This window comes from Bacillus sp. JAS24-2, from assembly GCF_008274905.1.
Classification (GTDB): domain Bacteria; phylum Bacillota; class Bacilli; order Bacillales; family Bacillaceae_G; genus Bacillus_A; species Bacillus_A cereus.
This window is the reverse complement of record NZ_CP031069.1, coordinates 1-57,671: the sequence shown is the minus strand read 5'-3', so window position 1 is coordinate 57,671 and position 57,671 is coordinate 1. Positions and strand designations below refer to the sequence as shown.

Here is a 57,671-nt window from a genome sequence, read left to right as displayed (position 1 = left end):
CATCTTCTGTATTGCTATCTTTTGCAGCAGTCACACGTACACGTTGGAAAAGACCACCGAATACAACCTTCTCATTGTCTCCGTCTTTCACAACTTGTTTGAAATACAAGTCCACATAGGTATTAGGAATGATACTATTACCTGAACTTGTTTCCAAATCAACGAGTAACGGGAATGCAACTTCTCCATCTTTCAAATTTAAAATTGCAGAGTCAGCTAACTCCTCTTTCTTTACTACTTTATTTTTAAAAAGATAGCTATTTTCGGTGATGGGCTGCCCATCATTTGTCCACTTACCTATAACCTCTTTTTTACTTACGCGTAATGCATTTGGAGGAATCCCATCACCAGGTAATGTTCGTTCCACTAGCATTTCTTCTTTAATCTCTGTATGCGCAGGTATATCCTTTGCGGCTACCACAACTTTCGTTGGTTTCACTGCATTTTCTACTGCAAAATGATTGTATCCATAGATACCCGCTACTGTTATAGCAGCTAAACCTACCGCAGCAATCTGCTTCTTTTGAAACTTAGATGGCTTCAATGTTTGTACTCCTCCTTATGTAGCCTTTAAACGCAAAAAAGGACACACCTATGGCGTAAAACGCCTTAGGTGTGTCCTTTTAGCTAATCTAAAGTCTATATGAAAATGTTGAATTTATTTTCTTTAATATTACAATCTCAATATTATGATATATATAGTTTCATGTCAATCATTTCTAAAAAATATCTGTTTTTTCTATTTAAAAACACGTAATCTATAAATTAAAAAACCTCCAAAAACTCTGTTATAACAAGGTTTATAACCTATTAAGGATACCAAAAATATGTTGTAATTAATCTAACGCAACCAAATATTCCTAGGTGGTCGGTTGCTATCCTTTCTTTTTCATTTTATGGAGAAAAGAAGTGCTAGCATAGAAATACTTTTCACGATAGTTGATGAAAGAGACACAATTATTATTAAAACGAAATCAATTTTGTTCCTGTTTCAAAATACTTTGCGGGAGCATAACTCTTCCCATTCCGATCCTGAAATTTGTTTCCAATGTATAGCGATACAATAATTGCGACAGTCCCCATAATAATCAAACGTCTAACACGTTGTTTTTTCTTTTTATCCACTCTAATTTCCCCTTTCTATGAAAAAAAGGCACATCCCATTAAGGGATGTGCCTTTGGTTTATCCATTCAGCTACTAGTTTAAGATGGATATATTATTGTGTCGATTCAACCTATTATACAATACTACTTAACTATTTTCTATTCTTCATATAGTACCAGTTTGATAAATCAGTAATAATATGTTCCTTTCCAACCCAGTTCCAGCCTGGTGTTTGTACAGGAAATGGAAGATCTGCAAGCACCCTTCTCTTTTTAAAGTCATCGTATGCGACCCCTTTAACTTCTACCTCACTTGTCAGGCACAAGCTCATTTCATTTATACCTGCTGGTTTTGTTTCAACATTGAACGCATATTTCCCATCTTTCGTTTTTAATGGTGCATACCATTTGCGTTGGCCATCAATAATTTTTTCTTGACCATCCCAATATAGAGACTTAGTTGGTCTTTTGCTATCAAAAACATGTCCTGCTATTTCAGACATATACATATTTTTAGGTTGGAATTTTGATGCTAATCCAGTATTAGAAACAGCCTCTAAATCTTGTGTTGTTTTTAGCCCTTCATCTGCAAATGGATATTGTGCCGTTACTGCTGTAAATACACCAGGATAATTTTCATTCCACTGACTTTTATATGTTCCATTTACTTGATATGAAAAACCATAGCCACTATGAAGCTTAGAAGGTGATAGATCATTAATACTTCCATTTAATGTTTCATAGAACATTTCTCCCACTGTGTCCTCTTTTGATACACGTTCACTTACTGTTTCTACCACACCTTTTACACTCGTTACACCGCACATCCCTTTTTCATGAGATGGTGCATAGATAGCTGTTTTAATAGGATTGTTTTTGTATGTGGTTTCTTCTACGTCTAGGCGATTACTAGCAGGATTAATTTCTGCTTGAATTGTTCCTCTCCCCTTATGCTGCCAGTCAAGCTTCAGGGTTTTCTTTTCTCCCTCTGTTAATCTTACCTTTTGTGATGCGACTTGTTGTCCGTTATGTTTTAACACAACTACTGTTTCAGGATTTGTATATTTTTCCTCTAATACGTCTAACTTTTTAATTTTATTCTTCTCTTTTTCTAGTTTCTGCCTTGCATTATCTAGCCTACTTGCCGCACTATCTAGTTTATTTTCTTCCCAAGAGCAGTCTCTATCGTAATAGTGATGGTTCCCTTCTGTATCTACCTCATGAATTGGATTACGACGGCAATAACTAAGACTAGACTGCGCACTATCTCTATCAGATTCAGAACTATTTACTTCTTGTTGGGACTTATTAATATTGTTATTTACCTTTTCTCTATATTGGTCACGTTCTGGTTTAAAATTATCACGTGATACATCTATTCTTGTTTTTATATTCTTTCCTTCTCTTGCTGTTTCTCCTTCGATTCTGTTGCCAGAAAAGTCAATTTTATATTTAAAGTCATCTTCATCGCCTGGATCTGGGTTAGGTGTTACTTCAGTACCACAGTTACCATCTATAGTAAAATCAATAGTTTTCTCGTTTGATCCCCTCTGTACAGCATCAAGGACTTTAATTTTCGCAGTATATCGGCCACACATTTGTGGCTGCCACTTTAATTCTTCTGACTTAAATTGCCCTGCATCACCTTCATTTGGTTTTTGATTATCTTTTTGCGGAGTTGAACGCAGGTAATTTTCTTGATGATACACGGTTTCGCCATCTTTTGTAATATCTAACATCCATTTAACTCGGTTACGTTCTCCAGCAGCTTTTTGATAAGGGTTTACTGTCGTTCCATTAGGATCTCGGTCATTGTAACCTTTATTTTTACTTACATACTCAAAACCTTTAAACGTAAATTTAACAGGCACATCATTTTTTCCACTCGTAGCCTTTAAATCTTTTATTTCAGGTTTACTTGTACGTACATACCATAAGCTATACCTATTCACACCTTCTACACCACCAGCCCCTGCATATCCACCAGAAAGATATGCTATATCCCTAATCCAAAAGAAACTTCCAAAATCATTCCTATTCGCAACTGAATTAATAATATGCTTCTTTATATTGGTTAAAACAAAATCAGGATTACCCCAATATTTATCTTGAATTACAGATGAATTTACACGCTCAAATTCTGTTACCATGCGATCCCCAACCTGAATCGATGAATTAAAATAACCTTCATTAGATATCCGAATATACGGTTCTGAAGTATCTTCCCCTTGTACTAAATTTTCTTTTGGATTCCCCCAATTAAAAGAACCATTATAAATCGCTGGATAATGTACATCTCCTTTATATAATGTTTTTGCTGGTTCATAACCACTACCAGGACGGAAATATTTACCTGGCATTTGTAATTCTAACGACTTTAAATAGGTCTCATTATTCCCATCAAAAAAAGGTACATCATCATTTTTAGCACTTACTACTGTTGGTATTGCTAATAAAACAGAAGTACAGGCAAATAAAATTTTTCTTTTCACATTCATATTTTTTCCTCCTAAATATAAAAAAGGACGCACCTGTACCGTTGGGATGGTACGTAAGGTGTGTCCTTTACGTTAAATTTATTAATTTGTTTATTTAGTTATTTAATACTACTTACTATTAAATCACTTTACTGGCTCTAATTCAATATACATTGTATGAATTGCTGTAGAATTTCCAATTCGAACTTTATAATTACCTTTGTAATAAATCTTAGTAGTTTGAGCTTCTACAGTTTCTTGAATTTCTGTATCCAAGTTCAATCCACTTAAGAATGTAACCCACTGTTTAGTCATTTCCACTGTAGCATCATTGTTGTCTAAGAACAGTAATTTAGTCCCTGTAGAATATGGTGAAACTACAAATTGTGCTCCAATTGAACCTGGAGGAAGAAACATATTTTCATCAACAAAAGCTACATCTCCACCAATTTCATTGTATTTTAAATTAGTATTGTACTTGCTATTAATACCTTTTAAAATCGTTTGAGCTTCTGGCGAAACTTGTTTAGCAATCATTGGATCTTTTAACCAATCTGGATAAACCTCTAATTTATCAGATACTAGACTTTCGTCTAATCCCTCTGGAATATTAGTCTCTGGTTTTGTCTCTGGCTTTGTCTCTGGCTTTGTCTCTGGTTTTGTCTCTGGTTTTGTCTCTGGCTTTGTCTCTGGTTTTGTCTCTGGTTTTGTCTCTGGTTTTGTCTCTGGTTTTGTCTCTGGTTTTGTCTCTGGTTTTGTCTCTGGTTTTGTCTCTGGTTTTGTTTCTGGTTTTGTTTCTGGTTTTGTCTCTGGTTTTGTTTCTGGTTTTGTCTCTGGTTTTGTCTCTGGTTTTGTCTCTGGTTTTGTCTCTGGTTTTGTTTCTTTTTCAACTGCATTAATAGAGTTATATAAGAACTGACTATACGCTTCACGTGTTACAAACATTTTTGGAGAATACATATTACCTCCTGTACCAATAGTAACTCCATTTTCCTCTAATGCGCTAATTGCACCGTAAGACCAAGAATTTTTATCAACATCTGCAAATTTTGTTGTTTTCGTTGCCTTAAATTTAAAAGCATTGGTAAGTACTTGTGCCATTTGTTCACGAGTTAAAATATCATCTGGACCATACTTCCCATCACCAAATCCATTCACAAGTCCTGCTTTAGCAAGTGCTAAGATTTCTTTTTCAAACAAATGTCCTTTAATATCAGTAAACGGATTTTTGAAGCTAACATCTGCATCTGCTGGTTTTACGTACATATAAATCATACGAGCAACTTGCCCACGAGTTACATTGTCACCAAAACCAAAGATATTATTTCCGTATCCTTGCACTACTTTACGATTTGTTAAATCATAAATTGCTTTTGTAGACCAGTGATTTGCTGGAACATCATTGAATTTTAGTGAATCTGTGTTATCAGCAGCTTTCGCTGTAAATGCTCCTACTCCTAATAGTGAAGTACCCATAATTGTTAGTGCTGTTGCTGTTTTTAAAAATTTGTTTGCCATTGTTTGTTCCTCCAAATATATTAGTTTTTTCATAGATTCCTTTATTGTACCGAATTTAAATATAAAATCCACATAATTTAACATATAAATTTATGAATTAATGTTTTTTTATAACCGCTGTTCTATAAAGAAAATATTACCATATAGAAATGAGCTTGTAGAGCATTCGTATATTTTTATTTTCAAATGTATTTTTCTAGCAAAAAAACTACACTGAAAAGTATAGTTTTTTACCTCTTTTTATACATATTGATATTTTCAACGGAAATAAATTTGTCCCATTCCATCTTTGTTAGCCCATATCGGTGCTTTCACACTATCTATCCCTATCATTTTAAAAATAAAGAAGTGATGTTCAGCTTTTATCTTAAAATTCAATGGCTGATTATGATCTACGCGCCCTTTTGTATATTCATATTTCCATCCATCCATATTCTGCTCTTTCATTTTCTTCTCTATATCAGGGATTAGATTTACGTTTTTTCCTTCATACGTGTACTGAAAACCACCTGTTTTTTCTGCTAACTCTACTGTACTAGAAGCAAAATCATGTGCCTTTATTAACTGCATTCCATACAGTACACCTTCTGGTATAAGAGTTATCAATAGTAAAGAAAGTGTTAGAAAAAGCGCTGTTGTTACTGTATTTTGCATTTCTTACACACCTACTTTTTCGTATTTATTTCACGTTTCCTCCAGCTTTCTTGTTGTCAGAATCTGCTTCATAAATAAATATGTGTTTTGCGTTACTCTTAATGCTGCCTTTCTTTTCATCAAATTGTTTAGTATAACTAGCAGCTTCGGCTTCTCCTTCAACCGCAATCATTGCAGGTTGCTCTTGTACACCATGTACAGAAAACTCTCGTTTTGATGCCGGATCCTTAAATGTTGCATTTTGGTTATAAGACTTTTCAAATTCTTTCTTTGCGATTTCTGGTTCAATAGCAATTTCTTCTTGTGCTCGTAAAACACCTACTTTTACGGATTTATCCATTGCTGTACTTCCAGCACGTTCTAGTGCAGACTTATTATCGGTGTGTGTTGTATCTCCAATAATCATATCTGTCATTAAGAATAAACAGCCAACAAATAATAATAATGAGGCGGCACCTATAATAAATTTTTGCATTCCTCTTCACACTCCATTAACTTTCAGACTTTCGAAATCGAAATCCACTTAAAATGGAATTTTTCTTTTGGTTCAACAATTGGTTTGGTAGCAGCAACTCTGCTATTTCCTTCATTATTCCTTCTAACTCTTTATAATAGTTCCGACTAGATAGTAACGTACTACTATTTAATTGAGATTCAAATACATCTTCTATCTCATATGTTGGTAAAGCAGTTAATACCTTATCTCCAAAACATTCTTCTACTACTTCATGCTTTAAAAGTGCAGAAGAAAACTTATTCCCAATGATTCTCGTTTTCTCTAAATTTAAGTAAGAAACGAGCTTTCTCTCTTTTGGTGTAAGAGGATGCGCTATCTTTAGCAATTGATGCAAATCTGGTTCTGCTACAAAGAATATATAATCTGCCATTTCACATATCTCATGGTATAAATCTTTATCCCAATCGTTCCCTGCATCAATAATCGAAATAGGTGCTTCTTGGTTACCCAATAAAACCTTAATAAAATGGTCAAAGTCATGATCTGTTTCATTCTTCAACTCTTGGTCCACTATAGGATTCTTTACGATATAATTTATTCTTCCTTGCTTCCATTTTGGAATTGATAATATATCAGCTTCCTTTTGTAGCATCTCCTTATATCTTTGCAACATAAATTCACTACGGTAGTTTTTTGGAGCTTCTGTATATCCCTTTAGTATTGGATACGTATAGCCATCATCATATAGATTCTCTATATAATTCACATCAATCTGTAGTTCATTTAAATAAGCAGCTAAAAGATGCGAAACAAAAGTAGCACCACTTCTCCTGTTCATACTGGCCACCACAATTGTTTTTCTTGGAATAGCAATACCAATTTGTTTCTCATATACTGGCTCAAAAGCCAATTTATACTGTTTTTTAATAATTGGCGCTTTTGGCGTTTCCTCCTGAATATACTTACGCTTTTTTTTGTTTTTAAATAATTTTGATTTAGAGTGCGGTTCACTGTTGCTACCTTCCTCTAATTCACTTGATACTTCCTCTTGTTCCTCATCAACAGGAACGTCGGACAATTTCGTTTGTTGCGGTGCCTGACTTGCTCCTACAATTTCTGCTACATTTTTAATATCTGATTCCTGCAGCAGCTGTGGGATGACTTTATTATCAATATCAATTTTACGAGAGTTAAAAATGTCATAGATACCTAGATAAATCAGTTTCGCTAAAAACTCATCATCATTTTCACGCTCTGTAAATACTACAATTCGAATATCCTTCTGAAAGCGAATGTCTCTTAACTTCTGTAAGATAATTAATTCCCGCTTATCTTCGTGTCCCGCATCAATATTTAATCGTTTGTCATTAATACATAGAATATCAGGTTTTTCCGTATCCAGAATTTCATCTAAATACTTGATGTGCATGACATCACTATCAGCTACTTCAAATCCCGCACCAATAAAATCCTCACGTAAATATGCCGTATACACAGAATCACTAATAGCTAATACAATCTTTTTCATTATAAAAAACTCCTCTTTGATAGAAAATCGCTTTAAAGTAATAGCATGTTTTCAAAAGGCACTTTTGTTGCATTTTGTATTTTTGTTAATAGTTCGGTGAGAAGTGATTCTATTTCAAATCCCTCCAAATTACATGGCATATTATCAATAAGGTTATATTTGACTCTAACCTCTAAACGATCCTCGATTTCTTCTAACGGTACCGCACTAAATAAACTTTGTTCATATATAAATCCATCCCGAAGATTTTTTTGTATTTCTGTCTTGTCTTTGTAAACAATGGTTACTTGTGCTAATTCAATAAAAGGGTTATCTAAAGTTACTTTCGTATTCCAGTTTAGACTCCAGATTTCACAGCGGCCGTCTGCATGCACAACATTAGCAGCTACAGATGGAGTAATTGTAAATAAACGATCTACTGGAACATTTGTAAAAGTAGTTGTTTTTCCTTCTACTACTTTCAGTCCTCTTTCCTCACGTTCATGCTCAAGTGCAATTTCCGCACCAAACAATGCAATTTCACAAAATACTTGCTCCATTATGGGTTTAATGCCTTCATACGTTCGAACAGCAAATACACTAAACTCTTGTGTTTCATCCGTTCGAACTAATTCATAAATGCTAAATTCCGCTGCATTTACAATTGCAAAAGGAATATCTTGTACAAAATTAGGATTTGTAAATAGAGAATCCGGAATCACTGTCTCTGGATGTTTGAAAAACTCTAAACCAAGCTGATATCCTTTTAAAAATGTATTCTTAGCAGCAGCTGGGAATAATGTTTCAAACCTTTTGAGACTGCTTTTAAATTGCTTCTCTTCGACCTCGTTATTAAATTCTCTATCTTGTAAAATGTTTACACGATCAGCAAGCAGTAAAAAATAGTAGTTAATAAGAGAATTAATTCTCTCCTCAAAAACTTGATTATCTTTACAATATTTATCAAATCTTCTTTTGCTTTCACTAATAATTTCATTCATTCTTTAATACTCTCCTTATCATTTTCTAGTTATTAAATAAAAAAAAGACACACCAATGGCAGGTATATGCCCTCGGTGTGTCCGTTTAGCAAGAATTAAACATCTCTCGATTCGTATATTAATTTTAAACAATAAAACTTATGTATAAGATTATCTCTATAAAATCTAAATGTCAATACTACTTCGCAATTATTAATTAAGCTCACAAAAATAATGCTTCTAATTGATTAACCTTTTTCTTTTTTTGCATATGTCATTTAATCACCTAATTCAGGTAATACTATTAGTATATCTAAGTACAGGATTTTCATACCAAAATTTCGATTTATATTTACAACTAAATATCAAAAGTAAAAAACATTCATTTGATATATTCTTTACCTTAGAGAACTTTAGTTACAAAACAATCTTTATAGTACTCATAACATAACTAACAGCAAACGATTAATACATATTAATGTTATGTAAACAATCAAGCGGTATAAACACGTTCATTGATATTAATATATCAACTGACATTGACATGAAATCCTATATTAAGAGATAAATATAAGTTAAACTAACCCAGCCAGTTCATACCTAAGCCAACTTACTAATTACATATTTCGCAAACAAAGATTATAAAATAGCTTTTGGATTCCTATTTTAGTTATTAGACAAAAAGGAACGCTAATGATGAATATACATCCATAACATGTTTATCTTGTAAGAATTAAAATGACTTTTAGTTTGCGCATGCTTAAAATTGAATGACGCACAAAATCATTTCTATTATAGCTAAATTTCAAAACCATTTCTTTCACTCAAATACTATAAAAACTACAATCTATAATTATAGATTGTAAAGATATTATCTGTACTTTTTTATCATAAAAAAACTCATACTTATAGTATGCCCAACTAAATAAGTCATATACCTGAACATTACAACTGCTATTTATAACTAAATTTCAAATATGCTACACCATTCTTTTTATAAATCTCCTTGATCAAGAAGGTTTCAAAGAAAATCTATCTCTATTTAATTTATTAACACAATTTGAAGTAAATAACCCAGACGTGTTAATGTCATATAAACAATTATCCAACACTAATACCCCCGATTGAAATTGACATATCAATTAACATTGATATGAAACGAAATGAAAATATGTAGATGTTAATTTCATATCAATATTTTACATATTATATCAATCCGATGGTACCTAGATGTGAATTAACGTAAAACCATTTGGTAGATCTACATTTATTATTATTAGTTAATAGGATGTAACAACTAGCAAACCAGCGCACGCTATATTTTATTACCAATTACTTTTATTAACTTTTCAAGGGGGTTTAAGTCATAAACACCCATTAGAATAACTAGTATCTCTAAGTCGAAATGGTAGTTTCTATCTCTGATCAACATGACATTAACAATTAGGATGATCCATCCTTAGTTTGAATAGTTTTTGTTAACGTTATATTAATCTCATAGCGATTTCTTGTTTCATGTCAATGTTATCTTTATGGATATTCGAAGTATACTTATCTAAGTTTGGTTAACATATCAATCTCATCATCTTATTTATGATCTTATTATTATATGCAAGCATGTACTAGAGATCGAATATCTACAAAAAACACCACCAGGATTACTCTAGTATTCTAAGTCAAACTTTAGTATCTTAAAAACTTCCTTAAAATTCCTCATAAAACCCTTCGTTTACGATTCACATTTCATGTTAAAGGGTAATCTTTTTAGATCAACATGTAAACATAGGGTTAATATACCTATTATAGTTAACAAAACATTAACAATAGGGACTTGTGTGTTGTTAGAAGAATGTTTTAGTGTTGGTTTCATGTCAATGTCACCTTTTATATCAATGTCAATTCGCAGGCTCAGTTTGTCCTTAAATACCGATAAAGTTCATTTTGTTGATACTGACTATATAAATTTCTATCATGACATGCAATATACAACTTAAATTGTACATTCTATACTAAATTAATACACATAAGTAGATCCGTAGCAAGTGAATAGGGAATAGGAGCGAACCTCTTCAAAGTATTATGATTGCGCTCCTATATCCTTACATACTGTTTTGTTTATTGAACAATACTAAATCTACATTAATATTATTTTACTTTTTACTAGTTTTTATACATCATAATTACATTTTGGACGTTACTATGTGTATTTTCCGTTATATACCTGGATTATATCCTTATAACTTATTTACAAAATAGCTTTATTTCCTTATCATTAATATTAAGTAGCCTAATTTGTTAATCTCATAGCAACTATCAGTAGTGCTACTAACATAATATATATATTCCCATTAACAAAACATTACCAATTATACATTTCAAATTGGTAATAAAGTTACTAATTCAACTGAATTTTATACCAAACGTTAATGTTTTGTTAACAAGTATATGTTTACATGTTAATTTCATATTTCATGTAATTCACTGGATTGGTAGGAATTTTTACAAATATTATCGAAATACTAGCTAACATGTTAATTTCAGCTCACATGTTAATTATAATTAGTTGTTTATGAGTTGATTTTTGAGGAGGTAGTTACAATGATTGAGCAAAAAAATGAAAAACAAGACCATCAAATTAACGATGATGATATATTAGATGATAATGTTTTCGAAAAAGCATGGCGGATAACAGAATTCTCAAAACTAGTAGGACGTCATCATAATACAGTTTATAATTGGTTCAATATCCTAGAAGAAAAGGGACTTCATGAAACTTTAAGAACTCAAAATACAAATGAAAAACTCTATAATGCTTTAGACCTTGAAATTGCTCTATTTATAAAGCAGAAAAGGGATGAGAAATGGTCTTTAGATGCAATTATTGACCTTTTACCACACCAGTTTGATTTAAGACCAGTGTCACCAGAACATCAAACAAATGAGGTATCCACTGAATTAAACCTTCAAGCTACTGCAGAAATTATTGAAAAAATGGTAACTAAACAGTTAGAAGAAAAAATAAAACATATTGAATCTCATTATGAAGAGAAGGTAGAGAGTATATTAAAGCAGTTACCACAACCAGAAGATGTAGAAGCGCTAAAATTACGCCAACGCCAAGATAGGCTTGATAATTTTATTATTGAGCATAGAGCACGCCAGGAATTAAGAAAACAAGCAGAGAGCTTATGGAATACTAAACCTGAGGAAGAGCGTACTAGAAAAGCAGGCTGGTTTAAAAAAGAGGAAGATTTGAGTAAAAAACAACTCTTCATAGAGCAGTACATACAAGATAATATTATTGAGCATATAAAATCTCTTATGAATTCAGTAGAATAATAAAAAAGTCTGGAACTTAGTCCAGACTTTTTTATTATTTTGTAGTACCAAACATCTTATCTGGATCTAGAAAATCTGCTAGATCTTCATCTTCATTTGCTCCAGCATTATTATTTTCTTCGTCACTACCCATATCGATAAAATCTCCAAATGCAAAACCTAAATCCTCATCCTCATCTATACTTTCAATCGTACTAATTTGAGACTTTTTATACTGAATTTGGCTTTGTCTTTCTTTAAACTCATTAAATTCTTCAACTAAGCCTTTAGATAATCTCGATGGTAATGCATCAGTTTTATAGAACGTATATACACTTCCTAAGAAATCATTCTTACTTACCAAATATCCATTAAAGACTGTTCCATTTATAGGTAAATTATTTGAAACTTCTACCTTAGCGTCATCCATAAAGGAATCATTAATATTCTTTTGCTCATCTAGGATAGCAAGCATACCAAAATGATGTACTTTTGATGCTTCAACAGAGCCATCATCGTTCTTCTTCATCAAATCAATTGGGGGATGGAAAGAGCTTCCTCTTAATGATTCTTGAAACATTTCTATAATTGCATGGCTATTTTCTATTTGATTCATATTACGTGAAACCTTATTAATTACTAAACAGCCCGTTTTCTCAAGTAAAATACGTTTAAAGTCTTGAGAATCCAGTATTACAGATGTACCAGATCCATTAGCAGCGGTATTTAACTCATGAATAATTTCACTAATACGTTGATTTGCATAATCTCTTGAATTAGCGACACCTTTTTTCTCATTTTCATTCAATTCCTTAAATTCATCGTAAAAATGCTGGTTATCGGCAAATACTACAAATGCTACACCTTTTGATTTATCATTTGCTAATTTCCAAATTTCCTGTGAAAATTTATTTACTTGTCGTAATACATCAGGCCCATCCGCTCGGACGGGAAGAGTTACAACAATCCCCATTTTAATAAAGTCTTTGCGCTCAATAGCATTTTCAAAAGCTATTCTCGCAAACTTTGCTTGATTCGCCTTGATCTCAGCCATTGGATATAGCTGCGCAACTTTTTGTAATTCTTGTCTGATTACTGGCTTGTTATGAAAAGCCGAAAACTCTTCAATAGCCTTAATGATTGTAGAAGTTCCAGTTCCTCCACCTAAACCTGCAAAAAATAAAACAAGTTCATCCGAAGGTCTTACACGTTCAGTAATAAATTCTTTTAGCCTTTCTTTTGCTTCCTCATTTGAATCAAGGACTTTTACTGCACGCTCAGGATTCTTACCTAAACCACCTAATTTCAGTGAAACTTGATTACTCTTTGGTACATTTTTTAATTCAGCTAGATCTCCATCATTACTATTTAGTGCTAAGCAATTATATACTGCTGTACCATCTGTATGTGTATATTCCGCAAATTTATCTACCATTCTAGTACCAGCTTGACCAAAACCGACCATCGTCATTTTAACTGCCACTTCATTCTTTAAGAAGTTTTTTGCCATTATTTTATCTCTCCTTATTTATCTTTTTTCTTTTCCCTAACTCAATCAGTACTTGTTGCCCTCTATAAGTTGAGATCAAAAATTTATATGGGTGCATGGTTTTTTCATAGATTAAAGACATTGATGATAGCGTACTTACACTTATTTCAGCTGAACGTCTAGATATATTCGTACGTTCAACCTCTAATGAATAGGATTTTCCCTTTTTTTTCTTTACTCTCCTATCAATAACTACATTTTCCACTATTTCATTAATAGATATGCCCCTCATGTACTTCGTCTCTTGAAATTGTTTATTTACTATGTTTCCTATGTATAGAAATACACTATAGAGTATCTCATCTTGTTCAAGTATATCAGCAAACATGTTTACTACTTCATCTGCAAACTTGATTGTTTGATATTTTTCACTTAAAACTTCGTTCAAGTTGTCCCCCCCTTAAAACACTGGTTAATTATTCCTAGAAACATAGTACATCATTATACGCCGTATATCAAGTCATTATAAATAAAACTTATATACAGGACTTATATATAAGACTTATAAATATAAAATTAGAATTAATCTATATTTTATAAGGGGTTAAATGTACGCCGTATATATAATGCGTATACCTGTTATATCAATCTTAAATTTCATGTGATTTACATTTCAACAAAGTTTATTAAAAAATCCAGATTAAAATTTCAAAAAAATGATTAAAAACTGCCTATTTTTTCAATATGAAAATCAAAGAAAAACTTATACACCGTATATATAAGTTTTATATATACGGTGTATAAGAAAATGCTTTTATATCAATATCAAAACAAAAATCTTATTATCCCAATTAATATAAAAGTTGTATATAAGACTCTTATATACAACTTTTATGTAAAACGTATTTATACAGCTTACATAATCCAGCTTAACTTTTGTAATTTTCTAACACTTTATATTGGTCGTGTGTATTTATATTACTAGGGAGATTTCAAGACGTTCTTATAGCAATTCACACTAAGGTTTGCTTTATTAACTAGCTTTATTAACTAGCTGTTTTAACAGGATTTATTACTTAAAAGACCGCTCATTGTTAATGTTATGTTAATGCACTGTTCTTCACTTAGTACTTGTTAGTTCACATTATTATATATGTTATAAGAAAAATTACCCTCTGTTCCTCATTTGAATTCTATTCCTTGTCAATTTCATTCATTCCTTGAAAACCGGTAGAAGAGGTTGTTAATTTCATATAAACAGCATCAATACCCTCAATATTCAACATATTAAAAAGAGAATACTAAGATAAATCAACTGTGACATTCTAAAAGTAGTAGGCTAACAATCACATCACTACTATGAAAAATAAACATTTCTTCAAGCTAGATTATTAATAGTGAGATCTCATCTTATTAACATCAAAGTGATACTTACATTACAATAAAAACTTTTGTAATGTAGTAGGAATGATGATAGCAATTATAACCTTACATAAAATTAACAATTGGTTAATTTTATCATTTCAGTTAGGATTACTCCTTTTCAACGAAGCAAAAGGGGAAGTAGTTCAAGTGACTAAAATCTATATGTTAAGTACCTGTAGACATATTTCTAACTTATTTTTGATTTGGTAGAAACAATTAATAATATTTATCTTAGTGAATTCATGATTCTATACAATAAAAAACAACTAAAAGAAAAAGTTGGAATTTTAAATTGAGCCAATATCAGAATTCTGAAAGAGCGCTTCATCACATATAAAAAGTTGAATTTCGAGTTAAAGATAGAGAAAATTACTCTTTAGTATCAATAAGCCTTTTTATAATTCTTGAATAATTTTAATCAATTAAAATTATATTTTTACTATCTAATAAATGTTAGGACGTCATAACATTATTTTATAAATGGAATTCCATTATAACTATTGTTAGGTGTCTAGTAGTAGCTCGTCCTAACAAAACAAAAGATTTAATAGAGCCTTATAAATCAATAATTTATAAGAGATTTATAAGAGTAGTTATCATCTCAACTTCGATGTACAAAATGAGGTATCTCTAAAGATTAAAAATCTCTTATTCATTTTTTCTTGTTTTACAACTATCACATCAATGTAATAGTATATTAAAAATAATAAGTATTTAATTTAAGTTTAATTCAATATAAGAGGTGTATGTATTGTCCGGAAAAGTGTATAAATATAGAAGATCAGGTACCAAAAAACATTTTCACTTAAAAGAAGCTGACATATTTGTCTTTACAGTTTTATATTACAAAAGAGCACTTACAACAAGACAAATCACTCAGTTATATAGTGCATTTGAGGGAAGAGAATGTTCTGAAGCTAGCATATTTACAAAGCTTGACCGTTACTCACAATATGGAGCTATGCTAACTAAAAGAATAGATAAAAAGACTGACAGTATTACGAAACGTGCTTTATTTTCCTTAAAAGAAAAGACAATTGAATTCTTAATGGAAATAGGAAGAATTTCTGAAAAAAGTTCAAAAAGACGTTACTCAAGAGCAACTTCTTTTCACACAATGTGTTCACGTGAGGTCATGATCCGTACTCTTTTAGCAACTACAAAGAAGACAAAAACCAATGAAATATTATATGAATTGGATATTCGTTCTTTTTACCAGAAAAAAAATGTAAAAATTGAGGACAACCAATTGGCCTTGATTCCTGATGAACATATTTCATATCAAGATAAAAATATCCATATTGAGATGGATATGTGTAAAGAAACCAATTCTACCTTAGTTGAAAAAGTAGAGAAGTACATAGAATATACAAAAAAAACAAATGAAGATGTAACGGTTGTCTTTGTTATGTACGACAAATCAATGTTCCTTGCAGAAAATGCAGAACCGCCATACATACGTATGAAAAATCTATTATTTTCTATGCGGAAGTATCATGAACTATTAATGAATATATCAAATCTAAATGTACACATTTGCTCATTGAAAGATGCTGGAGATGTTATTTCAGATATCATTTTAGGAACAGACGATAATCAAAACTTGGAACAAGATATTCTTTTTCCTTTATCTCAACGTACGGTAGGAGATGTCAATTGGCGTTACACATTTGTCGAAAAAATTCAAACGTTTAAAGAATCAATAGATGGTGGCCTTCGACGAACATACAGGAGAGATAACGATTCTATTCAAGATTTCTTTTTTATTTTTGGAAATGAAAATGATTACCGAATGATTGCAAGATTAGATGATGTCGTGTTTTCAAGAAGGGATGGAGATGAAGGCGTTCCGCTTGTAGTTATCTATCCTAAACGTGAAAATCCTAGGGATATTCTACTGATGGATACTTATGATAATGTACTACTTCTATCCATTCAAAATACAAATATAGCAACCGATGAACAGATCATGGTACATGCTGCAAATAACGTTAATCCGAAAAGACGTAAACTTGTAGAATTATATTAATCGTTTATTTTTTATATACTTTTATATAATTTTATTGATTTTTATTATTTAAGGTGATAGAATAACGTTTGAACTAAACACTCAAAACTACAATCAAATCAGAACATATGAAATTAAGGCAAGCGACACACGCTGTTTTTACAGTGGGTGTCGCTTGCCTTTTTTTGTATGGAGAAAGGTGGAAGTGGAAAATGACAATGAACTTACAATTTGCAACAACTACTGGGGGAGTGCTCTCAGCAAGAGAAGCATTTAAAACTCCAGAACTAGTCCTTAAACATATTACAGAAGGGGGAGCTAAATTTTGCGTTTCCCTACAAGATATCAAAATCCCAGGAAAGCCTAATTATTATTGGTACGATGTAATAATTGAAACTGCAACGAATAACAAACTAGAGATAAATATTGCCGTACTTTCTCAAGAAGAATATAACCAATTGTGTGAAGGAGATAGTATTGACTTATATTTAAAACAAACTGAAGATGCAGCGAAGTTCTTTCTAAAAAAATCAAAGGAACAATTCAAGCCAGAACTTCATAATCGTTTTACATTACACCATAAAGCTCAACTATGTCTTTAAAAAGTAGGTGAACCTTTATGGAGACATCTAAGCAAAGATTACCATTATACACTACAATCGCCTTAATTAGCGGATTTATCCTTTCATTTGGATTTGGTGTAGCAAACTACATACAGTTACTCTACTATGCATTTGAACCACCGTCTTATCCTATAGAAATTACATATGTACCACTATTTTTAATGTTCTTCTCTTTGCTATTAGGAGAATTTAGTTTTAGGTTCTACAGCCGTATCCCAGCTTTACAATTTCAAAATGGCAAGTTATTAATTTTAATTGCTTCTCATATTGCAGTAGATATTCAGTTTTTATGGTTTGCAACTACTCCTATCCATGCGAAAGTTATTCCTTATCTTATGAATAAAGCAAAACATGTTAATTTTGGTGAGTATCAAGCAATAGGGGATGTATTAACAGGAAATTTCCATACACTCACCATGATATTTGTATTCTTACCGACCGTATTTATGATTTTGTTTAGTCTTTGGTATAGTGGCCATATTGTCCGTTACAGAGAAGAAATCTTAAAGTGGGTACAAAAATACGAATATAAAAATCATAAGTTGCAAAAGTGGTTTAATAGCCAAGAGGAACAAATATACCCTGATGTTGAGATAGGGCCTCATATTAAGCACAAAGAAATGATTCGAATCAAAGGGAAAGATAGAACCCTAAATGGAATTATTATTGGTCCTATTGGATCTGGTAAGACATCTAGTTTAATTATTCCAATGATTAATCAAGATTTACACTGGATGGTACGTTTTATTAATAAGTTTGAAAATACGTATAAAAAGAATAATTATGATACAGAAGAAGTAAAAGGAACATTTTTAAATGGGATAACTGTTATTGAACCGAGTAATGATTTATGTCAAAAGGTATTTAAGTTAGTACAAGCACACAAAATTCCTGAAAGTTCAATTTATTATATCGATCCCACAAATCCTGATACCAAAAACATTAATATTTTACGTGGACCAGTTGATAAGGTAGCAGAGGTTTTTGCAATGGTTATCCAGGGTTTGTCGGAATCTAATAATGCATTCTTTGAACAAGCCCAACGGAACCACCTTAAGCAACATATTTATTTATTAAAACTACATAACCCACAAAAAGATGTGACCTTTGATGACTTAATAGATATGTACGACGATGTAGAACGTGTACACCGTATGCACAAACTATTAAAAGTACAGGTAGAAAAATTATATGATTTTGTTCAAAGTGGTGTTGCTTCACGTGACCAGAAAAACGAATATAAGATTATAAAAGGTATCGATGAATGGTTCGATAATACCATTCGTGAAAAAATGGGTTTCCAAGGGGAAACGGCCGTTTATAAATCTGGAAAATATCGTGGAAAACCAATGCATTATGACCGGGAAGAAGAATATGTAAAAGGTTTGCGTAACATCTTAAAAGATTTAGCCTCAAATGTTTTAATACGACGTGTTTTATTTGGAAAATCAGATTTTGATTTTGATGTTCACCTAGAGCAAGGTGGTATTTTACTAGTAAATACAGCCAAAGGAGAACTTGCAGATCTTTCTAATGTACTAGGAAAATTTGTATTACTAAGTATGCAAAATGCTGTATTCCGAAGAGAACCAAATATTTCACCATACCATCATATTATTGTGGATGAATTCCCTGATTATGTTGTGCGCCCGTTCAAAGAGTTCCCTGCACAATCTCGTAAATATAAAGTCATTCTGACAATTGCAAGTCAAACACTATCTCAATTAGCTTTGGATTTCACAGAGCAGTATATGTTTACTTTACTAGGTTCGTTCCGTAACAAGATGATATTTGGTGATGTAACACCATATGATGCAAAAATTTTCTCTGACATGTTTGGTGAAACAGAGGAATTTAAAGAATCCGAATCTGAACAAGGGATTTCTCCTATGCAAGAGAATCCCGTTAGTCGCTTAGGTTCGACATATCAAAAATTAAAAGAAGTCGTTATGTCACCAGGAGATATCATGGCACAAGGTGCCTTCATTTGTGCTGCACGTATTGTACAAGACAATCATGTACAACCTGTACAACAAATTACTAGTAACTTTGTACCCAAAGAAGAATTTGCTCAAGCAATCATTCAAGTAGAGATTAAGTCTGGACAATATTGGGAAAACGAACGTCTTCGACTCATTGAAGAATCTATCGCAAAATCAAATCCTATGAAACATGTAGATGTAAATAATATAAAACAGATAGAATCATTTCCACCTATGCATGGTGATAAAATAGGCCAAAATAATTCCATAGAAACAAACAATAAGAACCAACATGTTGTAGAGTTAGAGAATTATAAAGAACACAAGTCCGAATATGAAACAAACACCGTAGAAAATGTAACTTTTCCTGATTATTCTACGGATGTCAGTCAACAGGGACATGTTATTGAAGAAACTGAAAATAAGTTGTATGAAGAAATTAAGGCATTTGTGATCGAATCACAACAAATCTCGCCATCTCTTTTGCAAAGAAAATTCAGAATCAGCCATATAAAGGCTGTACAATTTATTGAGAAGTTAGAACACAATCAGGTTGTGAGCACTTACACTGGGAATAGCCCTCGTAAAGTTTTAATTTCAAAAAATAATAGTACGTCAATATTATCAAAGGATTCTCAAATCAATACTACTCTTTCATCTAATACAGATTTAGATAATACGACTTCACGAGAAAATAGCATTCCAAACGAAGAGACAGAAGCAAAGCAAGAGGAAACAGGCTTCTTTAAAGACATCCTATATGATGATGTAGTAGCCTTTGTTAAGGAATCAGGGAATGCTTCTATACATGCACTACAGAACGCATTTAAAATCGATTATACACGTGCTTCAAGATTACAAGATGCCCTACAACGGAATGGCGAGCTGCCGAATATAACAAAGGAGACACATATGGAAATTGTAAGTCCTAAAAAAAATATGGAGCTAGCAGAACGGAAGAAAGAGGTATCTAATACTATGTTGGAACCAAAAAGGGATATAGATTACCCAATTCATTTAGGAATTCCTGTTGAGACTGATCCATTGCAAAAAAAGCTTCTAACAGAGGGACTTATAACTACAGTATTAGAGGAAGCAAAAATAGATATGAAAACTAATTTGAAACCAGCTACAAAAACAGTTAATCCCACTAAAGAAAATAAACTTGATGAAGAGGTTGCAAAAGTTTACGAATCTATTAGCATTACTGTTCATCAAAACTTAGAAAAGAATTTGGTAGAGAACACTAGAAATAATGAAGAGCAGCCTGCATATAAACATATGAGCTATAAAGAATGCCAAAAGGGCTTAAAAGCCAAACAAAAAAATAAGTATAACAATACAATTTCACTATTTAACAAAAACCAGCAACAAAAGAAAAATACATCTAATGTAATGAGTAAGGAATTAGATGATTTTTTTGATTAATACCTATAGAAACCTAAAAAACTTTTTATTCAAGATTTTATTTTCAGGAAAAAGCTAGCTTAAAATAGGAGAAAAGGTTAGATATAGTATTTTAACTTTTCCCTTTTCAAAAAATAAAACTTGCACAATCCATATAAAAACGTTATATTTTAATTAATAATTATACAAATAAAACATGACTTACGTGAAGGACACACCTTACGTACCATTCCAACGGTACAGGTGTGTCCTTTTTTACGTTCTAGGAGGAAAATATAATGGTAGAAGATAAAGTAAATACTCATATTACAAAAGAGCTAGGGATGGTATTTGAACCTGATAGCACGCTAGAGGCAACCTTTATAGAAACAACTTTCAATCAATTTGAACGAATACGTGAACATGAATTGGAAGAATTAGCTCGTATGAAACGTGAACGTACTGTAGGGAAAGGCTTAATTACCGTAGTATCTGAAAAATTATTCCCAACTAAAAACGGGACATCTGAGCGGATACAAGTACTCACAATGCAAATTGGTACTCATACGACAGCATATTGTCCAATTACAGAGGCAGGTATAAATATACCTAAAAATCCTCAATGGCTGATAGGTAGAACAAAACCTGTTATTATTGAACATTTCCAAAAAACTGAGGAGGGGAACTTTGCTGTTGTATCTATCACGGCAGGAGAACTTGCACTGCAAAGAAAATTATATGAAGAAATAGTAGAACAAGAGGGGAATAAAGTATACACAGGAACAGTTTCTGGACATATTCCATCTGCACAAACTATTCTGGTTGAAGTTCATGGTGTAACAGTTGGAGTAAGATACTCGCAATGGTCTCATTCATTCGTCCGCTCGACGGATATTATTATTGGTGATGTTGTAGAGCTTATCATCGATAAAGTAGTGGAAAAGAATGGGCGCTATGAGTTTAGAGGAAATAAAAAGAAACTAGAAACGGATCCAATGGAAAAACTATTAGAATTAAACAAACGACGTGACCGCTTTGTAGGTAAAATTGTAGGTGTAGATGCTATTGCTGGGATTTTCGTAGAAGTTGCACCAGGTATTCAGTTTAAAGGGCTAAAGGGTCGTAATCTGGCAAATCCAACCATGGATGACGCAATAAACCAAACAATTGTTACATGTGAGCTGCTTAATATTGATGCTAAAAATAGAAGAGGAACTGTACGTATCCTAAATTATCCGCAAGGCCAAAGTAAAAAATCTAATTCGTCAATTTACCAATTTTAATGGATGATTATGCGTACAAGAGAAAAACAAATGTCTACTTATATTCCTTCTATTCCTCATTTATCAAGTGAGGAGGTACAAGGACTTCAAATATATCGGATACATGATTTGGATAAAACCTATGTATTCCACTCTTATGACGAATTAGTTAAGTTTAAGCAGCTTTTAACAGAGGAACAATATGCTATACTCAATTTCATTGGTGTTCATACATCTGTTCGGTTTAATCATTTATTATATCTATTCAAGAATAAATTTTCACGGAAGAAAATTAATAATGCACTTCAAGGATTACTTTACTATCAATTTATAGAAAAATGGCAAGTAGAAATTTTTGATATGGAAATCTTTGAAGAAACATATACCTTATCCAATAATGGATTTAAACTACTAAAATACTGGCAAGGGAATATGTTCTTCTTTGCCCCAGAGCGTCTTGACAATCATGGTAAATATGTTCACCTACGTTATTGGCATGACATAGACCTACTTTGTCATTTACGCTACGCTCCTTCATTTTTAGGTCATATTATGCATCCATCTATTAGTAAAGGGGTTTTTACCCCTTCTTTAAGTTTTATAGTAAATGGAGGAAAAGAACGTAAATTTAACTTTGTTGTATACTCCACCTTATTATCTGATCAAAAGGATCGATTAAAGCGAATACTTGCTAGATGGCAGACTTTTGTAGAGTCAGGAAAAGATGTTATTATGCAGGACTTAGGGAATAACCCTACAATCTTAGTTATTTATGTTTCTACTAAAAAACAAGCAAAGAAAATTAATAATGAACTATTACTTGATTTAATTCCTGGTAAAGTATTGTTATGCATAGGGGAATCTTTACATTTTCAAGGATTACAACACGCTTTTTATCAACCTCTTGCAGAAGGGGAGATTAAACAATTAGATACAAAGCTATTTATAGAAAACTAAGCCACCTTACAAGCTTTCGCTTCAAGGGTGGCTTGTTTATTTTATAATTAGCTTGGAATATTCAAAAAAACTTAACAAAATTAATAATCCTGTATCTACCTCTATACAAAGCAAGGATTTTGCGAAATAATATTCTTTGACACCTGTTAATAAAATAACATTATATACAAATATAGTTATTTCATTGAAGGAATATACAAGAAAGGAGTACTATATTGCTACGTATACAAAGAGGGTACATGTACGATCCTGATAATAATGAGGTAATAGTAAATGAAATTTTCTATGATGGTACATCAGAAAAAAAGTTAGGCAGTAAAATGGGGATATTTGATCCAGTTAAAGTACCTATTGCTATTTTTGAAAAGGTCCAGGAAAACGAAAGTATGACCTATATGGAAAATGTTGAAGTAGAAGAAAAAAATATTAAGGAAATACTTTGTTATTTAGTTCAAAATCAAAAGCCCGAAAAACTATATTTTGAAATACAGTACATGAAGTAATACCAGGGCCTAAATATAAGAGGGGATTTATAGCAGGGGAATCAGGGGCATTATTATACAATACATGTGGGATCTGCATATAAACTTCCTTCTTATCCCTGTTCTATTGAAAATAATTGAATATAATATAAAAATGGTTTAATATAAATCTATATTTATTGTTTAATTGATTCCGTCTATTCCCACGCCCTATGTGTTGTGGTTGAGTTTTAGAAACAAGTTATATTTTTGTTTCAATTATGAAAGGGCTTCTTTGAGCCGATTAGTGTATATATAGCTTATTTTGCTATGCACATTTTAATCGACTTGAAGAAGTCCTTTTTGTGTTGTCTTCAAGTTAGGAATCATTTATACATAAACCTTTAGGACTAAAAATATGCTAAATGAGAAAGCACAAATTTTGTGCTTTTTGTTTAATTTAGGGGAGAGATTATATGAATTTTTACAGAGTATAGCATAAAAAAATATGGATAAAACGCACATATTTCGTGATTTTTATTTAGAAAAGAGGATATTTATGATGAAATATGAACATGCAATTACTTTAGATAAGCCAACATTATCAATAGGGGAAATCATTTAAAACTTTCAAAAGAAAAAATTAATTAACACGTTAAATGTTATGAACTTACTATCTATAAAATCAAATCTTTATATTGTTGGAAATTCCAAAATTTCACTATGAAGTAAGATAATAAGTATCAATTCATGACGGCATTCGAAAAAGAAGAACAAGGGAATCAAAATATGTAAAGTACTTGTTGCAATGCTAAAAGCACAAGGAATTAGAATATGAAACTTGAGAGGAGTTATATAATATGATTACAGTTAATCGAGGATACATGTATGATCCAGATGATAATGAAGTCTTAATTACCGAAATTTACTATGAAGCTGCTACAGATACTAAACTAGGAAGTAAAATGAATAACTTATCTTACTCAGCCATTCCTAATGAGATTAAAGAAAAAATAGAAGCAACTGCTTCATTATCCTATGTGGAAAGCATTGAGATGTCTCAGCCATTAGCTGTCGTATATCAAAATGAAATTAACATGTATGGAAAACCAGAAAAATTATACTTTGAGTATACAAACATTTAAAAAGAAAAAAGACATTGAACAGTTGGTTTCAATGTCTTTTTTCCTTTTAAACTATAGAGAAACAAAGGTTAAGGCTTTGTTTCTCTATAGTGTTTTAGGTGTGTTATACTTATATTTATAAATTATAATATTTAGTAGAACGTTAGGTTTGTTTGCTACTATTCGATATATATAACTGGAGGAAGAATTATGGTTTTTTTTAAAAAGGCAGTATGTGGTATTTGTGATACAAAGGTTGGTTTAAATCGTTATAAAATACTAAAATCTGATGCATGGCTATGCCCAGATTGCTTTCATAAAGCAGGTGGCTTGGGTGTTGTAAGTGTAAGTACGGACACTATCGAAGAATTGAAAGCTACAATCGATGCAAGGGTAGCAAAACTTGCTGAGGATCCATTGTCATGCGCTGAAGGAATGTATCAATTCTGTATAGATAATAAATTCGGTTCTGGCTTTAATGAAAAGTGGGGTGTAAAACACTTCAAGGTACTAGAAGATAACTTGATGAATGGCGAAAAAATTCATATGACTTATATCGGAATGCACGATTATCAATCTACAACAAAGCATGATGGTTATTATGCCTACGCCATAACTAATAAACGCATTATGTTCGGACAAAAAACAATGACTGGTGAAAAATTCAAAGCAGTAGATCATGAAAAGATAAATGATATATCTTTTGAAATAGGGATGTGGTTAGGCTTTCTAACAATTGATACTCCGCAAGAAAAGATCAAAGTTGCGTTAGATAAAGATTCAGCAAAATCCATTAATAATCATATCCATCAAGTTCTAGATGCTTTAAAAAGCAAACCTACTGAAGCTCAACCACAAGAAGTATCTGCTCCAATATCAACAGCAGACGAATTAAAGAAATTCAAAGAGCTGTGCGATATGGGTGTTATTACAGAAGATGAGTTTAACGCCAAAAAGAAGCAGTTACTTGGTATATAAATACAAGATAAACAAGGCAAGTATATTAGAGGGAAAAAGACATTAAACGTATTTGTTCAATGTCTTTTTTATTACACTGTAGAGAAGCATGTATAATAAATATTGTAAATGAAATAGAAACTGCACCCTATACGAATTATTGGCTAAACTAGAGTTTCTTTTTAGATGACAGTTTATTAAATTTTTAGCGATAAAAGCCAATAATTTAAAATTGAGACATCCTATTTCTTATAATTTGACTAATAATTTTTGTTACCTAGGACAAGGATACCAAGGTGCTGAGGAGGTACTAAGAAAAGTACGAATTTGCCCAAAGTCATCATAAATATTGCGTGGAATAGTCCACGTGTGCGTGACAGTATAGTTCTTTAACCTACAATCAGGTGATACAATATCCCGCCATTCAGTAAGGAACCCTCCATCTTTGGTTAAATAAAGAATCTGAAAAACCGTATTCCACACTGCTTCCCCAAGAGGGTCATGTTGTTATTTAGGATGCATGATAAACTAACTTGATTACCCTTATCAGAATTTAGCATAACTGTACCAGTAATGTTAGATATAAGAACATCACTTTTATCCCCAGTACTACTGTTGAATACAATCCAGCCTGGATCAAAGTATGTTTTAGTTAAGCGGATATTATCCGCTTCAGCAATTTATAAGACTGTTTCTTTTGGTTCAAATCCCATAAAATATCCCCTCTTACCCAATTATATACTCATTGCATGAATGTATTTTTGTTCTAGTAAATTGGATTTAACTATTTTTAAAAATTAGGCAGTATTACTACTTTACTTAAATCTAAAATACATAAATTGTCATGAACGAATTATTATTTTGAAGGAGATGAAATATTAATGCATATAGTTCCGTGTTGTCATCTACAGGTATATACATCATTTACACCAAATCCTATGCAGTATATTCCATATGGGTCATGGGATAATTTTGTACAGCTCAACCCGCAACCACTACCTCCTTGTACTTTTGTAGAACTTAATCCACAGCCACTACCTCCAAGGTACTATTATTAAAAACAAAAGCTTTCTAAAAAACTTAAATTGCAGAGTACCTCTAAAGACCACTGGAAAGGTGGTCTTTAGAGGTATTTACATACAGAACATTGCTTCATATACAACTACAGAGGAACAAACTATTCTATTACAAGTAACCCCTAATTTAACTTTCACTTACCTTTGGACTTTCGTCCTTCACCAAGTTAAGGAATAAGATATCTGTGATGATGGGTTCTAACAAGACTTCAAGAAGATTTACAAATGTTATTAGGCATTGGAGGCCGTTGGGAAACAAGGGCACAATATGAAAATAAATATGTAATAGTAAGGAGAAGAGAAGCGCATGTATAATATACTTAAACGTCAATATAATTCTATTTTCCGAGGGGTGATTTGGATTAACGAGGAAGTACAAAGAGAGCTAAACCTATTAGTACAAAAAATTTGTGAAACCGTATCTTCTGTCCAAAAAATTATCCTTTTTGGCTCTCATGCTTATGGCACACCAAATAAAGATAGTGATTTTGATCTTTGTATTATTGTGGATGGTGTAGGATCAAGAAAAAGAGAAGTGATTAATCTTATCAATTGGGGTATTTACGATGTGATGGAAACACCAGTTGATATTTTAGTATATGGACCTGAAGAGTTTCAAGAACGTGCTAACCGTAATGTAACCATGGAATACAAAATTGCACTAAGGGGGCAAGTTTTATATGAAAAATACTGAGAATCTAGAAGAGTGGCTATTCATTGCAAAATCTAATTTAGATTCTGCTAGGTACTTAGCTCACATGAAACCTTTCCCTGCCTCAGTTATTTGTTACCATAGTCAACAATGTGTTGGGAAACCTCTAAAAGGATTTCTTACACTAAACATTAGAACAGCCCCTAAAACTCATAACCTTTTAATACTGCACAAATTTTGTCGTAAATTAGATGCGGAGTTCTCATTGATTTTAGAACAATACGTGCAGCTGAATGGTTATGTTACAAACATTCGTTATCCGTATTTTGAAGCACTTACTGTCCAAGATGGATTAATGGCTCAACATGCTCAAAAAGGAATGAGTTTCTATAATAAAAAATTAAACAAGCTAAATATACATGAAATTGTGATTGATTAAAAATAGAGGATATGCATAAGAGAGGGTTCCTATAGCAAGGGACTCTCTTTTTCTATGTAAAAAAGAAGGGGCAAGTTATATAATGATGAATACTTATAGAGAAATTAAAGAGGAAATGAAAAAAGTCAATTTATCTCGAGATTGTTGTTTTGTAGGTTAAAGTGGGGAAAAGATAGTCCGTTATCACTATTATGTAATAAAATTGCTGAGATTCTGCTAGAGAACCGTACAAAACCTATTGATATCTTGGCTTCCTAGGTTGGAGTAGAAATACTTCTATGATTGCTGATATCTCACTGACATTACAAAATATCTAGGCTAATACAGATATATAAGCAGCTAATCGCTTGTTTATACACTTCTAAACCTCTCGTGATAATAGTAATTAAGAGCCTTGCCTAATAAGACAAACAATGAATGTATTTCGCATTTGCTGCGCCAAGATACGTCTATTCAACCCTTCACGTTTTAATTCAAGTCGTATCATCTTTTGTATTGCAACCTCAGACAAAGCCTTTGGCGCATCTTTTTCGTAAACTCAACGATATGTTCCCTGATTAAAATTAAATGCTATAAACAAAGGATTATCTGTAAATCGTCTAAGCCTTACATGTTCAGGAATAGTTGTATAGTATTTGTAAAGATGCTTTGTATCTTCCTTGGTTAAGGAAACAGACCTAGTTACTCCATTTTCTCCTGAAACAATTAAAGAGCAAGCTGTATATGGCTTATATTAAGCGATACAAGCCCTTGTAAGGACAACGCATAGTTTACTACTAAATTTATTATAGAAGCGTTTCTATCCATAATAAGAGGGCGATATTCAACGTGTCTTTCTGTTAATCCTTTTGTTGAAAGGGTAGTTTGTTTTAATAGTTTTTCTTCTGCTTCGGTAATAAAACCCTTATCACTTAGTGAATGATCAGGAATTAATGAGAGGTGAAAATCATCTACTGAAGTATCTATCGCTAAAGACATGTTCAATTTATTTAAGAACGGCCATATTCTGTGCCTTGTTTTCTAGCGCATAGAAATACTCCTAATAATTTTCTTTAGGTAGTTCACTTCATGATTTGATATCTAGGAGCTTCTCATTTGCTCTTAGTCACTTATAAAAACCAGTAATATCGTAATTATAACGTTCAATCCTAGATTGTTTACGTCCATTTTCTGCTAAATAAGCAGAAAACGCTTCTAATGCTACTTCTATACTAATACCCTTGTTCATTATAATCACCTAAATTCTTATCATATATTATAACAAAAAATAAGTGAAAGACCTGCTACCGCCCTTTGCTACGCTCGGTTGCTGGCATATCAAAAAGGAAAACGGACAAACAACCCTTTTCCTTTTTGATATGTTGTTTTTTATTTTCAATGACAAAAAGACAAATCTCGTCCTAATAAGGATTCGTAGATTTGTCTTTTTACATGGGAGTAATGATATGTTTAATTACCATTATTATAACGGATTTTACAAATATTTTCAATTAAGTCTGACATCTTATTAACAATCATATTAGTAATGATAAAATCTATTATAAAAATATATCTTATATATTAAAAAGAAATAAAGATAAAACTTTTATAGGCTATCAAAAATGGGAAAAAGACTTACTCTCACAAGGGAAAATTTGATATTAGAACGTAAAAAATCATAAATGGTAGAAAATGTCTCCCTAGATTTAATAATTATTAGACTTTCAATTCTACAAAAAAGCAGAAAGAAAATTATATGTTTCTACATGAAATCGGAAAAAAATTGATACAAATCATATTATATTTATTCAACCTTTAAAATAGGGCATGTTTTCTTTATTTTGGTAAATAGAGCAGTATCTAGATTCAGGTTATACACATTTTGTTCAGATAATGTAGCTATTTGTTAACATTACTCAGTATTTAAACATAACTCACATTATTATTGATGATTTTTATTAGATGAATTCAATAACACTAGTATTCCCAACAATATTAGTAAAATAGTATTCACATTTGATAATATTTGTCCTCATATCCATTATTTTTATTAATATCCTTCTGATTTTTTGTAGATATAAAATTGGATATTTTACTACACGTAAAGAAAACTTAATGTGTAGTGTGGAGACTCTACTATAGGTAGAAGAGGATTTGTATAGAAATGCATAAAAAAAGACTCCATTTTATATGAAGTCCTTCTGATTTTGTATTTATAAATAGAGTAGTAGAAAAAGGGGGGAATAAACCGAACGCGAATAGCCCTCCACTTTCGATTTTTTCAAAAATAGAGAGCTTGCTTGTTGCTATTATTTTATTTCCATTGCGGTTAGCACCTGATCTGGAGCTGTTATTGTTACTCCAGCACGTACTAAACGTTCGAAGGTACGCATAAATTCTAGTAAATTAAACTGCTTTGGTAGCTCAATCACACGCAGCTGCTCTTGTGGTAGTTTATCAATGGATTCTATAAACCACTCACGTACATCACTTGGAATTGTGCATTCTTTATGGCCACGAACTTTTAGTTTTTCACGCATTTCAATTTCTAAAGCGATATATGCATGGAGATTCACTCCCTGATCATATGCATATTTCCTAAATAACGTTTCTTCCTGGTATTTTAGATAATTACGGTGATAAGACTCTTCCGTCACTGGTACCGCAAACTTCTGCTTCAGTAGTGCATGTACATTTCTAAACATCTTCTTAATGTTATGAAGAGAGTACATGGAATAATGTAGACCAAAATTAAAGACAGCTTGCTCACGGTCACTATTTCTCTCTTTTGGTATGTGTTGCGCAATAAGAGGGTAGATGCCTTCTTTCGCCGCTGTATCAAGAATTTGATATTGAGATGTCTGATGCAATAGTTTCTTCAATGTATATACAATTTTCGTTGGATATCCTTCTTTTCGATCAACCATATCACGAAGCCCACGAATGACACTGCGAATTTGACGATGACAAGTATGCTTTAATACATGAATGAACTTATTCATGTATTCAGACAGTTCACCGATATTCATCTCTTGTAGGACTGCTTCGATAAATTTCGCTTTTCGAGCATAGGTAGCTTTTGGTGTAAATGGATCCCTATGTTGCTCTTCTCCAGATTCTTTCGTACATAAGAAGTCTGAATGGATAGATAGATATAATGTTGTATATCGCTTGGTATGCTTTACACCTTTTTGCATTTTGCAAATTTTGAATAGGGGACTACTCGTACATGGTAATGTAATTGTTAATTCATCGATAACCGCACGGATTTGATGCGGATATTTTTTATGTAAGAAACGATACATCCCACCAAAGTGAGTTTTGTTTCCTCTTTCGTCTTGCTTGTCCAAAGAGCGCTTTAGCGTTATTTCTGTATGTTGTTGCATTGCGATATCTAAGAATAGCTTCTTAGCCGCTACAGATAGCTTAAAGAAAGCCTTTGTAAATACAACAGGACTAATATATACGTACGGATTTGCTTTTTCTGTTTCCTCATTCAGAAAATGAGTGAGTTTAATTGTGTAACGGCCATCAATTCCATTTTCAATGGAGATAATGTTATGTAAGCTTAACTTTTTCAAAGCAATATAGAATTGAGAGTGTTGGATATAAGCAAGCTCTTCTTTATATTGTTTGTAATCTTCCCACATCATATGTATGGTTACATTGGGAATGACACCGTTAGTAAAGCATTTTTTATGTAGATATAAGAATACTTCAAGATCAGCATTCGTAATGCCGTATAATTTATGCTTTCTTCCAGTTTTTTCTGCAAGTGCAGACATTGCGCGACGTGAAAAAGATGGTTTGGCTTTTTCGACAAATCCGTCAACATCAGCAATGCGATCTTCGTATGTCATGTGCTGTAGAATGTCTTCTAAATATGTATCTTTATAACTGTAGTACTTCTCCTCAAATGCTTCCACAAGCTTTTGCCAAGATTTTAATGTTACTAAAACTGCGTTTGTTGATACACCATTTAAGCTACGTTGATTACGTACCACAAATGATTTCCCCATCTTTTTCACCTCCGTTCTACAAATTCAGAAATATATGCCAAAATACTATAAAATATACCATTTTTGATTATAACAAATCGAAAAAAGTAAAAATGCTCCCTTTAAGAGGAAAAATGAAAAGATGAAAAGTGCCTTGAAGCTTAGAGCCTCAAGGCATTCCATAAATATGCAAAAAAAATAAAGGACATGATATCGCTGTGAATTTTCACCTTTCTAGAAAGTGAAGAATCAGGAATGAAAACCTTTGTTATGCTTGATTTAATAATGATTATAATGAACTTATATTATAGAAAAAGGGACGTGATACCGCTGTGAATTTTCATCTTTTTATGTATAGTGAATTTATAGAAATAACTTTGAAATGTTGATTTAATAAGGATTATATCAAAAACTAGAGTTTTCAAAAGGGACACAATACAGCTGTTTTGCATTTCATGTTTTTTTTTAAAAGGACATGATACCGCTATAAGTTTTCATGTAGGGGAATAGAACTAATAAAATGAAAAAAGTAATAAAAACATTGATATATAGGTGTTTTTAAGCCTTTCAAGATAAATCAGAAAGGGACATGATACCGCTGTGAATTTTCATGTTTAATATTAAAAGGATAGAGAAAATCCTTTTATATCAAGGATGAAGAGTTTTATGAAAGAATTTTTTCATTTATTATTTTCAATAAAAATATTGATACATTTTTCATCTTTATGTTGAAAGGGACATGACACCGCTATAGATTTTCATATTGATATAAACATAACCATATTTAACAGTGCTAATGTTATAAAAAATAGACTTCACATGAGTGATGTTTTACAAATTGTTGTTGTTTTATATAATAAATACAAGAAGAAACTTCAATGCTACGTGATGAAAAGTCATGAATAGTGAAAATGCAAGCGAGAAAATTCTGATAGTTTTTCATGTTTTTATATAAGGGAATTCATATAGCTATATTATTTCAACTTGAAATACAAAGAGTTTAAAATTTAATGAAGAAGGAGGGGAACATATGGATAATGTTCTACAATTGTTTCGTGATGCATTATTAATATCGGAACCACTTTATAAAGGTGACGAGACATTATGGAATAAATGGAATGCTTATTATAAGGATGTGAAAGAAGATAACAGCAAGATAGTAACTTCTTCATATCTTTCTCCTTCCTTTTCAATGCTAGTACAATGGCTTGAAAAGCAGCAAAAAAGAGGAATTTCTTCATTACAAATATTCACAGAAATAGATCAATATAAAGAGGAAATACAAGAAGCAATAGATTTATTTATTCATCAGGAGTTTTTAAAGCCTATAAAGGGTACTAATGAAATGGAATCTATTCCGTTAGAAAATGATAATCTGGTAAAAACAAATGATTATTATGAGGTTAATAACTCTGCTGTTTATTATAAACTAAGAGATGGAATTGCGAAAAATCAATTTGAAGAGGATGAAGAAACGAAAATAAAGTCATACCCAATTGAAACAAAGGATAGTAATGGGCTAGCCCAACTTTCTTCACATAAAGATGAGGATTTAAGGTTAACAAACATAGAGGAAGCAGCTCGGTGGAATACACTTGTGGATGGTGTTATGAGTAATATGGATGACTTAACAGCAGATTGTCTTGATTCTATCACTATTCAATGGTTGAATGAAGCCAAATCACCAGATGAGTTCATAGATTTTTCATATGAACAAGTTTTAGAAATGTGTAGTATTCCTAAGGCGAAAGCTAATGGAGTTGAATATTATCGAGCTGAAGATAAGATTAAAGTTGCTAAAAGAATTGCTGCTTTAGCAAGTATTTTTATATACCTTAATGATGAAAATGAAGTCGTAGTCTTAAATGATCGTGCAGAGCCCGGTAAACATTACGAAGTCAAGCGTGAGATCATAAAGAGGCTATTTGTACTAGATTCAGTCGTTCTTTGGAGAGATAAAAATACAAATGAATACATGGGAATAGAGTCATGCCGAATTAAACCAGGTAGTTTCTTGTCAAGCTACTTATACGGTTCAAGTAGTACAACTGCATTACTTTCCAAAAAGGCACTCGAATACAATAGTTATCGACATAAATACCATAAAAGATTAATTCGATATTTGACTTGGCAGTGGAGAATCCGACAAATGTTTTCTAATTTAAGCAGGCCTTATTCTATAGGTGGGGATAAAGGGCTATTAGCAGTAATGGATATTAAACAGAATCAAAAACCTAATAGAATTAGAGACCAATTAGAAAATGTCTTAATGGATCTAGAACGTGAAAAAGTTATTTCCCATTGGGAGTATGAAAATGGCTTAGATGAAGAGCAATTGACAAAGAAGAATTGGTTTAAAAATTATTATTCGCAGTTAGGTATTAGGATATTACCACCTAAAGAGTTAATGAATTCAATGGAGAGTTTGGCCAAAAAGAAAAATACTAATGTAATACAAGCGGAGACAACTGTTGCCAAGAAAGAAAGTAAGCCTATAAGTGTGGATGAAAGTGAATCTTTGATCCGTGAAAAGATTGTATTTTTGCATACGAAGAAGAGTATTACAATGAGAGAGCTTTCAGAAGAGATAGGCATATCCCAACCTACTCTTTCAAGATTCTACAACCAAAAGACTAAGCGTCTTTCAGGTGTTGCTAAGGAGAAGCTGAGTCGGTGGTATAAAAGACAGGTTATAATTGATAAGATGTAATAATGTAATAAATAGGCTGTATAAAAGTAGAGGTATACATGCTTTTATACGGCTTATTAAAATTAAAGTTAATTAATTGTAAGTGTAAAGATTACTTTTCTATACTAGGTATCTTTTTCCTACATTGGTTTGAAATGAGAAAGTAATATTTCATAGCTTAGCAAGGTTGTGGGAAGAAACCTTTTATTTCAAATTAATTGGAAATATAAAATAAAAACACATTGTTAAAATGTTATGAATAGCATTTTAACAATGTGTTTTTATTTAGGATGGAATATTCGTGAAGTTGGTCCTAAAAGCAAGAAGTATAGGGATTTCATAACGCGAATGGATTTTTTTTATGTTGATTATAAAAATAATTAAGAATTTATAGTTGAAAATTTTTATAGCTGTAACTATAATGGTTACAGCGAGGGTGTTTTAAATATAGATTTAATTAGTCTAAAAATATTGGAATGGAGATGTTATAGAGTATGAAAAAAGTTATTTTAGCAGGTGCATTAGGAATTGCTGCTCTTGCAGGCACAAATTTACCAGGATTGGAAACAATAAAAGCGAGTGCGGCAGTTGAATCAAATCTGCAGTCAATTGAAGGGCGCGTTTTAAAGGTAGAAGCAAATTCTTTTGAGATTGAAGCAAAAGGGTTTAATGAAAATATGGATAATCCTAATAGTTTAACAGTCAATACAACTCAATTAAACCCCAATGTAAAAGTTGGGGATATTGTAAAAGTTACTGGATCGATATGGCGTTCATTTGGTGATAGTATGGTTCCCGAGTCTGTTATCAAAATTCAGAATAACCATATTTTAAATCATCAAGTAAATGGTTATGTAACAGGTGAAGTTAGAGAAATTGGGAAGAGATTTAACGACTCAATTAACTACGTAATGGTTCCTTATATTAATGAATACGGTCAAGAAGAAGATATTGAAATTCGTTTAACTCAAGGACAAAAATTTAAGCTAGGGGATCAAGTTAAAATTAATATGGAATTTGCTTTAGGGCGTGGCAACCTGAATGCAGGTGCAACTGTTCAAGATAACATAGAGCTGGTAAATAGTAATAAAACATTGAAATCAGGAGTTTATTTCGCAAAAGATGGGGAGTTAGACCACGTAGTTGGTAAAATCACAAAGGTAGATAAAACTTTAGATTCAGGTAATTTAATAGACTATGTAACTGTAACAGCTTCTGATGAAAATGGTAAGGATTTTGTTTTAACAGTTTACTTAACAGAAGGACAAAGATTTAATATAGGCGATACGGTTAAAGTAGATGCATACGACAAGTTATTTATAAATGCTTGGGGATATCATATAGAGAATAACATTCAAAAAATTGATGTGACAAAAACTCCAACTCAACAAGATGATCAATGGGTCTGGGGATAATCTAAGAATTAAATTTATCCACAAGAACTAAGTAAAATGCCAATTTCTCTTAATAATGTAAACGAAAAATAGTATAGAACCAACAGTAAATCCATTAAAGAAATATGAGAACATCTCCCTATTTTGCATAATAGATGTGAAATAAGGAGGTGTTTTTTTTATGAGTTCGTTGAATTTAAGAAATCGACAGTCATTGTCAAAGAAAGTTATTTTCATGCTAAAGCTTCGAAAACAATAGTATGAAAATAACTTTTGATAAAAATCTTAGTAGGTCCTTTTTTGGAAGAATTAGTTCTTGAACCACCCCCACTTCATTTAGAAGTGGGGGATTCCTAAGTAAAGAGTTCTATCGAATTCTAATTTATAAGACTATCGTCGCAGTTCTTGCAATTAGAAGCCTACTCGCTTCATCCTTCTTGTTAATAGCCCTTATCATGATATGTAGGACAAAAAGGGCAGTCCTATTTACGGAAGTTTAAATTTTTAACGTTTTTGTTTTGAAAGCCACATCAAAAATATAATTGGCTGGGGGTAAATGTTTTCGATACACCAGTGATTTATTTAAATTATATTCCAATATAGTTTGAAGCTGTGACCATGATATCTTACTAATTGCTTTTGCTAACTTATAATTCTTTAACAAATTTGATACTTACAAATCTTCTATATCAATAACTTGTATAAGGATTGAAGTAGCGGCAGGATAAATACATTTTCCTGGCATTTCTACATAGCCATCAAGTTTAGATGATTTTTTTGTATATAGTAAATAATTTATATTATTGTTGTTATATACAGAAAGGATAGTTTTTTTGCAATAGAATCGATATTTGGTTATTCTAAATAATATAATATTTACATAAAGTTATATTATTATTAATAAACGGTTGGTGGTGTTTACAATGATTAAAGGTATTAAAAATATTGAAACCAAGGAACCTATAAAAATGTTTTTATTTTTTCCTTGTATTATTCTTTTATTTGATAATATTTATCATTACTTGATTCTTGGAAAAAATTTTTCACTACAGAAATTTTTATTTGAACTAGGATTTTTAATTATTTTCATTTCATGTATTTTATATAATAAATATTTACAAAAAATAAATAAACAAGTTTTAACAAAATACATTTTTCTTGGTGTTAGTATCATTTATCTTCTTACCTATGATTTTATATTTACACGTAGCCCAAATACTTCTTTACACGTGCCTTATCTAGAGTGCTTCTTAGTAATTTCTTCACCTTTATTTTTAAGTATTCGTTTTCTCCTATGGGTCTCTATTTGTATGATATGTAGATTTCTAATCGCTATTTATTATTTTCACGTCAACTATCCAATAAAATTAGTATTATTGTTTATAACAATCATTATTACGTCATTTTTTGTATTTCTTTCATTAAAATTTTTAGTACAAAAAATAAAATCTTCTTATGAAAAACAAATGAAAGAAACAGCTTTATCGGTAATGAGAATAATGGAATTAAAGGATCCATATACGAAAGGACACAGTGAACGTGTAGCAAATTATGCTACTATGCTTGCAAAAGAAACAAATAAATATGATGATAATTATTTGAAAAAATTTCATTTTATTTGTTTATTACATGATATAGGTAAAATAGGTATTCCTGATGAAGTATTAAATAAAGCCTCTTCCCTTACTGAAGAAGAGTATAATATTATTAAGACACACCCACAATTAGGATTAGAAGTTTTCAAAAATATATCCTTAATAAAAGGCAGTGAAGCTATAATTCTTTCTCATCATGAAAGATGGGATGGAAATGGTTATCCTCAAAAATTAAGAGGAAATCAAATACCGTTATGTGCAAGAATTGTTGGGATAGCAGACGCATTCGACGCAATGACTTCATCAAGAGCATATCGTTCAGCTCTATCGCCTGAAGAAGCTTATAAACGTATTGTAGAAGGATCTGGTACACAATTTGATCCATCAATAGTAGAAGTTTTCAAAAAGGTATTTCCCTTATGGAAAAAAATGATTTCAAAGTCTGGTAGTTAAAAATTGATGCTTCAGATTAATTCAATAAAAATTTAAAATACATTTTGTGTAAAGGATTATGAGTTTTTCGGATATTACTTTAGGGATTCCAAGTGAGATAACTAATAATATGTTTAAAAAAAATAAAGTTAATTATTTAGATTGAGTTAGAAAAAAGCACCTTTTGAATGGTGCTTTTTTCTAATTCGATTTTAATTGTTAAAGAGGTATAAGGTGAAAAGGTATAGAGCACAAACCATTAAACAAGTATTAGAAAATATTAAGAAAAAGCATGTAAATATAATTATATAGGGGAGTTTCAAATAAGTTTTAATTTATATTTTCAGCAACAAGATCAGATTGAATGTTTAGTAACGAAACTACTTGCTGCATAGTAACATTTTGGAGGAATTCTTCCATTTTTTCCTGGGATTGAATAAGAATTAGTTCTAAAACCATATGTATACGTGCACCAACAGGACACCTTGGATTAGGATTTTCATGAAAAGAGAATAATTTATTTTTCTCAACAACTTCTACTGCACGATATACATCTAATAAAGTAATAAATTTAGGTTCTTTAAATAAATAGGTTCCATTTTTTCCTTGTGTAACGTGAACAATTCCTGCTTTTTTTAAGTATAATAATAACCTACGAATTACTACTGGATTACAATTTACACTTTTCGCTAAAAAGCTTGAGCTACAAAGGTATGATGGATCATTTTTTAATAAGCATAGAATATGCACTGCAATTGTAAAACGACTACTAATTTTCATAATTTAACACCACCTCAATGTAACCATTTTAGTTACATCATTAGAGGAAGTCAACAACCTCTTTTGAATTCTATTATTTTAGCTAGAAGAGTCCTACCTAAAAAATGAAAAGGTCGATAGCCTAACTTTAGGTGGGAGTTAGATATGGGGTTGTAGGAAGAAATAGGGTGCGAAAACTACGCTAGGCGGTTCCTAGGTAAAATAGAAGCGTACCAAGAGAGCATCCTAGTGTTGGACTTCTAAGGGCGGGGAATAACCCAAAGTAACGCTTTGGGAGACGACAGTTTACTTAGTTGTGGAACTGAGGAGCACCCACTTTAATTTTTGATAGATAGTGAATAATTCAGATTCAGCTTATATAATACCTATTAAATAATTCATAGAATATATAAAAATTAACTTTCGTAGGAGAAGCTAGTATATCCTAAAAAAATAAGCAAAATATAAAAGCTATTTAATATAAATTTTGATTTTATTTAAATGTAGCACTTATCATGGTGGAAGTGATTTTTACATAAACGGATTCAAAAAAATTTTGATAATTAATTCGCTAATGGTTTCCATGCCATCAAGCCAATATTATGTATTGCATGCAGAAAAAAATTTGTTAAAAGTTAGCAGAAAATTTATTTTCTAGAACATCCAAATTTTGAATTAGATAGGGATGCTTTCATTATTTGAATAGATTTTAAGCCCTTTTCTGCACTTTATCTTTACATTAATATAGTAATATCTGTATATGATTACGCTAAATATATTCGTAATAGAGATAGTGAAAAAATCCATATTAGCTAAAAATAGAAGGATAATTCTTTCTACAAAGATCAATTAATTAATGAGGGAGATAATACATGCAAAGAAACATTTTAATTGTGGAAGATGAAGATATTTTACGTGAAATTGTAAAAGATTATTTACTAAATGATGGATATGAGGTATTAGAGGCAACTGATGGAAAAGAAGCATTATCTATATTTGAAGAACATGAGGTTCATTTAATTATTCTAGATATTATGTTGCCAGAATTAGATGGTTGGTCAGTTTGTAGACGGATTCGTAAGACATCTAATGTGCCCATTATTATGCTTACAGCACGTGTAGATGAAGATGATACATTACTTGGATTTGAATTAGGAGCGGATGATTATGTTACAAAGCCATACAGTCCACCAATTTTATTAGCAAGAGCAAAGCGATTAATTGAAAGTCGATATTCCTCTGTCATTAGCGTAACTAATGAAGATATATTAATGAGTAGTGGTATTTATATACATTTTCCTTCACGTAACGTAACTATAGATAAGGAAGCTATAAATTTGACACACACGGAGTTTGAAATATTAACATATTTAATGCAAAATCAGGGGATTGTTATTACGAGAGAACAACTGATCACTAAAATATGGGGTTATGAATTTGCTGGGGATGATCGAACCATAAATAGTCATATTCGAAATTTACGTCATAAATTGGGGAAAAAGGCAAATCATATTGTAACAGTGGTAAGAGCTGGCTATAAATTTGAGGGAGACATATGAAAAAAGGAATTGTTTTAAAATTATTTGTATTAACAACAGCTTTATGCATGTTAATTTTAGCAACCATTTTTATTGGACAAACAATATTCTTTAAACAGTATTATGCGAATAGAAAAATAAATGATATGAAAACAAGTATGAAATCTTTCGAAAAAAAATACTTGAATAGTGAAGGTAATGTACAAGCTATTCAAAAGCTAGAACAAGAATTTTATCAAGAAAATAATGCATTAATTACAATATTAGATAGTAATGCCAATTTAAAATATACAAATGATTTTTATGTAGAAGTGAAAGTGGATAATTCTGATGAGAAAGATTTAGTTAATAAGGTGCTCACAATCCCTTTATACAATCTAATAAGTTTAGAAGATATTTCAAGCGAAAAATTACCAGTAGGAGCAAGAGTATATGGTTATGGAATAAATAAAAATTCTAATATGGTTCCTTATGAGTTGGGAAGAGAGAGAAGTGGATTGCTTTGGCAAAATAAGCAAATATCAATAAAAGTAGATGAAATTCTTTCAGAAGAAAAAGTAAGATTAAATGAGGCTCAAATGAAAGAGAAATCATCAATGTTTTCAAGTAAAGAACCTAATGAGATTGATAAAAACCATACTCCTACAGTTTTCTTTAATGGGGAAATTACTAAAATTAAAATACCTGATGGAAACGAGAAAACAACTACAATTTATACAAATGAATTATTTATGAAAAATATAAGAGAATTTCAAATGAATTTATTATTCGATGAACGTAAAAATCATCATGGTTCTTTCCAAATGCTTGATTATAAGAAAAATGACATAAAATATAAAGTATTAATATCACCGCTAAAAGAAAAAGATGGAGCAACAACATATATTTTCTTAATGGCATCCCTACAACCAGTTGATGAGGCTGTACAAATGGTGGAAGATTACTATGTATACATTTTTGCATTTGTAGTACTTCTTACTTTTCTAGCTTCTTTTTATTATTCCAAACAAATTGCAAAACCTTTATTACAAATCAACAATGTAACAAAAAGGATTGCGAACTTGGACTTTTCGGAAAAAATTCCAATTACATCAAAAGATGAGATTGGTGATTTATCTAAAAATATTAATACACTTTCGAATACATTACATTTGCATATTAATCAATTGCAAAAAGACATAGAGAAAGAAAAACAATTGGAGAATACACGTAAGGAATTTATTGCAGGTGTATCCCATGAGTTAAAAACACCTTTAAGTATTATGAAAAGTTGCATTTCAATTTTAAAAGATGGTGTCGCGAGCCATAAAAGAGATTATTATTTTGAAGCAATGGCAAAAGAAGTAGATAAGATGGATGTATTGATTGTTGATATGCTTCATTTGGCAAAATTTGAATCTGGAACATATAAGATGGATATGGATGTTTTCTTTATTGATCAATTAATCGAACAGATTTGTAATCAGTTATCTTTAGAAATAACAAAAAAGGAATTACAAGTTTATCAATGTCTTTCTAACGTTGAGGTTGTTGCTAATCGACATCGAATTGAACAGGTACTTACGAATTTTATTACAAATGCCATTCGTTATACACCAGAAAAAGAAAAAATTTTGATTTCTACAATACAAGAAAATTATCGTGTAAAGGTATGTGTAGAAAATAAAGATGCTCATATTCCAAAGGAACAACTAGAGAAGGTATGGGACAGATTTTATCGTGCAGATACTGCTCGCCAACGTTCAAAAGGAGGTACCGGTTTAGGACTGGCTATATCTAAAAATATTTTAGAACTACATGGTGTAGAATATGGTGTATGTAATACAAAAGATGGTGTATTATTCTTCTTCTATTTAAATAAAAAAAGCGAGTAGAAAGAATTTTCTACTCGCTTTTTTATTTGAATTTATTGTTAATCAGCATCATATGCCAGCTCTTTTTTTTGTAAAAAGTCTTCAATAAGCTTTGTTTTTTCTTTTACTTTTGTTGCGTACGTAAAATCACCATAACAATATGGATATCTAAAATTTTTTTTATTATCGCCACAGGTATACAGATCTGGATTTTGATCGACTTTCATTTTAGAAAATTCTTTAGCTAGCTTTTCTGAATGTTTTTTACTTTGTTGACCTGCAATAAATTCAATATATTTTGGGCCCATATTATAGCTTTGAATGATAGTATCCATTCCAACATCTTTCTCTATTCCATATTGATACATTTGGGCGAAGTGTTTTACACCTTGCTCAATGCTTAAGTTAACATCTTGAATTTCATTTCGCTTTAATTCAAGTGATTCAGAAGACTGCATTGGATCTTTACCTTCACCTCTACTTTCTTGATATATGATTCCTAATAAGGTTGTTGTTTTGTCACCTAAATTATATTTTTCTAACTCCTTTTCAATAATTGGTTTAAATTGCAATAAACGTTCTTCTATAGCGTAGCTCTGCTTTTGGTTAATATCGCTCAATAGATTACCAGAAAATAATCCGATGAGTGATATGAGAATAACAATACTACCAAAGAAGAATACTAACATTTTTTTACTCTTCATGTATTCTCTCACCTGTTCCTTCTAGGTGAAAATAGTAGCATAGGCAAGTAAAGATAAGATAAAGATAAAATGAATTTATTATGTATTGCCGGAGGAAATCTCTTTTATATGTGCATATTAAAAATTAGGAAGAAAGAAAATGAATAGCACTCATAATTTGAATAACACAACATCATGTATATGATGTTGTGTTATTCCTCGATATTCTTTAAGTTATTTTGATATAATCTGCATTTTATCTTTATTTATTTCTAGTAATCTCTTTTTTGTACAAAGAGGGTTAACGATAGTAAATCTAGCAATTAAACCCTGTTTTTCACATATAAATAATAGAGAAGGGATAGAAAAAATGTCGGAAAAAGTTAATGAGAAAAGGATTGAAATTTTGGACGAGTTCGTCAAAGAATCTGAACCAGAAGTAAACAATAAGGTTAAGAGCTTGGATTTTGAGGAAGGTCCTAAACAAGAACAAAGGAATTCTCAGAAGACTGGGCGTCTAGTAGTACTTGATGCAGTTCGTGGCTTAGCTGTAATAGGAATGTTTATACAGCACTTTGCCCTAAATGATATGAATGCTTCAATCGTATCTGGTAACACTACATTGTTATTTATACTTTGTGGAGGGATTTCTTACTCCATTATGGCTCGACGTACGAAAGAAAGAGGGCATGGGGCCACTACGTTCCGATCTAGAATGCTCGCACGTGCGGTGTTTATCGATATAATTGGGTATCTTCTTATTATGCTTAACACCCATGTCGGTGTGATCTTACCTGCCTATGCAGCACTGTTCGTACTGGCACTAGTTCTGGTTAATCGTTCAACACGTACACTCATTATAACAGCAAGTGCTCTAATTGTTGCGAGTCCACCTCTAATGATAATTGGAGAAAGTCTTTTGTCGAACTCATATCTTCTTAGAGATATAGGAGGCGGCCCTATGTCTGGGGTAGCACTAGCACCCGCTTTTGTCATAGGCATGGTCATTGGGCGAATTGACTTAACAAAGCGGCGCCCTGCATTTCTACTCATGTGCAATGGTTTGATTATACTGATCATAAGTAAGTTGTTGGCTATTTTTGTCCTTCCGGATCTCAGTCGATCCTTTGAGGGGTGGATCATAAGCGTTCAAGGTTCCGTTAGTACTCAGCCTGATCCAAATTCAATTTGGCCATTGAATGCCCAATCTCCAATGTGGCATACTCTTCTTTGGACAAATGCACACAGTGCATCAACATTTCAAACACTGACAGGGCTTGGGGCTGCATTTCTTGTGCTCGGGCTTGTATGTCTTGTACCGAGGAGGTTTTCCGTTGTATTGATGCCTTTCGAAAAGGTTGGCCGCGTAGCATTAACAATGTATGCAGCTCAGTTTGTGGTATTGTGGGGGCTTCAGCTGATAGGGATACAGCAGTATAGTCTGGAATTTCCGTTCGGGGATGTACTTGTTGCAACTGTCACACTGGTAGTTGGAGGAATAATTGTAAAACTTCCTGCTGGTCCGCTCGAAGCAATGATGCGACGTTTTGATCGTTTTTTTAGCGCCCCTCAACCAGCTAAGACAAAAATATTACGATAAATTATACCCGCTCCAAATAATATCTATGTAAATTCGAATGGAAATTGATAATTAAAACTACCACGACAAATCTGTTTCACAATTAAATATGATTTACACCCAAACAGCACTCTCTAATTTAATGGCGAGGTGCTGTTTTCTTTTTTATTTTTCTATCCTAATAAAAAACAGTGGTCACTAAATGTTTTAATCAGCTTGGACTTCTGCCTGGCTAAATGAAACTTTCTTTTTAACAATTTTAATATAAAAAATATTTAATAGAAACACAACATGTTAATTTCCTTTAATTTGCTAGCTGATGAAGCTAATCTAGTTAATTTATGAATGGATTTTTTTGGGGGCAGACCTTTCAGAAAAATCTGCCCTTTTTTTGAATGTGTGCATAGCTTCTATCGCTGATGAAATCCCCATAACAGGTCTTGAGGCTTTAAACCAAGTATCAAATGACTTCGTTTTTTTATTGAATGATAAACTTCTATAAGATTTTATGTTGAATTTCAATATTCTTTAACTAATTTCGACATAATCTGCATTTTATCTTTATCTCTTTTTAGTAATCTATTTTTTGTACAAAGCGTGGTCCTAATATTGAATCTTACAATTAACCTCCTGCTTTTTACGTATATATAATAGAGAAAGGATAGATAACGATGTCGGAAAACAGTAATAAAAATAGTGGAATGCGGGGAGTGTTCCTAACGATAATGATACTATTAACAACTTCTTTTCTTATGTTCTTTATAATAGGTAAGTTTGACTCCACTCCCGCAAAAGGAGCAAACCAAGAGGGGAAAAATAACCAAAGTATAATGTCACAATCTAAAGAGATAGAAAATACAAAACCACAAAGAGAAAAAAGAGCAGATGGAAAACCTGTAGGAAAAGTTGTTTATTTAACATTTGATGATGGTCCTAGTACTTTAACTGGAAAATTTTTAGATGTACTTAAAGAAAACGATGTAAAAGCAACATTTTTCATGCAGGGAAGTAATTTACAAAATGCAAGTTATCAGGAAAATGTAAAGCGAGCGGTAAAAGAAGGACACTATATCGGTGCACATAGTATGACGCATAATAGTGATAAATTATACAAGAATGGACAATTTGTTCCAGAAATGAAAGAAACATTATCCCTTATCAAAGAGATTACAGGTACAAACCCTAAGTTAGTACGTCCACCATATGGATCAGCACCAGGGCTGAAGAGTGAAGAAGTTCGTAATCAAATTGTAGAAGCTGGAATAAAAGTATGGGATTGGACAATTGACTCCTATGATTGGAAATTAAAGAATAATCCAAATGAAATTATAGAAAATGTAAAAAAATCTACAACAGAGGATGTTGAAGTAGTTTTAATGCATGAAAAACCTCAAACATTAGCAGTGCTTCCAGAAATTATAAAGTTTTATAAAGAAAAAGGTTATGAATTTGGTGTATATAATGATGCTGATCATTTTCACCTGAATTTCCAAAAAGATCATCGTCTATAAAATATAATTTAGCAATGGAACGTCACAGTGAACTTGAATTTATTATTTGAAAATCGCCTTATTTCTGAACGTAATAAGTTATTGAATTATATTGATAAATATTCAGTATATGTAAACATAACCTTGTTAATTATTTAGTAGATTATCTTACAAAAGTGTAAGGGTACTGTAATTGACTTTACTAATAGGTGTAACTATAATGGTTACACGGAGTTGGGTTTATTAAATTTTCATTATTTCAAAATAAAGTGAATTACTAAAACCCTACATTCATAATTTGTTTTTTGTTCCCTTTATGCGTGATATTTACTAACTAACTATATTTAAAGGTGAGGTATTTTAAATTTGAATATTTTATCTAATTCACAAAAATGATTTGTCGTAAATTTAATCCCCAACTCCCCATAATAAAATTTTAGAGGTGTTATATTCTATGAAAAATAAATTAATTGCAGCAGGAATTATTACAGGAACTTTATTATCATATTCATCCAATATATTTGCCGATACCCTGAGATTCCCAGATGTACCCAAATGGGCAGAACAGTCGGTTAATTATCTAGTGGATAAACATGTTATTAATGGCCTACCTAATGGCACGTTTGGATCATATGAATTATTAGACAGAGCTTCTGCAACCACAATTATAACAAGAGCGTTAGGAATAAATATAAACTCAAGTGAAAAGCCTTCATTTAAAGATGCACAAAATCATTGGGGAGCACCTTATATCGCTGCAGCAGAAAAAGCAGGGATAGTTAAAGGAATAGGCAATGGTCTATTTAATCCATCGGGTAAGGTTACTCGTGCAGAAATGGCGACAATGCTTGTGAATGCATATAAATTGCAAAGCCCAGCAAAAAGTGAAAAGAAAACTATATTTAATGATTTAAAAGGACACTGGGGTGAAAAATATGCAAGTATTTTAATTGATTTAGGAATTTCTAAAGGTACTGATAATGGTTGGCAACCAGATAAATTAGTGACTCGTGTAGAAGCTGCACAACTAACTGCTAAAGCCGATGCGCTTCAAAATAGAAGTGGAGGAAACCTTAATAGTTCGAAAGAAAAAATTTCAAACAAAAAAGAAGAGTATATGGATGGGGTAGTAAGTTCTATTATTAGAGAGGCAAATGGAGACTACATCAAGGTAAATTATAATGATAATAATGGAAAAAATCATTCTGTTTACGTTTGGGCACCAAAAAAACATGATTTTGAAGAAGGAGATACAGTAAAGGTTAGCAAGGTTGGGAATTATGGGGAAACCGTCTATCATAAAAGGTTTGGATATCAAACAACCCAGTATGATAATGCCAAATCTAAAGAATTAACTGATTCACAGCAAGTTCTTTTAGAAAAACAGTATCAAAAGGAAATGGGTACTGTTATAGAAAAAAATGAAGATCACCTTACATTATCGAACGGAAATTTAACTATTGAAGCTTTTGTATCTGATAATGTACTTAAAGGGGTAAATGTGGGTGATACCGTGAATGTATATGCCCCTGATTTCGGCCCTTCTACGATGATTAATGCACCACTTGTTGCTAGGAATGCAATTATTCAAAAAATAGGAGAGAAAAACTTTTTGGAAAAACAGTATCAAAAGGAAACGGGTACTGTCATAGAAAAAAATGAAGATTATCTTACAGTATCAAACGGAAATTTAACTATTGAAGCTTCTGTGTCTGATAATGTACTTAAAGAGGTAAATGTGGGTGATACCGTGAATGTATATGCTCCTGATTTCGGCCCTTCTATGATGATTAATGCACCACTTATTGCTAGGGATGCAATTATTCAGAAAATATAAAGCCAAGAAAAAACTTCAAAAGTTAATGAGGAAAAAATGAAGACTTTGTAATAGGTGAAATATCTAATGCAGAAAAGTCTCACGTCTCTGTACAATATATTAATAATAAATATGATTTTTGATATTAAAATAAAAAGGGTTTTAACTAAATATAGTTATCTAATGTATGAAAAGGATATAAATTATGAAAATTAGTATTAGCTTAACAGTTGCGTTACAAATTTTATCTATTCTAAAAAAAAATCCATTAACTTCATATGATTCGGAATTTATCGGGAGAAATCTAAGTATTCATCCTAAAATTATCCGTGGTATATTATTATGTCTAAGAGATACAGGGATAATTCATAACAATCATAAGGTGGAGGGATGGTATTTAATCAAAGATGTAAATCGTATCACATTACTGGATGTTTATCGTTCAGTATGCAAAGTAGAAGGGGAAATCTGTTCACCTCATGAAAATTTAAAGTTTAACTGTCCTATAGGTGCAAATATACAATTTATATTAGAAATTATTCTTATTCAAGCACAAGATGAAATGGAACAAATACTGGAAAATGTAACAATCGGAAAATTAATTTCAACACCAAACAATGAAAATGAGAATTTTAAATGAATTTCCTATTATATGTTTTAAAGTTTTAGTTGTAAATTTCAAAGTAATTTTCATATTTTTAGAAACAGTATTTGAACAATATCCGGATAGGAATCCAGATTAAAAGGTGCATATATCTAGAGATTGAAAACTGACCAACCTGTAACTAACCAAGTTACAGGTTGGTTGTTAAATACTAATTGGATTAACCTATTTAAAAATAGAATGGAGAGAACATAGATATGAAAAAAATAATGTTAACAGGTATATTAAGTTTAGGAACTCTAATGACAGTAAATCTCCCTGGATTAGATTACATAACCGTACATGCAGCCGGTCCTTCTAAAATTGCCGTTACAGATTTCAGTTATTCACAGCAAGTTCTTTTAGAAAAACAGTATCAAAAGGAAATGGGTACTGTCATAGAAAAAAATGAAGACCACCTTACATTATCAAACGGAAATCTAACTATTAAAGCTTTTGTATCTGATAATGTACTTAAAGAGGTAAATGTGGGTGATACCGTGAATGTATATGCCCCTGATTTCGGCCCTTCTATGATGATTAATGCACCACTTATTGCTAGGGATGCAATTATTCAAAAAATTGGAGAGAAAAACTTTTTGGAAAAACAGTATCAAACGGAAACGGGTACTGTCATAGAAAAAAATGAAGATTATCTTACAGTATCAAACGGAAATTTAACTATTGAAGCTTCTGTGTCTGATAATGTACTTAAAGAGGTAAATGTGGGTGATACTGTGAATGTATATGCCCCTGATTTCGGCCCTTCTATGATGATTAATGCACCACTTATTGCTAGGGATGCAATTATTCAGAAAATTGACAACCAAGAAAAAACTTCAAAAGTTAATGAGGAAAAAAATGAAGATTTTATAATTGGTACAGTTATGACTTCAGCGGAATATTTTGTTACTGTAGAATATAAAAATATGGAAGGGAAATCAGAGTTAATTGATATTGATTTTTCAAAAGATCATAACTTTAAGCAAGGAGATAAAGTTAAAGTAACTGATAAAGGGAAATGGGAACATCGAAAAATTGGATTGCACAATGTAACCTCAGCTTCAGAAGATTCTATTTCAAAAATTAATGAGGAAAAAAATGAAGACTTTATAATTGGTACAGTTATGACTTCAGCGGAATATTTTGTTACTGTAGAATATAAAAATATGGAAGGGAAATCAGAGTTAGTTGATGTTGATTTTTCAAAAGGTCATAACTTTAAGCAAGGAGATAAAGTTAAAGTAACTAATAAAGGGAAATGGGAACATCGAAAAATTGGATTGCACAATGTAACTTCAGCTTCAGAAGATTCTATTTCAAAAATTAATGAGAAACAAAAATAAATAAATTCAACTTGGTATCTAAAAGGAATACAAAAGTTGTTTAACTATTATTTACTGTAAATCAAACGACTATATATGATAAATTGGTCCAGACTTATCCCTTAGGAAAGTCTGGACTTTTTGAGTTGTTTTTATCATTTCTACTCTAACTAATATATACATATGGATTTTTTTGTTTTCTCATTCATAAAGTGAGTGAGTTTAATTGTATATCGGCCATTATAGTATAAAATGATACTTTTCTATGGGATGCGATTGCTGTAGATTTAAAATAAAATTCGATTATTTATAATAAAGATTGATAATTTTTAATAAAAATTGATAAAAGAACCTGTGTTGATATGATCTTAGGGTCATCCAAATTGCGTGACCTTATTGATAAAAATAAATGGGTTAATCATTAGACACTTTTATTGAAAGGAGAGAGAATTATGTTTTTTATTGCATATTTGCCTATTTTTCTGTACTTATTATTAGAATTTTATAGAAGCTCACCTGTTAAAGAAAAAAAACAAAATAGTGGTTCTAGTTTTTTTATCGGAGCAGTTTTAGCCTTGATGATAACCATTTCAGAGATTATGTATTTCTTTACAATAAATAAGGTTAATTCATTTCTGTTTTTTGGTGTTATTGTTGGGCTAATTGGTGTATGGATTAGATTTTCTTCAATGAATACATTAGGGCGATTTTACAGTAGGAACGTCGGAATGCAGGGGGAACATAAGTTAATTCAAAGCGGTCTGTATAAATATATTCGTCATCCTGGTTATTTAGGTTCTTTTCTGACCTTTTTAGGGTTTGCTATATCTTCATCTTCGTTCATTGCCATTATCATAAATATCTTTTTATTTTTCCTTGCGTATTCGTATCGTATAAAAGTTGAAGAGAGAACTCTTGATACACTATTTGGTGAACAATATAAACAATATCAGTCCAAGACTTGGCGAATTATTCCGTTTCTATACTAGAAATTATAGGAGAAAGTTCAAAATAAGTTACTAAAGTCATTTTTCCTTATTCAGTTAACGGGTGCGTTAGTTCCAAAAAATAAGCTGATTCCTATCTGTTGTTCTAATTTTTGTTATTCCATTGAAGGGCGCAATTGTTGAACAACATAAGTAGAAATGATCAAACTTTTTTATAAAAACCAAACTTAAATCTGCTAGAGAAGAATCCATTTTGATCAATCTTGATATGCTCCCCATTAGGTAGACAGATAAAAAATAAAAATCTGTTTATCTAAGGGGAGTATTTTTTATGGCTAGAATGAAATATTCTAAAGCTGAAAAATTGGCGATTTTAGCTCTTTATAAAGATGGTCATCATTCAATAGCTGACATTACGGCAAAGTTTTCTGTTGATCCTGGGACGATTAGAGATTGGAAAAGAAGGTATGAAGTGAATGGTGAAGACGGCCTAGAAGAAGCACTTTCTTGGAAGCGTTACTCAAAAGAGCTAAAGTTAGCAGCCGTCAATGATTATCTATCAGGACACGATTCGTTAAACAAGATTATCCAAAAATACAATATATCCAGTACTGCGGTTTTGAGAAAATGGATTAAAAAGTATAATAGTCATAGAGAACTAAATGATACCGGTAAAGGAATGACAAACTCTATGACAAGTAGAAGAAAAACAACGTTAGAAGAACGAATTCAAATTGTGAATTACTGTATACAACATCAGAAAAACTATCAGCTCACAGCCGAAAGTTATGAAGTTTCTTATCAACAAGTATATCAATGGGTCAAGAAGTTTGAAGCGAATGGTGAAGAAGCACTACAAGATAAACGCGGTCGAAAGAAAGAAGAATATGAATTAACAGCTGAAGAAAAGTTTAAACTGGAAATGAAACGTTTAGAACGAGAAAATGAACGATTACGTGCAGAAAATGCTTTTTTAAAAAAGTTAGAAGAACTCGAAAGGAGGCGTCGTTAACAAGCGTTCGTCTACAAAATAAATATAGAGCGATTCAAGATTTACATGCGAATGAAAATTTGCCAGTAATCCTTTTATGTGAAATTGCCGGTGTATCTCGTGCTGCTTATTATAAATGGCTACAGCGTACGCCAACAGCTAGAGAATTAGAGAATGAAGCAATTCTTCTGGATATTCAAGCTATTTATGCACGAGTAGAAGGCATTTATGGGTACCGAAGAATGAAATTAAATATTAATAGAATATATCATAAAAAGTTTAATCACAAACGCATTTATCGCTTAATGCACATTGCTGGATTACAGTCCGTGATTCGTCGGAAAAGAAAGCGCTATGTTCCCTCAACTGCGCAATATGTCGCTGAAAATCGACTAAATCGTGAATTTACTGCAAGCAAACCCAATGAAAAATGGGTAACAGATGTCACGGAGTTCAAATTAGGAAACGGAAGGAAAACGTATTTAAGCGCCATTTTAGATCTTTATGATGGGTCTATTATTAGTTATGTATTGGGACATTCAAACAATAATAAATTGGTATTTCAAACATTGGATCAAGCTATCACTATATTAAAAGAGAATGAACATCCATTGATTCATAGTGATCGAGGGTATCAATATACGTCACATGGGTTTAAGAGAAAGATAGAAAAAGCAAAAATGATTCATAGCATGTCACGTGTAGGAAAATGTATAGATAATGGACCAATGGAATCGTTTTGGGGGACGTTGAAGTGTGAAAAGTATTACCTACATAAGTATGAGACATTTGAAGCGTTACAACAAGCGATAGATAATTATATCCAGTTTTACAATAATGAACGTTACCAAGAAAAATTAAACGGCTTAAGCCCATTAGAATATAGGGTTCAAGCCGCTTAAAGTGTTTTTTATTATTTCCACTGTCTACTTGACAGGGAGCTGTTCACATCTTTTTCAAAATGGATTCTTTTTATTTACCGTAAAATACAGATTAACACGATACTTTTAATCAAACTTTATTTTAAAGTTACAATTGCCTAACTACCACTAGAGAATCGTACAAATCCAATATATATTAACCTCCGAGATTGGGATAGAAAAACCTGCTATGACGGCATATCTCTTATGGACATTAGAGTTAATCCAATAGACTATGGAAAAGCAAACGCTACCGTTCAAATTCCATAGTGTACGACCATTAGTGAAAGATTTATATTGATATAAGTTAATAGATAAAGACGTGCTTCCTCTATATCGATTTACCAGTAAGTTTGCCACTGTTGGAAGCACAACTTTTCCATGAGTTAATTATTAACCTATATGCTTACCAAGTATTTTATCAATGTATTTGTGGAATAATGTTTGATCAAATTGATACTATTAACTATGATAAATGAACAAAAAGAAAGAACCTGGGAGTTTTTTTCGATTTTTTTAACCGATTGATGCTATAGCCGTCTCGCCCGAACCGAAATCGAACGCACTCACCTTAACATAACCTACATCCTGTGCGATTGGGATGAGGGCAAACCATCTTCCTTCAGAATCACTGGAAACCTTGCTTGGAATGCCCTCTGGCTGAAAAGCGCCTGAAGGGTGAAACTTTAACTCATGATTGATGAGAACAGTCTGATTTGGCTCGAAACCCACTCCCCTGACATCGATATAACGCTGACTACTTGGTTTGGGTTGGATGCTTATTGACGGGTTTGGAAATCCACGGTGTGGAAGAATGAATTGAAAACCTTGAGCATTATGCGCCCCTCCCGCAGGGCAGAGACCTTTTATGCTAGGATCGCCGTTGAAGAATATTCCCGAGCACTTATCGCAAAATCGCCAACCTGGTTGTCCTACCGTGTCTGGTACATCGTGGGGAAGGACGAATTGAAAACCTTGAGCATTATGCGTCCCTCCCGCAGGACAGCGACCTTTTATGTTGAAATCGCCGTTGAAGAACAACCCCCAGCATCTATTGCAAAATCGCCAACCCGGTTGTCCTACCGTATCCGGCGCATCGTGGGGTAAATAGAAAACAAAACCTAGAGCATGATGAGCCCCTCCCGCAGGGCAGTGACCCTTTATTTTTGGATCGCCGTTGAAGAACAACCCCCAGCACTTATCACAAAATCGCCAACCCGGTTGTCCGATTAAACGAAACCTGTCATATTGTTGCGATAGCTGAGGATCAGAAGCTATTCCTTTTCTGTAAAATTCTTCGCTCATTTTATCTCCTCCTTTTTATTGGATAGTTCCCTAAATAGTGTATTAAATAGCCTACTTTTGGTGCGTTTCTCTATAAAAGTTAGGTTTAATGGCGAAGAATAAATGTATTCCTCATTTATTGTGCAAAAATACGCCTATTTAACTCTGCTCGTTTCACTTCAAGTCGTATCATCTTTTGTATAGCAACTTCAGACAAAGCATTTGGCGCATCCTTTTCATACACCCAACGATACGTACCTCGATTAAAATCAAATGTCACAAATAGAGGGTTGTCTGTGTGTTGTCTAGGCCTTACGGGTTCCAAAATAATCGTGTAATATTTGTAAAGTTGCTGTGTATCTTCCGTAGTTAAAGAGACAGACCTAGTTGATCCCATCTTCCCCAGGTACAATTAAGGTATTCCTAGCAAATTGTATATGGCTCATATTAAGTGATATAAGCTCTCGTAAAGACAAACCGTAATTTACTATTAAATTAGTTATACAAGCGTTTCTATCCATAATTAGGTGCCTATATTTAGTTTGTCTTTCTGTTAATCCCTTTATTGAGCGTATCGTTTGTTTTAAATGATTTTCCTCCGATTCGGTAATAAAATCTTTATCACTTAGTGATTGATTAGAAATTAAGGAGAGATGAAAATCATCTAATGGACTATCTAGCCCTAAAAACATGTTCAATTAATTTAAAAGCACCCATATTCTATGCCTTGTTTTCTGGGAATATTTACGCTTGTTTTCTAGCTCATAGAAATACTCCTGATAATTTTCTGTAGGTAGTTCACTCCATAATTTGATATGTATGAGTTTCTCATTTGCTCTTAGCCACTTATAAAAATCTTTAATATCGTAGGCATAACGTTCAATCGTGGATTGCTTACGTCCTTTTTCTGTTAAATAAGCAGAAAAGATTGCTAATATTTCTTCTAAATTAATCTTCTCGTTCATTATAATCACCTAATTTCTTAGGATATATTATAAAAGAAATAGGCTGAAGACCTGCTACCGCTCTTTGCTACGCACGGTTGCTGGCATATCCAAAACGCAAACGGACAAACAACCCTTTGCGTTTTGGATATGTTGATTATTATTTATAAAGCAAAATAAATAGAGCTATCATAATACTCCAAAAAGGCACCACAAAAACTAATCCCCAAAGAATTCCTTTAAAAAATCTAATTTCGTTATAGGTATTCATTTTTATGTAAGTCGAATCTTTTAGTATAGCCATGCTCAATCCTCCCAATATAAATTGTTTATTAAAATGAAAAAAGGACAAACCTAGTCCTGGTAGGGATACATAGGTTTGTCCTTTTGTATGTGGGTAATGATCTGTTTATTTAACATCATTATAACTTAATTTACAAATATTTTCAATTAGGTCAGACATCTTATTAACAATCATACTAGTAATAATAAAATCTATTATAAATATATATCTTATATATTAAAAAGAAATAAAGATAAAACTATTATAGGTTATCAAAAATAGGGGAAAGATCTACTCCCACAAGGGAAAATTTGATGTCGGAACGTAAAAAATCATAAATAGTAGAAAATGTATCCGGAAATTCAATGATTATTAGACTATCAATTCTACAAAAAAGCATAAAGGGAATCACATGTTTCTACATGAAATCGGAAAGAAATTGATACAAATCACTTTATATTTATCCAACTATAGAAATAGGCTTTATTTTCTTTATTTTGTAAAATACAGCAGTATCTAGCGTTCAATTATCCACATTTTGTTCAGAAAATGTAGTTATTTGTTAACATTACACAGTATTTGCACATAACTCACATTATTATTGATGATTTTTATTAGATAAATACAACAACATTAGTAATTACAATGATTATAGAAAGATTATATTCACATTGAACCATATTTGTCCGCATATCCACTATTTTTATAATTTTCCTTTTGATTTTTTGTAGGTATTATAAGATAGGTTTTAATAGATTAGAAGAATAATTCCTGGTGTTATGTGGAGAGTTATATATTGCTAGAATTGAATTTGTATAGAATTGCATAAAAAAAGACTCCATTTTATATGAAGTCCTGTCGATTTGGTATTTATAAGTAGAGTAGTAGAAAAGGGGTGTTAATGAAACAAACACGAATAGCCCTCCACTTTCGATTTTTTCAAAAATAGAGAGCTCATTACTATTATTTTATTTCCATTTCGTTTAGCACCTGATCTGGAGCTGTTATTGTTACTCCAGCACGTACTAAACGTTCGAAGGTACGCATAAACTCTAGTAAATTAAACTGCTTTGGTAGTTCAATAACACGAAGTTTTTCTTGTGGCAGCTTATCAATTGCCTCGATAAACCATTCACGTACATCACTTGGAATCGTGCGTTCTTTATGACCACGAACTTTTAGTTTTTCACGCATTTCAATTTCTAAAGCGATATATGCATGGAGATTAACACCCTGATCATATGCATATTTTCTAAATAACGTTTCTTCCTGGTATTTTAGATAATTACGGTGATAAGACTCTTCCGTCACTGGTACCGCAAACTTCTGCTTCAGTAGTGCATGCACATTCTTAAACATCTTCTTAATGTTGTGAAGAGAGTACATAGAATAATGTAAACCAAAATTAAAGATAGCTTGCTCACGGTCACTATTTCTCTCTTTTGGTATGTGCTGCGCAATAAGAGGGTAGATACCTTCTTTTGCTGCAGTCTCGAGAATTTGATATTGTGATGTTTGATGCAATAGTTTTTTCAATGTATATACAAGTTTTGTAGGGTATCCTTCTTTGCGATCAACCATATCACGAAGGCCACGAACTACACTACGAATCTGACGATGACAAGTATGCTTTAATACATGAATGAATTTATTCATGTCTGCAGATAGTTCACCGATATTCATCTCTTGTAGGATTGCTTCGATAAACTTCGCTTTACGTGCATAGGTAGCTTTTGGTGTAAATGGATCCCTATGTTGTTCTTCTCCAGCTTCTTTCGAACATAAGAAGTCTGAATGGATAGACAGATATAGTGTCGTATATCGTTTTGTATGCTTTACACCCTTTTGCATTTTACAAATTTTGAATAGGGGATTCCCTGTACATGGTAATGCAGTTGTTAATTCCTCGATAACCGCACGAATCTGATGCGGATATTTTTTATGTAAGAAACGATACATCCCACCGAAGTGAGTTTTGTTTCCTCTTTCGTCTTGCTTGTCCAAAGAACGCTTTAATGTTGTTTCTGTATGTTGTTGCATCGCAATGTCTAAGAATAATTTCTTAGCCGCTACAGATAGTTTAAAGAAAGCCTTTGTAAATACAACAGGACTAATATATACGTATGGATTTGCTTTTTCTGTTTCCTCGTTCATAAAATGAGTCAGTTTGATTGTATATCGGCCATCTAAGCCATTTTCAATAGAGATAATGTTATGTAAGCTTAACTTTTTCAAAGCGATATAGAATTGAGAATGCTGAATGTATGCAAGCTCTTCTTTATATTGCTTGTAATCTTCCCACATCATATGTATTGTTACATTGGGAATAACACCATTAGTAAAGCATTTCTTATGTAGATATAAGAACACTTCTAGATCTGCATTTGTAATGCCGTATAATTTATGCTTCCTTCCCGCTTTTTCTGCAAGTGTAGACATTGCGCGACGTGAAAAAGATGGTTTAGCTTTTTCGACAAAGCCTTCTACGTCAGCAATGCGATCTTCGTATGTCATGTGCTGCAGAATATCTTCCAAATATGTATCTTTATAGCTGTAGTATTTCTCCTCAAATGCTTCCACAAGCTTTTGCCAAGATTTTAGTGTTACTAAAACTGCGTTTGTTGTTTCCCCATTTAAGCTACGTTGATTACGTATCACAAATGATTTCCCCAT

38 protein-coding genes and 6 pseudogenes (1 of these 44 running past the window's edge) are annotated in these 57,671 nt (G+C 32.0%); 25 read left to right on the top strand and 19 right to left on the bottom strand.

Annotated features, from left to right (window positions below; translation table 11 throughout):
• The 8 genes from cpaB to DN407_RS27320 all read right to left on the bottom strand — a co-directional run.
• Positions 1–544: the 5' portion of a Flp pilus assembly protein CpaB gene (cpaB, locus tag DN407_RS27350; RefSeq protein WP_074541159.1), read on the bottom strand. Its footprint begins 317 nt before the window's first position; only the first 544 of its 861 coding nucleotides appear in the window; the start codon lies at positions 542–544; the stop codon falls past the left edge of the window.
• 419 nt (positions 545–963) lie between these two features.
• A complete protein-coding gene (locus DN407_RS31770) occupies positions 964–1,125 on the bottom strand; it encodes a hypothetical protein (RefSeq protein WP_179955837.1) in 162 nt (53 codons plus the stop codon).
• Between the two features lie 131 nt (positions 1,126–1,256).
• Positions 1,257–3,602, bottom strand: a complete 2,346-nt coding sequence (locus tag DN407_RS27345; protein WP_149216799.1) for a hypothetical protein — start codon at positions 3,600–3,602, stop codon at positions 1,257–1,259.
• A gap of 123 nt (positions 3,603–3,725) precedes the next feature.
• Complete coding sequence (locus tag DN407_RS27340; protein ID WP_481748646.1) at positions 3,726–5,132, bottom strand: S-layer homology domain-containing protein; 1,407 nt, start codon at positions 5,130–5,132, stop codon at positions 3,726–3,728.
• Positions 5,133–5,357: 225 nt separating this feature from the next.
• The gene (locus DN407_RS27335; RefSeq protein WP_001181739.1) at positions 5,358–5,753 is read right to left on the bottom strand and encodes a DUF4320 family protein; all 396 of its coding nucleotides are present in this window, start codon (positions 5,751–5,753) and stop codon (positions 5,358–5,360) included.
• 25 nt (positions 5,754–5,778) lie between these two features.
• Positions 5,779–6,228, bottom strand: coding sequence for a hypothetical protein (locus tag DN407_RS27330; RefSeq protein ID WP_001168873.1), 450 nt, complete (start codon positions 6,226–6,228; stop codon positions 5,779–5,781).
• 16 nt (positions 6,229–6,244) lie between these two features.
• On the bottom strand, positions 6,245–7,738 hold the full coding sequence (locus DN407_RS27325; protein ID WP_179955836.1) for a hypothetical protein: 1,494 nt from the start codon (positions 7,736–7,738) through the stop codon (positions 6,245–6,247).
• A 32-nt stretch (positions 7,739–7,770) separates the two neighbouring features.
• Entirely contained in the window at positions 7,771–8,718 is a 948-nt protein-coding gene (locus tag DN407_RS27320) for a hypothetical protein (protein ID WP_149216796.1), read from the bottom strand.
• Positions 8,719–11,295: 2,577 nt separating this feature from the next.
• Between DN407_RS27320 and DN407_RS27310 the strand changes: the two genes are divergently transcribed.
• The gene (locus DN407_RS27310) at positions 11,296–12,036 is read left to right on the top strand and encodes a MerR family transcriptional regulator (protein WP_149216795.1); all 741 of its coding nucleotides are present in this window, start codon (positions 11,296–11,298) and stop codon (positions 12,034–12,036) included.
• A 34-nt stretch (positions 12,037–12,070) separates the two neighbouring features.
• Here the strand turns inward: DN407_RS27310 and DN407_RS27305 are convergent, their stop codons facing one another.
• Positions 12,071–13,525, bottom strand: a complete 1,455-nt coding sequence (locus DN407_RS27305; protein WP_149216794.1) for an FtsZ/tubulin family protein — start codon at positions 13,523–13,525, stop codon at positions 12,071–12,073.
• A gap of 4 nt (positions 13,526–13,529) precedes the next feature.
• On the bottom strand, positions 13,530–13,952 hold the full coding sequence (locus DN407_RS27300; protein WP_001006726.1) for a hypothetical protein: 423 nt from the start codon (positions 13,950–13,952) through the stop codon (positions 13,530–13,532).
• A 1,728-nt stretch (positions 13,953–15,680) separates the two neighbouring features.
• On the opposite strand from DN407_RS27300, the gene DN407_RS27295 reads away from it, so the two are divergent.
• The 10 genes from DN407_RS27295 to DN407_RS27245 all read left to right on the top strand — a co-directional run bounded on the left by DN407_RS27295 (position 15,681) and on the right by DN407_RS27245 (position 27,856).
• A complete protein-coding gene (locus DN407_RS27295; protein ID WP_149216793.1) occupies positions 15,681–16,958 on the top strand; it encodes a replication-relaxation family protein in 1,278 nt (425 codons plus the stop codon).
• Positions 16,959–17,065: 107 nt separating this feature from the next.
• A complete protein-coding gene (locus DN407_RS27290; RefSeq protein ID WP_003308869.1) occupies positions 17,066–17,539 on the top strand; it encodes a hypothetical protein in 474 nt (157 codons plus the stop codon).
• A 17-nt stretch (positions 17,540–17,556) separates the two neighbouring features.
• Positions 17,557–20,970, top strand: a complete 3,414-nt coding sequence (locus DN407_RS27285) for a DNA translocase FtsK (protein ID WP_149216792.1) — start codon at positions 17,557–17,559, stop codon at positions 20,968–20,970.
• A gap of 257 nt (positions 20,971–21,227) precedes the next feature.
• Entirely contained in the window at positions 21,228–22,211 is a 984-nt protein-coding gene (locus DN407_RS27280; RefSeq protein WP_065705200.1) for an RNA-binding protein, read from the top strand.
• A 9-nt stretch (positions 22,212–22,220) separates the two neighbouring features.
• Complete coding sequence (locus tag DN407_RS27275) at positions 22,221–23,147, top strand: hypothetical protein (protein WP_179955847.1); 927 nt, start codon at positions 22,221–22,223, stop codon at positions 23,145–23,147.
• A gap of 215 nt (positions 23,148–23,362) precedes the next feature.
• The gene (locus DN407_RS27270; protein WP_002183131.1) at positions 23,363–23,650 is read left to right on the top strand and encodes a hypothetical protein; all 288 of its coding nucleotides are present in this window, start codon (positions 23,363–23,365) and stop codon (positions 23,648–23,650) included.
• Between the two features lie 818 nt (positions 23,651–24,468).
• On the top strand, positions 24,469–24,753 hold the full coding sequence (locus DN407_RS27265; protein ID WP_000633813.1) for a hypothetical protein: 285 nt from the start codon (positions 24,469–24,471) through the stop codon (positions 24,751–24,753).
• A gap of 189 nt (positions 24,754–24,942) precedes the next feature.
• On the top strand, positions 24,943–25,710 hold the full coding sequence (locus tag DN407_RS27260; protein WP_000231142.1) for a PH domain-containing protein: 768 nt from the start codon (positions 24,943–24,945) through the stop codon (positions 25,708–25,710).
• A gap of 1,362 nt (positions 25,711–27,072) precedes the next feature.
• Positions 27,073–27,459, top strand: a complete 387-nt coding sequence (locus DN407_RS27250) for a nucleotidyltransferase domain-containing protein (protein ID WP_149216790.1) — start codon at positions 27,073–27,075, stop codon at positions 27,457–27,459.
• A complete protein-coding gene (locus DN407_RS27245) occupies positions 27,446–27,856 on the top strand; it encodes a HEPN domain-containing protein (protein ID WP_149216789.1) in 411 nt (136 codons plus the stop codon). The genes DN407_RS27250 and DN407_RS27245 overlap by 14 nt, the downstream gene beginning before the upstream one ends.
• A 391-nt stretch (positions 27,857–28,247) precedes the next feature.
• On the opposite strand, the pseudogene DN407_RS32310 reads toward DN407_RS27245, so the two are convergent.
• Positions 28,248–29,084, bottom strand: a pseudogene (locus tag DN407_RS32310) (integrase); the annotation flags it as partial.
• A gap of 1,060 nt (positions 29,085–30,144) precedes the next feature.
• Complete coding sequence (locus tag DN407_RS27225; protein WP_149216787.1) at positions 30,145–31,854, bottom strand: hypothetical protein; 1,710 nt, start codon at positions 31,852–31,854, stop codon at positions 30,145–30,147.
• A 1,009-nt stretch (positions 31,855–32,863) separates the two neighbouring features.
• Here DN407_RS27225 and DN407_RS32990 point away from each other — a divergent pair.
• The 3 genes and pseudogenes from DN407_RS32990 to DN407_RS27215 form a co-directional block, all read left to right on the top strand.
• Positions 32,864–33,155: pseudogene (locus tag DN407_RS32990) on the top strand (XRE family transcriptional regulator); the annotation flags it as partial.
• Positions 33,156–33,226: 71 nt separating this feature from the next.
• A pseudogene (locus DN407_RS27220) lies at positions 33,227–34,543 on the top strand (helix-turn-helix domain-containing protein); the annotation flags it as partial.
• A 473-nt stretch (positions 34,544–35,016) separates the two neighbouring features.
• Complete coding sequence (locus tag DN407_RS27215; RefSeq protein WP_255446536.1) at positions 35,017–35,937, top strand: ATP synthase F0F1 subunit alpha; 921 nt, start codon at positions 35,017–35,019, stop codon at positions 35,935–35,937.
• Positions 35,938–36,298: 361 nt separating this feature from the next.
• On the opposite strand, the pseudogene DN407_RS32305 reads toward DN407_RS27215, so the two are convergent.
• Positions 36,299–36,613: pseudogene (locus DN407_RS32305) on the bottom strand (IS200/IS605 family element RNA-guided endonuclease TnpB); the annotation flags it as partial.
• 226 nt (positions 36,614–36,839) lie between these two features.
• Between DN407_RS32305 and DN407_RS27210 the strand changes: the two are divergent.
• Positions 36,840–37,964 (top strand): HD-GYP domain-containing protein, encoded by a 1,125-nt coding sequence (locus tag DN407_RS27210; protein WP_149216785.1) that lies wholly within the window; start codon positions 36,840–36,842, stop codon positions 37,962–37,964.
• 309 nt (positions 37,965–38,273) lie between these two features.
• Here the strand turns inward: DN407_RS27210 and DN407_RS27205 are convergent, their stop codons facing one another.
• Positions 38,274–38,723: an Rrf2 family transcriptional regulator gene (locus DN407_RS27205; RefSeq protein ID WP_149216784.1), complete on the bottom strand. Its 450-nt coding sequence runs from the start codon at positions 38,721–38,723 to the stop codon at positions 38,274–38,276.
• 851 nt (positions 38,724–39,574) lie between these two features.
• On the opposite strand from DN407_RS27205, the gene DN407_RS27200 reads away from it, so the two are divergent.
• Positions 39,575–40,261 (top strand): response regulator transcription factor, encoded by a 687-nt coding sequence (locus tag DN407_RS27200; RefSeq protein ID WP_149216783.1) that lies wholly within the window; start codon positions 39,575–39,577, stop codon positions 40,259–40,261.
• Positions 40,258–42,114 carry a sensor histidine kinase gene (locus tag DN407_RS27195; protein WP_149216782.1) on the top strand — a complete coding sequence of 619 codons (1,857 nt, stop codon included), beginning with the start codon at positions 40,258–40,260 and terminating at the stop codon, positions 42,112–42,114. Before DN407_RS27200 ends, DN407_RS27195 begins: the two co-directional genes overlap by 4 nt.
• 38 nt (positions 42,115–42,152) lie before the next feature.
• On the opposite strand, the gene DN407_RS27190 is transcribed toward DN407_RS27195, so the two are convergent.
• Complete coding sequence (locus DN407_RS27190) at positions 42,153–42,797, bottom strand: lysozyme family protein (protein WP_149216781.1); 645 nt, start codon at positions 42,795–42,797, stop codon at positions 42,153–42,155.
• A 349-nt stretch (positions 42,798–43,146) separates the two neighbouring features.
• Here DN407_RS27190 and DN407_RS27185 point away from each other — a divergent pair, with 349 nt between their 5' ends.
• The 8 genes and pseudogenes from DN407_RS27185 to DN407_RS32300 all read left to right on the top strand — a co-directional run.
• Positions 43,147–44,376, top strand: coding sequence for a DUF418 domain-containing protein (locus DN407_RS27185; RefSeq protein ID WP_149216780.1), 1,230 nt, complete (start codon positions 43,147–43,149; stop codon positions 44,374–44,376).
• A gap of 680 nt (positions 44,377–45,056) precedes the next feature.
• On the top strand, positions 45,057–45,866 hold the full coding sequence (locus tag DN407_RS27180; protein WP_481748648.1) for a polysaccharide deacetylase family protein: 810 nt from the start codon (positions 45,057–45,059) through the stop codon (positions 45,864–45,866).
• A gap of 433 nt (positions 45,867–46,299) precedes the next feature.
• Positions 46,300–47,682, top strand: a complete 1,383-nt coding sequence (locus DN407_RS27175) for an S-layer homology domain-containing protein (RefSeq protein WP_149216778.1) — start codon at positions 46,300–46,302, stop codon at positions 47,680–47,682.
• Positions 47,683–47,866: 184 nt separating this feature from the next.
• A complete protein-coding gene (locus DN407_RS27170; protein ID WP_149216777.1) occupies positions 47,867–48,301 on the top strand; it encodes an Rrf2 family transcriptional regulator in 435 nt (144 codons plus the stop codon).
• A 221-nt stretch (positions 48,302–48,522) separates the two neighbouring features.
• The gene (locus DN407_RS27165) at positions 48,523–49,650 is read left to right on the top strand and encodes a hypothetical protein (RefSeq protein WP_149216776.1); all 1,128 of its coding nucleotides are present in this window, start codon (positions 48,523–48,525) and stop codon (positions 49,648–49,650) included.
• A gap of 431 nt (positions 49,651–50,081) precedes the next feature.
• Complete coding sequence (locus DN407_RS27160; RefSeq protein WP_149216775.1) at positions 50,082–50,618, top strand: methyltransferase family protein; 537 nt, start codon at positions 50,082–50,084, stop codon at positions 50,616–50,618.
• Positions 50,619–50,907: 289 nt separating this feature from the next.
• A protein-coding gene (locus DN407_RS27155) for an IS3 family transposase (RefSeq protein ID WP_149216774.1) occupies positions 50,908–52,469 on the top strand; the annotation gives its coding sequence in 2 pieces (ribosomal slippage) (positions 50,908–51,541 and positions 51,541–52,469; 1,563 coding nt in all).
• A gap of 141 nt (positions 52,470–52,610) precedes the next feature.
• A pseudogene (locus tag DN407_RS32300) lies at positions 52,611–52,785 on the top strand (phosphoadenosine phosphosulfate reductase); the annotation flags it as partial.
• 218 nt (positions 52,786–53,003) lie between these two features.
• Here the strand turns inward: DN407_RS32300 and DN407_RS27150 are convergent.
• The 4 genes and pseudogenes from DN407_RS27150 to DN407_RS27130 all read right to left on the bottom strand — a co-directional run bounded on the left by DN407_RS27150 (position 53,004) and on the right by DN407_RS27130 (position 57,671).
• Positions 53,004–53,792, bottom strand: a complete 789-nt coding sequence (locus DN407_RS27150; RefSeq protein ID WP_149216773.1) for a hypothetical protein — start codon at positions 53,790–53,792, stop codon at positions 53,004–53,006.
• A gap of 118 nt (positions 53,793–53,910) precedes the next feature.
• Positions 53,911–54,736: pseudogene (locus tag DN407_RS32295) on the bottom strand (site-specific integrase); the annotation flags it as partial.
• Between the two features lie 139 nt (positions 54,737–54,875).
• The gene (locus tag DN407_RS31765; RefSeq protein ID WP_179955835.1) at positions 54,876–55,019 is read right to left on the bottom strand and encodes a hypothetical protein; all 144 of its coding nucleotides are present in this window, start codon (positions 55,017–55,019) and stop codon (positions 54,876–54,878) included.
• Between the two features lie 942 nt (positions 55,020–55,961).
• Positions 55,962–57,671, bottom strand: coding sequence for a hypothetical protein (locus DN407_RS27130; RefSeq protein WP_149216770.1), 1,710 nt, complete (start codon positions 57,669–57,671; stop codon positions 55,962–55,964).

Excerpts from the sequence above, each read along its gene's own strand:
- DN407_RS27190 (WP_149216781.1), bottom strand. The coding sequence starts at position 42,797 with ATGAAGAGTAAAAAAATGTTAGTATTCTTCTTTGGTAGTATTGTTATT.
- DN407_RS27280 (WP_065705200.1), top strand. The coding sequence starts at position 21,228 with ATGGTAGAAGATAAAGTAAATACTCATATTACAAAAGAGCTAGGGATG.
- DN407_RS27340 (WP_481748646.1), bottom strand. The coding sequence starts at position 5,132 with ATGAAAAAACTAATATATTTGGAGGAACAAACAATGGCAAACAAATTT.
- DN407_RS27320 (WP_149216796.1), bottom strand. The coding sequence starts at position 8,718 with ATGAATGAAATTATTAGTGAAAGCAAAAGAAGATTTGATAAATATTGT.
- DN407_RS27290 (WP_003308869.1), top strand. The coding sequence starts at position 17,066 with ATGAAATTAAGGCAAGCGACACACGCTGTTTTTACAGTGGGTGTCGCT.
- DN407_RS27310 (WP_149216795.1), top strand. The coding sequence starts at position 11,296 with ATGATTGAGCAAAAAAATGAAAAACAAGACCATCAAATTAACGATGAT.
- DN407_RS27305 (WP_149216794.1), bottom strand. The coding sequence starts at position 13,525 with ATGGCAAAAAACTTCTTAAAGAATGAAGTGGCAGTTAAAATGACGATG.
- DN407_RS27330 (WP_001168873.1), bottom strand. The coding sequence starts at position 6,228 with ATGCAAAAATTTATTATAGGTGCCGCCTCATTATTATTATTTGTTGGC.
- DN407_RS27150 (WP_149216773.1), bottom strand. The coding sequence starts at position 53,792 with ATGAGCGAAGAATTTTACAGAAAAGGAATAGCTTCTGATCCTCAGCTA.
- DN407_RS27130 (WP_149216770.1), bottom strand. The coding sequence starts at position 57,671 with ATGGGGAAATCATTTGTGATACGTAATCAACGTAGCTTAAATGGGGAA.
- DN407_RS27175 (WP_149216778.1), top strand. The coding sequence starts at position 46,300 with ATGAAAAATAAATTAATTGCAGCAGGAATTATTACAGGAACTTTATTA.
- DN407_RS27285 (WP_149216792.1), top strand. The coding sequence starts at position 17,557 with ATGGAGACATCTAAGCAAAGATTACCATTATACACTACAATCGCCTTA.
- DN407_RS27225 (WP_149216787.1), bottom strand. The coding sequence starts at position 31,854 with ATGGGGAAATCATTTGTGGTACGTAATCAACGTAGCTTAAATGGTGTA.
- DN407_RS27205 (WP_149216784.1), bottom strand. The coding sequence starts at position 38,723 with ATGAAAATTAGTAGTCGTTTTACAATTGCAGTGCATATTCTATGCTTA.
- DN407_RS27245 (WP_149216789.1), top strand. The coding sequence starts at position 27,446 with ATGAAAAATACTGAGAATCTAGAAGAGTGGCTATTCATTGCAAAATCT.
- DN407_RS27345 (WP_149216799.1), bottom strand. The coding sequence starts at position 3,602 with ATGAATGTGAAAAGAAAAATTTTATTTGCCTGTACTTCTGTTTTATTA.
- DN407_RS27200 (WP_149216783.1), top strand. The coding sequence starts at position 39,575 with ATGCAAAGAAACATTTTAATTGTGGAAGATGAAGATATTTTACGTGAA.
- DN407_RS27195 (WP_149216782.1), top strand. The coding sequence starts at position 40,258 with ATGAAAAAAGGAATTGTTTTAAAATTATTTGTATTAACAACAGCTTTA.
- DN407_RS27265 (WP_000633813.1), top strand. The coding sequence starts at position 24,469 with ATGATTACAGTTAATCGAGGATACATGTATGATCCAGATGATAATGAA.
- DN407_RS27325 (WP_179955836.1), bottom strand. The coding sequence starts at position 7,738 with ATGAAAAAGATTGTATTAGCTATTAGTGATTCTGTGTATACGGCATAT.
- DN407_RS27260 (WP_000231142.1), top strand. The coding sequence starts at position 24,943 with ATGGTTTTTTTTAAAAAGGCAGTATGTGGTATTTGTGATACAAAGGTT.
- DN407_RS27210 (WP_149216785.1), top strand. The coding sequence starts at position 36,840 with ATGATTAAAGGTATTAAAAATATTGAAACCAAGGAACCTATAAAAATG.
- DN407_RS27185 (WP_149216780.1), top strand. The coding sequence starts at position 43,147 with ATGTCGGAAAAAGTTAATGAGAAAAGGATTGAAATTTTGGACGAGTTC.
- DN407_RS27275 (WP_179955847.1), top strand. The coding sequence starts at position 22,221 with ATGCGTACAAGAGAAAAACAAATGTCTACTTATATTCCTTCTATTCCT.
- DN407_RS27160 (WP_149216775.1), top strand. The coding sequence starts at position 50,082 with ATGTTTTTTATTGCATATTTGCCTATTTTTCTGTACTTATTATTAGAA.
- DN407_RS27165 (WP_149216776.1), top strand. The coding sequence starts at position 48,523 with ATGAAAAAAATAATGTTAACAGGTATATTAAGTTTAGGAACTCTAATG.
- DN407_RS31765 (WP_179955835.1), bottom strand. The coding sequence starts at position 55,019 with ATGGCTATACTAAAAGATTCGACTTACATAAAAATGAATACCTATAAC.
- DN407_RS27250 (WP_149216790.1), top strand. The coding sequence starts at position 27,073 with ATGTATAATATACTTAAACGTCAATATAATTCTATTTTCCGAGGGGTG.
- DN407_RS27180 (WP_481748648.1), top strand. The coding sequence starts at position 45,057 with ATGCGGGGAGTGTTCCTAACGATAATGATACTATTAACAACTTCTTTT.
- DN407_RS27215 (WP_255446536.1), top strand. The coding sequence starts at position 35,017 with ATGAAAAAAGTTATTTTAGCAGGTGCATTAGGAATTGCTGCTCTTGCA.
- DN407_RS27335 (WP_001181739.1), bottom strand. The coding sequence starts at position 5,753 with ATGCAAAATACAGTAACAACAGCGCTTTTTCTAACACTTTCTTTACTA.
- DN407_RS27170 (WP_149216777.1), top strand. The coding sequence starts at position 47,867 with ATGAAAATTAGTATTAGCTTAACAGTTGCGTTACAAATTTTATCTATT.